This window comes from Paenibacillus sp. 01T443 (genome assembly GCF_056398325.1).
In genome coordinates this window covers 1-57,671 of the sequence record NZ_JBFTPE010000020.1, presented here as the reverse complement: position 1 = coordinate 57,671, position 57,671 = coordinate 1, and the positions used below count along the sequence as shown (strand labels likewise).

The window sequence follows — 57,671 nt, the reverse complement described above, 5'->3', positions numbered from 1 at the left end:
ACAATTAAATGCGATTGTTGACTTACGTGAAGTTGGTGAAAAAGTAGATTTAGAAGGTGAAGAAGCAATTGTTTTAACAAGAGGATTAGATGAACCGACAAAATACAAAAGTTCTCAGCCTGAAATTACCGTTTTAGAAGACAATACATTTCATGTCGTCGAAAAAATACGTTACCCGTTGTTAAGTATCCCAACGAGTCCTGGTGGAGATTCCGATCTTCAACCTTCAGTACTCGTTATTACAGACGAAGCTTTTGAGTATTTAAAAGAAAATCGTACCCTTTCTTCCTATGAAATTTATCAAATCGAAGATCCGAAAACCTCAAATGACGTATCCCGAAAAATATATGATATGGTTATGCAAACAGAAGGAGCATATTATTCAGCCTTTATTGATATGCATTCCATTGATACGGAGTCGTCATCTTTAATTTTGTTCTCCGTTGCGTTTTTTGCAGTCATTGCATTGTTTGCTTTAGGAAGTGTCATTTACTTTAAACAGCTACGCGAAGCTACAGAAGAGCGAGAGCACTACGCAATTTTACGAAAAATTGGTGTTGGCGACAAAGAAATGAAAAAGATTATCCGGAAGCAATTGCTGTTCGTATTTTTACCGCCGCTAATACTTGGACTGGTACACAGTTGGTATCTTTTATACTACACAGTCATCCTAATCATAAAAGATTTACCTTCCTTAACGACGATTATTTTTTCTGTCATGGGATTGTATGTGTTAACGTATCTAATCCTTTACGTATCATCAACATCTATTTACTACAAAATTATCAACGAAAAGAACACACGGTGAGTTATTTACTCATCGTGTGTTTTTTGTAGGACTAAATACGGATCGCAGCTCAATAGAATCTTAAATGTTCTCTCAAGATGGTGGTTCTTGCGAAGTAACATTTCCCAGGTATAGATTAAATCCAATCCCAATGAGAGTCCTTCTACATGTATATGGTTAATTGAAGCCTCACAATCAGTCCGATCCAAATAGTTTGTTCTACTATAGTACTGCTAGCTTGTTTTGAATATTGGTAACCGTCATTTAATCCTCCAACGGTTTTTCCTTTTTTTCCAATTAGATACTTAAAACAACCTTAACTGAAAATAAAAATTCACAGTCCAAAAAATATCAATTAGGAGAGCTTAAAATGACCCTCCTTGATGCACTGATAACGATTAAGTAACAAATCTAATTCTTGTGATTTCTTCACTACCTCTTTGGAAGATAGTCCATACCGAGAACTTGCTTCTATCAGTTCTCTCCGCTTACGTTCAATGGCTTCTAGGGTACGTGCTCTCTTATCCATTGAACCCCTCCATCCCATTTATTGAAACAAATTCACATTATTCCATAATTACTCATCTTAGTTGATGTCGGACTAGCCACCTTGAGCGAACATCATTGAATGTTTCACGCTCGACGCCTTGCGGTAAGGACCGACTAAACGGGTACCGAAGACCAAATAGGAATAGGTTAAACCACGTTCAGCTAGCTCATTCCTCGAACCGGGCTTCGAACGCACGGGCGAATAATTCATGATCGCGACGCCCGTAGGCACCCCGCGATTTCGCATCGAGATAATAGGCAAGGAAACCGCCGGAACAAAGAACGTTGACTGAACTTCTCTGCATTCGTCATGAAGCATTTGGCAGTATGTAAAACCTACCTCATTCAATTGTTTATCCGATAGCCAATATGTAACTTTCAATTAGCGAGCGTACATTATAATCGTGTCGCTCTCAGCACAACCATCTTGTAACGACTGGACGGCTGCGGTATTGAATCAGTCTGATATCTTTCGCTCCAAGTGCTTTTTACTGGCTTCTGATCAGTTGCTTTGGATTGGGGTTCTGCCTGCTTCCTATTCTTTTCCTCATCAGAAATGAAGACCTTTTGGAACAACTGATGGAAACTTTGTTCCTTACTCCGTTTGTCGAAAGAAGAGAAAGTATGAATTAAAGCCCAAGACAGACTCTGTCACTATTACGATTATGTAAGCGTTTTCTTATATGAATTTACTTTACAACCTTAGTCCGGTTAAATACCGAACTAAGGTTGCTTAAAGGCTAATTCTCTAGAGTTATCTTCTTGACAGGAGTAAGTTCAGTCCAGACTAACGGTAGTTTGTTATTCGAATCATTTATCGCCTAACAGAAATGAAAGATAGGTTTATTAATTCCGTCTTATACTGTTACTTCCGAATTAATGGACATCATTGGATAAAGAGCCAGAGAAATCACTTTAGCTTCCCCGCCAATAACATACAGTTCCAAATCTGTGCTATTCGCATCCGGAAAAATTTGATCGGTAATAACTAGTTCGCCATCATTTGCAAACACCTCAAGCGAGGAATGGTCCACAAAGATGCGAAGCTTCAAACGGCCGTTTTGAAGCTCAAAGTTTACACCATGCTTGCATGGGAACGATTCATGGAACCCGCTTTCTCCGGACTTTGTCCGGTCAACATCCAACAGCTGTAAAGCTACATTGTAGCTGATAACGGTTTCCTCGGAATCGGACTTCCGAAGTTTGAAGCCGACCTCTTCAGCATTGGCCAAATCGATTTCGCATTCCAGCTCATAGCTGCCCAACTTCAAATCAGCAAACAAATTTTGATTAGGGATGATCGTCGTTTCATTCCAGCTCTGCTCCTGCAAGCGAAGTTTGTTGAGTTCAGCAAACGGCTCCTGCACCAATCTGATGCCAGCTGTGCCGGACTTCAGACGCAAAACCCGCGGCAGCGTCATCGCACTTCTCCAGCTATCTGTCGGAGTAAGATTTGCATATTTCCAATTGCTCATCCAACCGATAAATAGCTTGCTATTATCCGATGTGTTTACATCAGACCATGTTACGCCTGCATAATTATCTCTTCCGTGATCCAGCCATAGCACAGTCTCAGGATAAGAATCGTTAACAAACGTATGTCCGTCGAAATCGCCGATGAAGTATTGAGTTCTTGAGCCTTCCGTAAAGTCCGGATTATCGCCAATACTGACAATCATTAACCACTTAGTTTGTTCAGTATTGCCATCAACCGGCAGTTCTATCAAATCGGGACATTCCCAGACCCCGTCATGCGATCCTTCCGATGCCCCAAATTCGCTTTCAAAGTTCCAATCTTTGAGATTGTTCGAATGATAAATTTGAATCCGGTCTGCCGCTGCAATAACCATAACCCATTTACGATTTGCAGCATGCCAGAATACTTTCGGATCGCGAAAATCTGTAATTTGCTCATTAATTAGTACAGGATTTCCTTCATACTTCGTCCACGTACGGCCTTTATCCGAACTATAGGCCAAACTCTGGCGCTGCCTTGGACGGTCGGAATCGGGATAGGTATCCGCATGAGTGAAAATAATAACCAATCCTGGCTTACCACCGAATAGACCGCTCGTATCTTCCCAATCCACTACTGCGCTTCCAGAGAATATTGCTCCATTATCATCCGGCTTCAAGGCAACAGGGCGATGCTCCCAGTGAACCAAATCTTTGCTAATTGCGTGTCCCCAATGCATTGGCCCCCATGTAGTACCGTGAGGGTGATGCTGATAAAACAGATGGTATTCCCCTTCGAAATATACCATACCATTCGGGTCGTTCATCCAATTCTCCGAAGGTGTAAAATGATATTGTGCTCGGAACTTCTCAGTATGATGATTTGACAAAACTTTCACTCCCGCCAACTTGAACTGCCCGTTCGTACTCGTTAACCTCAAGCATACCCCGTCAGTTGTATTTTTTTGTTGTGTTTCATTTGAATACGTGCCCATTTTATTGTACTGATTGATACGGATCGTTTAACTGATCAATCCCTCTAGCACAATATTCTTTTCTTGTTTTTACAACTATCCAACCTTTGTCAAAGCCCAATCCGTTTGCTCTAGCTACGTTCTGGGTAAAAAATTGACTTTTCGTTATCAGCTGTCTATTACAATTTACAATCTAAATTAAATTATGTCAACATAAAATTGTGCATTTAACCTATATAATCATTCTTTTTTGCTTAAAAGTAAACATATTCACGATTACACTTAGAAAAACACTAAATATCATTCGTTTTTTTTGTTCATTAAAATAAAAATTACAATTAAAAAAAGTTACGCAATCACGTTATTGACTATTATATTTGCGCAAATGTAAATTTTGCAGTGATTTTTCAGATGGAGGGCTATAGCCCAAAGAGAGTGCATGATTGGTTCAACCATCACGCACTCTCTTTGGGCCGCAGATCTTCTTTCTTTTTCTAAAACGGACGCGCTTCCTTAACTCTCACGCTATACGCTCTCCGCTTTGCCCTTTTCTTCAGCCTTGTAGCAAGACTCGATACAAATAATAGAGATCCGGAATCGCTGCTCGCGCAACGGATCAGGAATGTTGTAGTCTACTCTTTCCGCGAGCAGGCAAATGGCCTTACTGCAGTTACTGCCGGTCATCAGCCAACTCAGAATCGTACGTGCTTGCATGAGAGCCATACGGCCGGATTCGGCAAGCGTAATAGGAAGCACCTGAGGTAACTGAAGCCTGCTCTTTATTTTTGCACAAGTGCTCACAGACGGATCGGATTTCCCTTTATGACAATAAATAAGTACATTTAAGCCCTCCAGCCAATGCCTATTCATTTCCATCAGTTTTATTATCGCTTCGTCCAGCGACTGTAAATCGCCAATATCGATGATATCCGAAAATAGAATCGTAACCTTATCTCTTAACGCCATACTGTCAGAACGCCTCCACCTTGGCAGTTATTCATACTGGTGTAAGGAGCAGCCATAATACCCGCCAAATCCAACAGTGATGGCCAAATATAAGTCACCCCTTCGCAGTCTTCCACTGTTAACCGCATCCTCAATATTCAATAAAATGTCCGTATTATGCAAATGACCCATCTTGCCTAGCGTATCTGCATAAAACAACTCCATTGGGCAGCCCAAGGCTCTAGCGAGTATATTCCATGTATCCAGACCCAAATTCGTACAAAGAATAAGACTAATTTGGTGCATCGTAGTTCCGGACTCCCTCAATACCTGATTAACCACTTGCCTTACGGACAAATAAAAAGTCGAAAAATACATTTTGATCCGTTCTGGAGTTGAATCGTATGCAATTCCATCAGCTTTCAATCCTGACGCTAGTACATGGTGTCCGTGCTTAGCATTGCTCTTACATAACGCCGCGCTTGCTGCGTCCCCGAAAATCATAAACGTATCACTGCGTTCTGCACCATTTCTCGCTTTATCGGCCGTTACGAACAATATCGCTTCGTCCTCCGATGCCACCCCCGTCAGAAACCCTTTGGATAAATACACATATAAATGGAAAGTGGCACAACCGTATTCCTCAAGTTTAAGAACAGGTACCTCTTCTAGGGAAAATTCGTGCAGAAGTCTCATAAACAAGTTTCTCGCCTGTTCTATGGGATTCGTTACACTTGAAAATACGATGGCGTGCACTCGCAATCCACACTCCACTGCGCGCGTCAGCAACGGAGCGCATACCCGGTAAATCATCTCCTCCAGGGTATATATCTGTTCTTCCGGAATATAGCGAAAGCCGCTTGCCTTGCACTCTTCCGCTTGCATACGCAGTGAAACTCCCCTGCAACTTAAATCCCATATAACCTGCTCGACCAGCGTCAGCTGAGCCGGAATATATACGCAGCTATCGACAATTGTAATTTGAGCCGCCATCAGCTTAAAGCCCTCTTGAGCAAATGCAAAATTTGATACTTTCTTTTTCCCGTCCGCATGTCATCATACAGAGGGGTGCCAGGAACGCCCATCGTCCACTTGATGGCCCCCTCGTCATCGAGGGCTCCATCCAGCGCAACAAGACGGTTTTTTCTCGACAGATCGCTTGCGAGCAGGACATGCTGCGAAATGTCGCGTTTTACCATCGCTTCAAAACCAAGGTTTTCCAAATACCGTATACCATCGTCGAATTTGGTTACGTCCAAATCATCCGCATAAACAAACAAGCCCCCGGGCCTCAGGACGCGAAATACCTCATCATAGAAACGATTAATCTGCGGATATAGATCAGAAGCTTCAATATTTAACACCAAATCGAAGCATTCATCGGAAACAGGCAGTACCTCCGCGTCTCCAATGCAGAAGTACGCATTCTCATAGCGATTACTAGAGTGGCAGAACGCGACATTCGCTTCAGTAAGGTCCAGTCCCGCTGCGATGCGGGGGCGATAGCTTTTGCACAACGCACGAATATTACCGCCTCTGCCGCATGCAATTTCCAGCACGTCCTTGCCCTGTACCTCAATCCCGTCCATAATTTCCCGAAGCAGCTTTAAAGATTGTTCATTTACGCCTCCCGTGGAATTTCCCGCCGTTTGATCCTGAGCCTCTGCGTATCCCCAATTGATAAATGCAGAGAACCGTGATACCCCGTTGTCAGCTAGTGCTTGATTGAATGCAGTGAACATTTGTCTGACGGAATCCTTCTGTGCTTTATGCTCATCCTCCGATTCACTTGGCAGCAGGCAAGGAATGCCCCCATCAGCATAACGGTAGCTTTCTTTACATGTCACACACCATAACAAACCCTCAATACTCATAAACGTCTGCTTGCATCGCGGACATGACCATGCCATGGCTGCCTGAGGCTTTAGGTTATTCATCGTTTGATTCCCCTTTCTATCCCTGACAGCTCTGTAGACCACTCCTTCTTAATCAAATGGATGATTTTGAACACACGCTTGCCCGTTTGCATATCCTGATGGTTCTGTGTTCCGGGTGCCTCCAGCCACTCAAGTGTCCCAACATTGCCTTCAAACGAACCTCCGAGCGTGCTCATACGGGTGCTAAGCGATTGTTCTCCCGACAGAAGCACATTACCAGTAATATCGCGATCCAGCGCCTTGAAAAAACCAAGCTTCTCCCATAACTCCTCGTAATGTGCAACATCTGAGGCATTCATAATATCCGCGTACAATAACGCCCCTTCGGGCTTTAATACCCGATGTGATTCGTAAAAAAAACGTTCGATGCGCGGGTATAAATGAGAGGACTCCACGTTCAGCACATAATCGCAGCATCCCGATTGAACGGGAAGCTCCTCTGCATCTCCGATGCAATAATATGCTTGTTTATAACGGTTGTTTTTGTGGCAGAACTCAATGTTGGAAGAAGTTAGATCAATGCCGACTACGCTGCTTGCCCCGTAGTTTTTGCATAACTCGTTAACATTGCCTCCCCTACCGCAACCGACTTCCAATACGTCCTTCCCCCCCAGACTCATCGTCCCGACGATTTCGCTCAATAAATGGACAAAGCTCTCATTCACTCCTTGAAAACCGGAGCTTCCTGCCTTGTCCGAGGCGACATATCCCCAGTTGATAAAAGTTGAAAATCGGGATATCCCTTTTTTTTCAAGCGTACGGTTAATGGAGTCGTAAACGCCCTGTACCGCTGACTTGTGAGCCGCTTCCGATGCATGAGCACTATCCGCACCTTCAACCCCTTGCAAGCAGTCCATTCGCATATTCGCCAATCCTTCCGTAAGCGGATACCGCAAACCGCATGCTGAGCAGATTAGGTGCAAATCCGCATGTTCCAGAGCCATCTTGCAATGCGCGCATGCCAGCTTAATGCCTGATAACGACCATAACGTATTCATTGCTAAAGCCCTCCTCATCTAGCCGCTTGCGCTACTGTAATTTTTAATAGCTTTTTTCCAAATGAGACGAACGGCAATGAACAGAAGGATGGGCGCGCAAGCTCCCCATATCATCAAGTGTCCATCCATTCGGCCCATAACGCTCATCGGTGCAAAATTCGTAATGACAAGAAACGGCAGTACATAAACCCCAATTCTCTGGATCAGTTTAGAATAGATCGGCATCGGCATATTGTTCGCATCCCAAATCGCATAGAAAATACCGGCCAGACCTCCCGTGTTGATAAACCAAAACGAAAGTATTGAAGGGATGATCATTAATCCGTACGTGATCATTAAGGCAGCCAGCAAATAAAACAGGAACAGACATATATTATTCACGTTCAAGTCAATGCCCATCGAGTTCCACCCGATCGATACCATCGTAATGCCAGCTATAAGATTAGGGATCGGCATCCCCAGATCTATATATCGTAACGACACCATAAACTGAAGGGAAATCGGCTTGACCATAAGCAGATCGAGCTCCCCGGTTCGGACATACTCCGGAATACGGACGAAATTAGTGAAGAAAAGACCTGCATACAAGCCCGTCATGATTGTATAAGTGCCCACGAACATCAATATTCCGTCAGGCGTAATATCACCGATATGCAAATCGGTCTCGTACACAACAACAACATACAGCAACTTCGAGAACAGATAGGCGATTTCAACGGCAACTCCCAAAACAAAATTAGTGCGATATTCCATTTGAGCAATAAAGCAATTTTTCATAAACCGCAAATAAATGAGCAAATAGCTTTTTATCGTGCGCTGCCATCCTCCCAACGCTTAGCCCCCCAAGCCGAGATACTTTTTCAAGCCGATCTTCCATATGATATTCGATATAATCAGCATGATAACAATCCAGAAGCCTTGTATCAGTAGACCGTCCACGATTTCATTCATCGTCAGCTTTCCGTTAATGACATTCGCCGGAAAATATATCGTATATTTAAACGGAAGATAGCTTAAAATCGCATTCATCGTTTTACCGAATACTTCAATTGGAAACACGCCACCGCTCAATATGATGACAAATAATCCAGTCATTTCAAAAAAATAAGAGATTTCAGCCAGCCAGAACGCGATTGCCGCTATCGTATAAGAGATGAGAAAGTTCAAAAGTAACGACATGACCATCGCCGATACGAAGCAAACCAGGTTCATAAAATGGATGCTGATCCCATATAGAAATGAAAAATAATAAAGAATGGAGAACAAAATAGCAATCATCACGCTGAAAAAAAACATCTTGTTTCCTAGCATTGTAAATAGCTTGAGGCCAAAATAATTAGCGGGCTGTATCAAATGCTTGTTCAGAGAGCCATTCTTAATGTCGGATGCGATTACATGGTCCATATTGGTTGATACGATCCTCGTTACAATTGCTGCCATGATCGTGTACAGAATCATCTCCCCGTAAGAATAACCGAAAAATTCGCCCGTTTCCGAGCGTCCGTAGACAGCCTTCCAAATGTAGTATTGAATCATAATAGGAAAAAATGCGCTAATCAGTGAGAACAAAAAATCCAGCCTATACTCTAACGAAGCTTGTACACCCAGCTTGAACACACGCGTATACTTCATGTAAAAACTCATATCGGCAGCTTCCTGTCGTAGAGAGAAACAATAACTTCCTCGATGGGCATCTCCTCAATCGTTATGTCCTCGATGGGAAGAAGATAGAGAAGCTCTCTTGACAACGAATTAATTTGCTCCTTGGCAATTTCCAGCGTCGCCTGATAACCATCCGATTGGCGCACCTTCCCAAATATCCCGAGTCTGTCCGCATCGACAAAATCAGCAAATTTCAGCTTGACGATCTTGGACACTGCAGAAACGTCATTCACCTGATTCAGGTTACCGTCAAATACCATGTTGCCGTCGTTAATAATAAGTGTCCTCTGGCATAAATCCTGAATATCTTTCATGTAATGGCTCGTTAAAATAATCGTCGTGTTGTGATGCTCGTTATAATATGAGAGAAACTCCCTCACTCTCTTCTGAGTAATGATATCGAGACCGATAGTCGGCTCGTCCAGAAACAACAGCTCCGGCTTATGGATAAGCGCTGCAATTAGCTCCATTTTCATTCGCTCGCCCAATGACAAGCGCCTGACCTGGACGTTTAGCACATGCTTAACGTCCAGGAGCTCAACCAGTTCATCCAATGTGCGGCGATAGACTTGTTCCTCAATCTGGTAAATATACCGGTTCAGAAGAATGGATTCAGCAGCCGGCAAATCCGCCCATAGCTGACTCTTCTGACCCATGACGATTGCAAAGCGCTTCTTGAATTCCTTCTTTCTCTCGTACGGCTTGTAGCCAAGTACGGAAATATTCCCACCTGTTGGGTGCAGAATACCCGAGAGCATTTTCAACGTCGTCGTTTTACCCGCCCCGTTCGGTCCAAGAAATGCAACAATTTCTCCTGTTTCAATTGAGAAGGAGATATCCTTCACCGCATGCTTGGTCAACGTTTTTCTGTAAAATAAGTTTTTGAGAGATTGCATAACCCCTACCTCTTTAGTGTAATAGGTAAAACTTTTTGCCAGATTCTCAACTCTGATTGCTTCCAAATGCTATCACCCTGCTCTATAGTTGTGTTATTAATATTATCTTCCATAATGATAAAGTAGGCCGCAGCGTGAACACACCGGCATTAACCCGCAGGATAACAGTTCTCGGTGCTTTCCGTAATTCTCGCCATGCCACACATCCTTGACATTCACCTCGCTAATATTCCCTACGGCTAGCTCCGGGAAAAACTTGCAAGGCGTAACACTGCCGCTCGGAAGCACATCCATGCGTGTCGATATGGCTAGGCATTGCTTGCGGTTCATCCCCGTCCTCTGGATGCCTCTTACGAAATCTCCAATCTCATCTTGCTCCAGAGCCGGCATAAAGCGGATTCGATTTTTCCAAGTATGTTCGGATATGCGCAAGACCTCCTCTTTAAGAGGCTCGATGTTTTCCGGCGAAATGTGATAGGTGAACGAATGCCAACTGCAGTGCTCCATCTGCACTGGCTCAAGCCAATTGAACTCCTTTACATACAACTCATCCATCTCTTTAGCCGATTCCGACGAAATATACCATGGATATACAAAGTAAACGGAGTCAACACCCATTTCCTCGAAATGCTTCATGAAGGAAAACAGCTTCGTAACCATTGCGTCGTTCATCGTAAGACTGATCGATACTTTTCCCTTGAAGATGCCTTGTTTCTGCAACTCTAATAGACGCTCGACCGCTTGGATAACTTTCTGGTAGGTTCCCTTGCCGCGAATTGCATCGTTCTCCGCTTCGAATCCTTCCAGACTGACAAGGATCACGAGCCCTTCACCTATCTTGAGAAGAGAATCCAGATGATGTTCTAGCAATATAGCGTTCGTACAGATCGTAACTGTCCGCTGATCCTTCTCAAGTAAATCTGCAAGCAAAGGAAATTTGCTGTAATAAAGCGGCTCGCCTCCCCACAAGTACAGCTTCGATTTCTTCTCCCGAGTGAACTCCAGTAACTTCTCAACCAAGGGAATATCGATCTCCCTCTTCTGGTCCTCCTTCGCCATCGCCCAATGAAAGCCATCCTCGTTCCATTCATAGCAATGCTTGCAGCGCAGATTGCATCCATTATTCAGTTTAATCCCGATATCCTCTGGAACTTCCATCGCATAGCGGCTGTCCGCTTCCCTAGCCCGGCTGGCTCGTGACATGTTCATAATGGTCCGCTTCAGGTCATTAAACACACGTTCATCAAAGGTTTTATTCGTTTTGGGCTGCATCATATTCCCCTCCATAGTCAATGAGTTGATTGCTTGCCTGCACGAGGTTCTCATGCAGAGGTTCCAGCACATCCATGGCAAAATGTTCAGCTTTCCAATCCTCGTACCGAATACCGTAGCCTTGCTTAATCCAGAATCTTGCGTTGCTCGCCTCATGCTTGCCGAACGGCTCTAGAAACACCAGCGGAGTAGCAGAAGCCAATGACTCCATAAGTGAATAACCGCCCGGCTTGCTGATGATCGCGGCTAATTTGCGTATCACTCTAAAGAGCAGTGGATATTGCTCACAATTGTGGTAGCAAGGCGCTTGACCCAGCTTCACGCGGGCAAGCGGCGGAAATTGCATACGACCGCGCTCATCTCTCACCCAAGGACTCCACGCAGGATCATTTCTGTAGTAATGAAATTCTTCTTGCTCAATAAGGTCTTCGTCATAATAAGCGAGTACATTCAGCCGTTTACCCGACTGGATTAACTCCTGAGCTGCTGATCTGTAGGTTCCGATCCCCCAGCCTCCCCCGTGTACTAAATACCGCTCCTCTCGTTGACTGAACGGTATCGGCAGCTCTTCGGAAATCGCTATACGGTGGGTCATTCCGCTATTTTCGTTGCCGTAGAACCATATATGACTATAAGGATCGGCACGATTCCCATACACCAAATAAGAAGGGGAATAGTCTGCATCCAGATGCAGAAATTGAACCCCCAGTGGCCTCGCTCCCAAGCGAAGCTGATACTGCTCGATAATCGGCAACCAAAAGCCCGTCGCAGCTATAAAACTACTCCGCTTCTCTTGCTCCCACATATCCAACAACTTGCTGACCTTCACAGGATCAAAGTTTCCCGCACTGTCACGGGCTAGCTCCGCTCCTTTTTTGGCTACGGCAAAGCTGTCATGGAAAGCCTTTTTATATGTAGCCAACTTGTGCTGAAGAACATCGAAATATAAATCCTCAAGAACGCATACCTCCACCGGTATACCTCTGCCACTTAGCTGGCGGCTCAATTGGATAACCGGTACGTATACGCCGAGCGAATTGCCTGAACCAAGCAAAGTTACCGTCCCCTGACTTCCATTAGCTATACCATTTCCCTCCTTTATGCTCAAAGAGCAGTCTCATCTGCTCCAAATAGCGATCTCTCTCAGCTGTATTATCTGCAACAATCGTCATATAGAGCTTTCCTTTGCAATAACCAGCATTAGTCGAAACGACCTGATCGGATGAGTACGCATTGGCAAGCAGGGTTGCCGAGGAAAGTGGCAAAATGCCGTTCCCAGTGCGGTTCGGGTACAACAGATCACTCCCCTCCAAGTCCATTATCCAGCTTTCATAATCAAACCTGTCGCGGAAGCCGACCGAGCGAAACGTTAAAAAACCCTTTTTCCCCCTCCCCTTAAGCACGTTATCCAGGTGATGATTAATGAAGCCCATCGATTGCCGTGCATTGATTTCAACGATAGGAACAATCTTCCCATCCCGCAGAGACATTGAATCGATGCATACCGGACCGAAATAACCGTCCCGGTAGAGACTGCCGGCTACCTGCATTACAACATCGAAGTAACCCGCCCGCTCCAGCATCGCTATGTCCTTTTCCTCCATTGACATCGAACCGATATAGGCAAACTGCCTGTTCACCATTTGCTGCATGCTGACGAGGTGGAACGTACCGCTAGGCGTAATTTCAAACTGGCAGGAAAAATCGCTCGCTACATCCATATAAGGCTCGAGAATGAAAGCCGCGCTGCAACCTGCCTCTTCCTGCTTGCGAATGTAAGCGACTAACCGTTCAAGAGCTTGCTCTGTTTGAATGAGCATATTGCCATTTCCMGAAACTCCATAAGGGTCCTTTACAAGCAATGATTCACATTCCTTCAGCAGTTCCCCACCAGCAGCCCTCAGCTCATTCCAGGAATAAACCGGCTTGCCTTGGCTTTTCCCAAGCAGCATTTCGGTTAAGAGCGTCGAATAGAGCTTTGAATTGACCCGTTTAACTGTTTCATAGGATGGAAGCTCGGAATGGTATCCGTAACGGGCAACGACCTTATGGACGGAGGGAACAATAGAGAAAGGAGATAATTGACCGTAGGCCGCAAATTCCTCTTTGTGTTCACAATCGTTTGCTATGGCTTCAAACACATTGTTTTCTGCGTCCTCCCCCTTCAAAGTGAAGTGCTTGAAGGAGAAGCCGATCCGAGCTAAGTAAGCCTTATGTGCCTCCTCCATCGCATATCGGGTCACGAGAGCGTCGCCACTTCCACATAGAGGAAACAAGAGCTCATCCATCGCCAGAATGATTTTCTCCCTTCCCCGGTCGCGAAGAGCGGGCAAGCGCGCCGAATGACTGTCTCTCCAATACGATTCCGAGTCGAATGTTCCAGCAACAAGCGCTCTAGCCAACCTTTTTCTCCATACCTTTAAGAAATTCCATGAAATTCTCGATGGAGAGCAGGTAGCTGTAATCGAGGTCCTCGTATACGATTTCCACGTTAAAACGATCCTCAACCTCAAGAATGAAATTGATCATTTGCAACGAATCAAGGCCAATATCATTAATCAGATCACTTGATGGAGTCAGAATTTCTTTTATGGATTCATCCTCTTTAATTTTGCTCACAATTTCTTTGATCGTTTCAAACATAACTAATCATCCTCTCACTTAATTTTTCTTATTTAATGGAAATATAGTGTATAATTAGAAAAAAAAGAGGTGAACTGTATGAAAAAATATCATTTATTTATTTCCGCTCATTTGGATGATGCCATTCTATCTTGTGGTGATTATATAGACTGGCTGATACAGAGAGGCACCAAAGTTACAGTGGCTACCGTCTTCACTGGTATGGGAACGGAATTATCCATGCTGGCTAGAATTATTCACAAAAAGTTCGGACTGGGCTTAAACACGATGGATGTGCGCCGTCTTGAGGATATGCAAGCTGCGAATATGCTTGGCGCAAATGTGTTGCATTTGGGCCAGTTGGAAAGCATATATCGAAAAAACAAAGATGGAAGCCCCATATACAACAAGCTGCAGGATCTCTTCATAACAGAATGGGGCGAAGAAGCCGAGGTGATGGAAGAAATCGTAACCGCAATGATGAATCAAATTAATTTCAGAAGCTATGACCGTATCTATTTACCGCTTGGCATCGGCAGGCATATCGACCACTTCCTGGTTCGGGAAGCGGCCGAGCAATGCATGGTTAGATCTGCACCCATGACGAATAGCCGATTGTTCTACTACGAAGACCTGCCTTACTTGTGCTATAACCAGGACAAGCAGTGGAAATCTGAACTAGCAAACGGGCTATCTCCCATTTCAATCATGCTGTCCAGAACCAACCTTAGAGCTAAAATAAACGCGAGCTTGCAATATAGCTCCCAGTTAAGTCTGCTTTGGACATCCAGATACAGCATGCTTAAGCAAATGGTCGTTCATGCTAAATCTATTCATTCAGCTGGACTGTCTGAGCAAGTTGACTCTGGCGCATATGGATTTAGAGTATACTCCACTAGTAATGAAAAATCTGTCTCGCTTAGCAGTCCTGTCATGTAAGCTGCTCGGAAGTCTCTTTTTCGATTACTTCAGCCAATATCGCTACCGTATATCCGATATTGTCGACGTTCCCAAGCAACTCATCCGGCAAGGAAATCCCGTATTGGACCTCAAGCTGCACAATTAACTCGACGATCTGCACGGAATCGAGCATTAGCCATACATCGCGCAGCGGAGTGTCTGCTAGGATGGACACTTCGTTCGCAGTATCAGTCACTTTGTGCTGTATTATCTCAATCACCTGCTCTACGACGCTTAACGTGCTCATACTTATAACAACTCCTCTACGAAATCGATAGAGCTTGATAGTGGGAGCATCCTATTCTTATCATCGCTGTTGCAGCTTAGATAACAACAGCTCGATAAACTCCCTTTCGTTCTTGCTCATATGTCTTAAGTTTGAGATCATTTTGTCGATGATGCGTAAGTCTTGTGTAATCTCATATTTAATCAGCAGATTTCGGCATACCAATGCCGTGTTCTCCACCTCACGACATCGCTCTACGAGGCCGGAATCAGGCTCAAGATAACCTCGGCGTTCCAGAAAGACGATGCGGCGCAGCATTAACGTCTTATGGTCGCAGATGACGTGAAACGGCCTAACATCAGGCAACTGCTCGTTGACGCGAATCTTCCCTAAATCCTCGATCAACTTCTCGTATACCTCAAGACCGGATACGAACGGCTGAGTGTGGTACGTCAACTCTCGGCTTTTCTCAAAGCAGTTTTGCCCGCTCAAGAAGCCCTCCAACTGCTCTATCACATTCGCTAGACGAAAATCATAGTTGGCTCGCGCATCGAAGCTGAGTAAGGACACGCCTCCCTTACCTGAATACAGCCAATCATGCTCGCGTTGTATGGAGTAATAAGCCTTCTCTAGTTCAACGAATGGCACTTTCGCAAATGAATATTTGCCTGTAAAAGTGAAATCGGCCACATAAAAAACTTTTTTTCTCAGATCGTATCCATAAATAAACAAATCATGCGGAACACCGTGTTCAGGCAAAAAGTAAGCTTGATCAAACAAGCCGTAAATATAATGGTCCCGATCTATGGCATCAATGAAGAACGAGCAAATATCCTCATTAATATAATGCACCGTTTCCCTCTTCAAATGCTGATGGAACAGCCACGGACAAAACTCGAAGGTGGGCGTGCGATAGAAATCCACATACGAGCTTCCCGGATTTGAGGTTAGCTGAAGCTGAATGAAATGACTCATCATCCAGGGCTCCGTTTCAGGATAATTGTCAAGCACAGCAAATGTATTCGCTTGCCATTGCCATGAAGTAATCGTCGGATACCGCATCGGTAATATTTTTTCAATCACCTTCGCTCTAGCCTCGTTGATATACATCACATCCCAGCTATTATTGAGCTTCATTTATCACAGCTTGGCTCTGGATTAACTTAATAGATAAATGTCCAATGAGTGTAGAATAGCGTTATGATCCTCGGAGATGATCCCTAAGCCCATGGCGTCAGAATCAGGAAAAATCAAATTCGTAAATACAGCTTCTCCATCACTTGCGAAAACCTCCAAGGAAGAACCGTCCACATAGATGCGTAGTTCTACTCTATTTGGTGATGTTGTTGTCAACTTAATTGGATTTCCGCCGGAAAAATCTTTGTGAAAATCCGTCTTGCCAGATCGCGTTCGATCCACAAACAGCTCAGAAAGGTCAGGTCTATAACCCACAACGGTCTCCTGCTCAGCCGAGGTGCGTAATATGAGACTAAATGATTCATTTGTTTGGATATCACAGACTAGCTCATAACTGTCTAGGGCCAGTTCCGCCAATCGAGCATTCGCATCCGCCAATGAACTATCCTTTAGTGATAAAAGCGGCTTCCTTAAGGTCGATAATTCCCGTACGGGCCGTTGGATGAGCTTGATTTCACCATTTCTGCTCTCAAGCGTAAGCTCGCGCGGAGTCGTCATTGCTCCTCTCCAGCCTTCTGTCGGCGTTAGGCCTGCATATTTCCAATTGCTCATCCACCCGATAAAGATACGGCGGCCATCCTCGGAAGGAATATCCGACCAGGTGACACCAGCATAATTGTCCCTTCCAGCATCCAGCCAGCGCACCTGCTTTGAATCTTCGTCATATACAAACGTACGTCCGTCAAACTCCCCAGTAAAATACTGCGTTCTTGAGCCTTCCATAAATTCCGGCTCGCTACCGATGCTTACAATCATTACCCATTTTGTTCTGGAAGAATCTCCATCAACAGAGAGCTGAAATAAATCCGGGCACTCCCACACTCCATCATGCGATCCGATGTTTTGGCCGAATTCGCTTGCAAATTCCCAATCTTTTAAATTAGGCGATGTATAGATGCATACGGTCTGCCCGCAGGCCAGTATCATGACCCACTTCGATGTCTCTTCATGCCATATAACCTTGGGATCCCGGAAGTCTATGAATCTGTCATCTGAAAGTACAGGATTACCCTCATATTTGACCCACGTCCTTCCAGAATCCGCACTGTAGGCAAGACTTTGACGCTGCAGAGCATGCTCCGTTCCCGGTTCATGATAATGATGCGTGAAGATGGCTACCAGTCCGGGTTTACCGTCAAAGAAGCCCGTGGTATCCTTCCAGTCAACTACAGCGCTGCCCGAGAAAATAACCCCAAGCTCATCCGGCTTTATCGCAACAGGCTGTTCTTCCCACCTAACCAGATCGGAACTGATTGCATGTCCCCAGTGCATAGGCCCATTGAACGTACCATAGGGGTGATGTTGAAAGAATAAATGATACTCGCCGTTAAAAAACACCATTCCATTAGGATCATTTAACCAATTCTCCTGGGGCGTAAAATGATAAGCTGGCCGAAAATGTTGTTCTGAAATGGAATTCAATTTTCATTGCTCCTTTATCCGGTTATTAGATTCACAAAATGATTGCCAAAATGATACATATCGTGCATTCGCATTCATTTGCTCAATAATTTATCAAATTAATCCAGAAAAGTCAACATATAATGTAAATTTAAATTCGTCAATTGAAAACTCTATATTGTCATTACTATTGATTTTTTGCACAAAATTCGAATTTGAAAACGCATACCTAAAAATTTTATTGTAATACATCAATGAATTGCATACAAATTTTATTTTTTAATTGTTACATTTGTAAATTTTATTTTATTTCATTTTTAAGCTTTTCACCAAGTATAAATCTAATTTTGCAATTAAATATGATTTCTAATTTCTAGTAATTTTTGTGTATAACAGAGAAAGGGAACTGCAAGGCTACTCGCTGTAATCTGCTGTGGGGCTATTATAAGCAGCTATGGAGTCAATAGATGATTAGAGAAAGTTACGTTAAAAGACTCTAAAAACACAGGCAAATTTGCAATATTAACGAGCAGCCTGCTTAATAGCACACTCTTTGGTTCTTTTCTTCTTAGAGGTCTAGAGAAAAAAATAAGTGCTAAAGGTTATAATTTGTCGATTCATACTATTCGTGAGACCGAAATGAAAGCCTGACCCCAATAATAGAAACAGCGGCAGCCAGGGACGTGAAAATAAGTCTGATATGCTCCCCATACGGTAGACAGGTGAAATAATAAAAAGCCTGATACTTTGAGGGGAGCTTTTTCATTTCTAGAGAAAAATATAACGCTCTGGAGAAACTCGCTATCCTCGAAGAGGTATCGAACGGGGAAATTGGTTTTCTAGCAGCTGCGAAGAAATATGGAATTAACAAGACGACTTTAATGAAATGGCAGCGTCGATACAAGACGCATGGATATGAAGGGCTGGAACACCGTACACATCTGCAAAGGTACAGCGCTGAGCTTAAGCTCCAGGCGGTGAAGGATTACCTTGAGGGGCTTGTCTCAGTACCAGATCATCGATAAATACAAGATCGCTAGTACAAGACAGCTCTTCAATTGGATTAACAAGTATAATGGTCATAGCAGTTTAACAGCCTATAAAGGGGAAGCAAAAGCTATGACAAAAGGGCGCTCTACGACTTGGCAAGAACGGATTGAAATCGTCCAGTATTGCCTGACCAATCAACATGATTACCAAAAGACAGCTGGACAGTTTCAGGTCTCCTATCAGCAAGTATATCAATGGGTGAAGAAGTTCGAAGGTGGCGGTCAGGATGCGTTAAAAGATGGCCGAGGGAGAAAGAAAGCCCCGGAAGAGTTAACGGAGGCCGACCAACAGAAACTCAAGATGAAGCAGATGGAGTACGAAATTGAGCGACTTCGGGCAGAAAATGCATTTTAAAAAAAGTTAGAGGAACTCGAAAGAAGGCGACGCTAAATCAAACGCGGCAGGAAACGATTTACCTTGCCATCCTGGGACTTCAAAAGGACGCATCAACTAGCGTTCAACTTCTATGCGAAATTGCAGGAATTGCACGCTCAAGCTTTTACAAATGGCTAAATCGCAAGCCCAGTTCTCGTGAGCAGGAGAATGAGCAGTTGATCCGGGTGATGATGACCATCTATGAGAAAGTGGAGCGCACCTTTGGATACCGTCAATTAACCCTGCATATGCGAAAACAAACCGGAAAAACCATTAACCATAAGCGCGTAGAGCGGTTAATGAAGATAATGGGAATCCAGTCTGTTATCCGGAGAAAGAAAAAGAAGTACACGAATGCCACACCACAGCAAGTAGCGGAGAATCTATTAAACCGTAAATCCCATGCTGATGCTCCGAATGAAAAGTGGCTCACCGATGTAACGGAATTCAAGTATGGCAACGGCCAGAAAGCGTATTTAAGCGCTATTCTCGATCTCCATGATAAATCCATCGTCTCCTATGTATTAGGGCGTTCCAATAACAAACCACTTGTATTCCAAACGTTGAAACTCGCCTTACAAGCAGCTCCAGAAAGCAGCCCTATGCTTCATAGCGATAGAGGCTACCAATACACTTCATTGGGCATTAAGAAGCTTTTAGATGGCAACAAACTGGTTCAGAGTATGTCCCGAGTTGGGCGATGCATCGATAACGGTCCAATGGAATCCTTCTGGGGGACCTTGAAATGCTAGAAGTATTATTTGCACACGTACCATACTTTTGAGGAGCTTAAAAGGAACATTGAGGCCTACATCCACTTTTACAATAACGAACGGTTGCAAGCTAAATTAAACAGCCTCAGTCCGATTGAATTTAGGACCAAGGCCGCTTAATTGCTTTATATTATTTGTACTGTCTACTTGACGGGGTGCAGTTCAGTCCTAGACTGCCGCTTTTCTATTGTACTATCGTTACCCGTTTAGCGAATAATTCTTACTTTTATCTATGATACGGTTACCGCAATATCTCTAAGTACAAAGTCAGGCTTGACCACAAATCCGACAACAGAGGGGATTGAAACAGCATTATTCACGCTGCTACTATGACGAACATGGTCTGTTGAACAATCAGCGGAAAGAACTCGTGAAAGATCCTTTCTGCCTTGCTTTTTATAGTACGGAATAATATCATCTATCAATTTTCGGATTAACAATGGTGTTACCAATTCGCCGCAGGATACAGAGACTGCGCAGCAAATGACAAGTGACATTTTCATTTGATAAGGCTTAAGGTTGCCGATGACTCACCGATATGTTCTCCAATTCTCCGTTGAAAGTTTGACTTGATTTTCTAAAATGAACAATTCCCCAATATAAGACCCTATCTTCCGTTATCTCCAAGATGTTTTTAAAGGGTATTATTGTAATGCTTCAATGAAAAGAAAAGATACCTCCACTAAGCCTTAGCTGAAGGTGCCTATCCTATCCCATTATTTTAAAATCAAATTTCATTTAATGTTCCGTTAAATAAAGCCGAAGCATGGTCAGCTTATCGCGACACATGCTCCGGCATTATAAATAACTCTTATTTTGTTGAGCGGTCATAGCCTGCTTGTTTGATTTTCAACCATTCTTGCATACCTATGCGGTCAAGCTCTTTAATAAAGGTGTCCCACTCATTATCGATATTCTTACCCTGTATCCATTCTGTACGTTTTTTCAGAATGTAAGGCAACAAGTCCGCTTCGATTTGTGTCAGTCTTTCGGATTCTTCAATGGAGAAGAACACTCTTGGATAGATATTGTTTGCCTTCATATCAGGCACATAAACTTTTTTCAAGATATCCAAACGGTATGCTGCATCATCCGGAACAGTCGTTACGTTTCCATAGTAAGAGTCAAGAATTGCAAGCGGTCCACCAACACTTGTCTTAGCTCTAAGCTCACCAGGAGCAACACCGTTCAGAGGCAAGTGCTTCAGCATTTTTGCAGCTTCATCGAATTCAAAGATGTTTGGCTGTGTTTCATCGCCATAAGTTCCCCAGTTGTCTTGGACGGATTGAGTTGGATCGTAAAGAGCGTCGACCCACTTAATCGTACTCTCGACATCTTTGTTTTCAGCAGTAATAACAAATCTTGCCCGGTCAAACCCCATACCGTTTGTTCTCGCTACATTCTTCCAACCGTTTGGACCTTCCAGAGCAGGCATTGGCTCGAAAGGGCTGTCCATACCTGAAACATTCGCTTTATCCCATGTAAAGTACAGACCATATCTATCTTCTTTTCCTTTAGCGATGAATTTGTTCCAATCTTGTGTAATAAATTCTTTGTCAAACAAACCTTCTTTGTACAGCTCTTGGAAATACTTCATACCTTCTTTGTAGCCTGGCGCCAACACAGAATTATTAATTTTGCCATTATCGTCTACAATAAGTAGATCCGCGTTTAAGCCAGCGCCGAAGGAACCAAGCAAGAAGCTCAAGTCTTCGTTGGCGCCGTCATCGTTAATAATGGACAATGGAATTTCATCTGGTTTGCCGTTACCATTAGGATCTTGCGTTTTGAATGCAATCAGAACCTTCTTCAGATCTTCCGTTGTTTTTGGCATTTCAAGGCCAAGTTTCTCCAACCAAGCTGTATTAATCCAAGGAATATTATTAACAGAATGAATGCTCTCTTTGCCTTCACCAAGCTCTTCAATCCAAGGGAAAGAATAGATGTGACCATCTGGAGCTGTAATCATGCCTTTGTATTGCGGCGCTTGTTCCAGGACCTTCTTAAAGTTAGGCATTTGATCTATATATTCTTCAACCGGGATAATCGTTCCATCCTTCGCATACTTCAATAATTCAAAGTCAGTTAATCCCGAGTTGAAAATTGCATCAGGCAACTCCCCAGTAGCAAGTGCCAAGTTTCTCTTATCATTGAAAACATCCTCCGGGTTCGCAATCCAATCAATGTGAATACCTGTTTTTTCTTCCAATCGCTTAAAGATCAGCTTATCATTTGGATTTTGTGGTGCAAGTGGTGAGTTTGGAATCATGAATGACAAGGTTACCTTTTCAGCACTGCCTTCCCCTTGATTCTTACTGTCGCTGTTGTCGCCGCTGTTATTGCTACAAGCGGTAAGAGCCATGATTGCTGCCAAGGAAATAATGGATACTGTTTTCTTTACGTGTTTCAAATTAAACCCCCCTTTTTTAGTTGAAAAACATATCAAACTATATATGTCAGGCTGCACCCTATTTAAGGGAACCCACCATGGCACCTTTTTCAAAATACTTTTGGACATAAGGATACATTATTAACAATGGAAGACTGGATATAACAATCGATGAGTATTTCATTAGCTCTGACAAGCGAGACAGTTCTGCTTGTTCTTGAATATCGGAAACCACATTCGGGTCTACCTTATTTAAGATAAGGATCCTTCTTAGTACCATTTGAAGCGGATACTTGTCTTGATCCTGCAAATAAATCATCGCTTGGAAGAAGTCATTCCAATGGCCCACAAAATTGTATAACGCTAATACGAAAATAATAGGCTTGGACAGTGGCACAATCACTTTGAGAAGAATTTGAAACTCAGATGCTCCATCGATCTTGGCCGCTTCTTTCAATTCTTTAGGTAGAGTATTAAAGAAAGTCCTTGCCAAAAAGACATAATATCCACTTACAGCGGAAGGGAGCGCTAGTGCCCACACCGTATCCAAAAGCCCCAAATTTTTCACCACTAAATAGGTTGGAATTAATCCTCCACCGAAGAACATGGTAATAAGAATTAACGTACTAAAAAACTTCCCTCCTACTAAATCACGATGCGATAGTGTATAACCCGCTAAAACAGTAACCGATACAGCTGATATCGTGAATGCCAGTGAATAATATATCGAATTTCCAAATCCACGGATAATGGATTGATCTGACAATATGAGGCTATACCCTTGTAAGCTATAATCCTTCAAATCGAATGAAATACCTTTATTCAGCAGAGCTGACGGTTCCATAAATGACCCCACAACTATATAAATCAAGGGCACAACGATTACCAATACCGCGAAAATTAATAATGCACTATTGATTCCCAGAATCAAACGATCTGCTTTAGTTGGTTTTATATAGTTCATCACAGACACCTTCCCTAAATAAGGCCTTCTCCATCATTCGCTTTCTTCACGAAGAAGTTCACCAGTAATAATATAGTAATATTGATAACCGTATTGAAAAGTTCAACAGCTGCAGAGAAAGAATAATTCGCCTGTTGGAAACCAATTCTGTATACATAAGTGGAAATTACATCTGAAGTCTCCATATTCATGGGATTCTGCATCAATAACGCTTTATCTCCAGCACCAGCCATGATGCCCCCTGCCGCCAGAACAAGCATTAATGCAATAACAGGCTTAATCGTAGGTATGTCAATATTCCTAATTCTTTGCATCAGACTAGCCCCATCAATTGTTGCCGCATTATGAAGCTCTGGATCCACACCTGCTAATGCAGCCATGTAGATGATCGAAGCCCAACCAGCAGTTTGCCAAATGCCTGAGATAATAAAGATCGATCGGAAGTAACTCGGATCCGACATAAACTGAATCGGCTGACCAGTGATCACTTCAATTATTTTATTAACTGGCCCGGTTGGCGATAACAAGACGAATACCATACCAACCATGACAACAACCGATATGAAGTTCGGTGCGTATAAGAACAGTTGAATTCTCTTTTTGGAAGAGGCTTTACGCATTTGATTCAACATTAATGCCAGTAGGATTGGAACAGGGAAGCCTAACAAGAGTCCATATAAATTCAGTTTCAACGTATTCTGTAACAATAGATCAAAATTCGGCCCGCTCATGAACCTTTCAAAATGATGAAACCCGACCCAATCACTTCCCCATACCCCTTTTCGGAAGCTGTAGTCCTTGAACGCAATTAGAATACCGTACATCGGTACGTACTTAAAAACAATAACCGATATAAGCGCAGGAGCGATTATCAAGTACAACCAAAAATGCGTCTTTATATATTTAAGCTTCTGCATGAGGGCACCCGATCTAGGTGCACTCTTTCTTTCTACCCTTTCTAATGTCTGCAAGGTTATCCCCCTCCTAATTTCTAAAGCATTTTACATATGCACACATTCTTTATTTATTAGGATATATTTCACCCTAAAAGAAAGTGCTTACATATCCCATTATGCACAACCAACAATTACATTTTATAAATTTCAGTCCTAATTGTCAATACATTTTTTTTCTAAATTTGTTCATTTGAACATTTTTTTGTTTCTAAATACGGTGAAAAGAGTTATTTTTCACTATTACAAAGTCATTTATAATGAAATATGGCTTCTAACTACTATCGAACGAAAAYTTTCCAAAAATTATATTTGTTCAAATGCACAATTTTAATAAGAGATTTAAATTTGATATTGAACGATAACTGTTTATTTTTGTTTATTTTATAATTTATTATTTTTTCGTTTGACATACACATTTCTAGCAAGATCATTGCGCTTCAATATATACACAACTATCCACTTACTTTACTCATTTATAATCATCTTGTTGAAATTTCCGTATAGTATATTTGGAAGCGCTAGCTGTCCCCTCGAATTTCGATCAAAGTAATGAGACGACATGGTTTGCATTGAACTGTTTAACAAACAAGAAATATTCCAATTTTATTATTCACCTGAACATTCCAATTATATTCTTAGACTCCACATCAGAATTGTCTTATCCTGAGTTAAATACGGGGTTATTATTGATGGAAAACGAATTCAGTATTTATTGGCTAAAGAAGAAATTTATTTACTGTGGCCGCACTATACTTGGATTTGTTGGGGAGTAACACCGTCGTAAGAGCTCTTATGAATGGTGGAATGGTTATAATAAAGCGTTTCTTACGCAAAGCGGCATTTCTAGAAACTTTAAAGGTGAACTTTCTTAAATAAGTAGTCACCCTTCATGTCTGCAACGAGAAAAGCCGAGGATCCAGGTATGTTCACTGATTCGCACGGCTTTTATATATATTGTCTATGTCACTTATGGTGATCCAGCGCTTCGCATATCTGACTAACACTGTACTTGATGGATGGGAAAAAACCATCTGGTGCAACACATGCGACAATTTTGCATTTCGTGTCAAGTTCAAATCGTTAGAAACACTAAGATGGGGATCGGGAAGTCACTTCAGCATTTCCTTCAGCCGAGAAATGAATGGCAAATGAGCCTAAAAGAACGGACAATCCTTTGCCAACCTCTTTCTCACGTAGCTAACCTTCACGTCTACTATTCAAAAAACGCGATTCGCTCCTCTTCTCTTATCCCATCAGATTACAAAATTCCACAAGGGTAACAAATTTTTAGGCAATACTCGAATCATTCGGCTTGATTTCTTATAGAATTTCTACCGGATTGGCGGGCAAATAAAGAAAGTGTGGAACTAACGGGAATTTGAGCTATTTATCAGATTTTTCCATATCAGCCATTTTTATCAAATAATGTTCAGCATGTTGAGTAAGTCCATCAAGTTGGCCTCCATGGCTGTATTTTAAATCATTCTCTGATCTATGGATATTTTCGCACAGCAGATTATGCTATCCTGCCTTTTTCATTATTCGCCTTGTCAGTCCCTCTCTAATTATGCTCCAATGCTGCCAGACCAAGCGCAAGGGAACCGCATAAGCCGGCATTGTCTCCAAGTCCCGGTAATACGATATATTCGTTAATTCCTGTTAACAGCGACGCCGCACTTACGTAACCATTTAAATTTTTACTCACTTCGGCGCGAATCATAGGAAGCAGCTGTTTCTGATGCATGACGCCTCCACCTAAAATAACCCGTTTCGGGGAGAGCATCAGTATCGCAGTCGTGATCGCTTGGCCGAGATAATAGGCCTCAATCTCCCAAGCTGAATGATTCTCCCCAAGTTCACTGCCCTTCATACCCCAACGCTTTTCAATTGCAGGACCTGATGCCATCCCTTCAAGGCAGTCACCATGATAAGGACAGTTTCCCTCAAATCGGTCCTCGGGGTGACGTCTCGGCAATATATGTCCGCCTTCCGGGTGTACTAAGCCGTGAACTAGCTTCCCCTCAGCATATACACCCACTCCGATTCCCGTACCGATTGTGAAATAGACGCAGCTTTCCAATCCCTTGGCAGCGCCCCAGACCGCTTCGCCGTAGGCAGCTGCATTAACATCCGTGTCCCACCCAAAAGGTACATCAAATTCACGTTTAAGCGTATTCAGGAATGGGAAGCCTGACCAACCTGGCTTCGGCGTCGTTGTCACATTCCCGAATGTTGCACTTTTACGGTCAACATCGATCGGTCCGAACGTCCCAATGCCAATCGTTTCCGGGTTCTTTTCTCTAAAGTAAGAGATAACTTGCTCCAACACTCGCTCCGGGTACTCAGTCGGAAAACTAATCCGATCCTCAATTTCTCCATACTCATTGCCTATTCCACATACAAACTTCGTGCCGCCTGCTTCAATTGCTCCAATTCGCATTTGTCTGTTCGTCTCCTCTGTCTCATTTTTAAGTAATCGTTTACGTATTATGAATAAAAACGCTCTTTCAGATAGTATTGCTTCTCTTCCACATCCGAGAAAACGTTCGTCCCGATTATAGAATCTTGTATTAATTCTAGTCAAGCTTCAATGTTCTCTCTCATCATCCATTTTAAACCGAGACTCGATCGATAGTTCTGATTCCACTTAATGGAAAGGCTATGTTAAATCTAAATGTTGATTATCATTTAAAGAAAAACCGCCATCATGAGCGGTAAATTGGGTCAGTTTACATGTATMATTACCCTACTATGGTTTAATCTGAGCTTTGCCTGACTGTCAGCACTGCGTTTAAACGATGCTTTTGACTACTTGCGGTCGGATCATCCAGTCTCATTAGAATAACCTCTGCTGCTTTCGCCCCAATCTCATAAGCCGGCTGATTAATTACAGTAAGCGAAGGAGATGTGATGTGGATCCAAATAAATTCATCGTAGGCGATGACCGCCAATCGCTGGGGTATGCTAATATTATGTTCTTGTAGGTATAACATGGCACCCATTGCCATTGAGTTATCCGTGATGAACACGGCCGTAGGATTGTGTTTTATTAAAGAGTCCATTAACCTGTACCCTCCGCCAAACGAGACCTCCCCTATGCCGATAAGGTTCGTTTCGACTGCCATTCCAGCATCCGATATCGCTTCTATATAGCCTTCATATCGCTCTTCCGTAGTCGTAAGAAACTGAACAGGTCCCGTTAACAAGGCTATCCGTTTATGTCCCTTGTCCAGAAGCGTTTTCACCGCTTCCATTGATATTTTTTTATTATCAATAACGACGCAATCCCTTTTACTGTTATCTGGCGTCCTATCCAAGTAAACGACGGGATATTTGCCGAATAATGACTCGTAATCAAATTTTCTATTTGTTGGTGCCATAATGAGACCGTCAATCATTTGGGAGCCAAGCATCCTGATCTTTTCCGCTTCAACATCTGTATCCTCATGCGAGTCGCTCAGAACAAGGTGGTAGTTATTTTGCTTAAGAACGCTCTTAATGCCCTCTGCAACCTTCATAAAGAAATAATTGGATGTCTCCGTTGCAAGAATCGGTGCCACAAAAGCAATGACACGAGACTTCCTGCTTCTTAAAGATCTTGCGACAGCATTCATTCGATAATTCAGTTCATTCATGGCTTGCCGAACTTTGGCTTTCGTTATCTCCGACACAAATCTCGTATCGTTGATCACATGGGATACGGTAGACGCCGAGACATTAGCGCGCCTCGCTACATCTTTGATAYTAGTTTTCTTACTAGGAATCATAATCTCACCTATTCTTATTCATAAACCTGCTACTTTAAATGACTTAAGCGTGATCTTGATACCGGTTCCTCCGCTCATATATATCGAGAGAATGGAAAATGTGTTCCTTATCCTCCGAGAAAAACAACAAGTCCGTAAAGTCCGAATTAGGGAATATCAAATTCGCAAGCATGGCTTGGCCGTACTCTGCAAAAACTTCAAAGCTACAATAAATTAGATAATGTTTTCAGTTTACATGTTGGTCTACAGGGAAAATCAGCATGAAAAACCGTCTTGCCGGACCGCGTCCGATCAACTCAAGTGTGTCAGGTTGATAGTCAACAATAGTTTCCTGGACAGCTGATGTGCAAAGTTTAGAACCAAACAGGTTATTCGTATCAACCATATATACGATCTCATAACTGTATATATTAAATTCTGACAACCGGTTTTGAACTTCCCCAGGGAACGTTCTTTTAAGTGCAGGAGCAGGTGCCTTAATGCCTGCAATTCTCTGACAGGACGTTGAATGAATCTGATTTCGCCTTCCCTAGCTCTAGCGAAAGATCATGCGGCAACGTCATTGCAACTCTCCAAGAACAAATAGTAATTACCCACATAATTAACACTTCCATTAGTAACATTCAGGCAATTCGCCTTGGGCGAAAAATGATAATCTGGACGATAGCTTACTTTAGATGCCTCACACATGCTAAATCGCTCCTTTTCCTATAATATTTTGCAGCATAAACGAGTAAACAACAGTGCTTACATTGTTCATTTGCACTTTTCTCTCCCTGAATTTATCAAAGTAAACTAAGTAAGTCAATAATATAATGTAAAATTTAATGTTTCATTTGAAAAGCAGAAAATCGCATTAAACGTGTATTTGTAAACACATTTCCGTTTTAATAAGAGATTTATGTATAAATTAAATAACAGTATTTAAAATTTCCATTCGATATCCAAAATATCACTTTCCACTAAGTTTACATTTGAAAATGAAATAATCATTATTCTTCGTTGGAGCAAATGTATAACAAATTGTGCATTTGAAACTTTATTATTGCTTTTGAAAGGTAATTATTATACATTTACTATATATATTCACGAAGATAGAGGACTGCAAGGCTCTGCGCAAAGATTAAAGCGGGCCTAAACTACGCAGCTATGGAGATAACAAGATGGGTAAAGAAAAAATAACGATACAAGATATCGCGGATTCGCTGGGAATTTCCAGAAATACCGCCTCTAAAGCCCTGAATCACAGCAAAACCATTCCAGAGGACACACGAAATAAAGTCATTAGCCGGGCTATTGAATTAAAATACAAACAGTTTGCTTATATGGATACAGATACGATTAATCCCAAAAACCCAGGCAATATTGCTTTATTAACGAGCAGCTTGCTCACTAGCTCGCACTTTGGTTCATTTTTACTTAGCGGCTTAGAGAAAAGAATAAGCTCCGAAGGCTATAATTTGTCCATCCACATGGTCAGAGAAACAGAAATTAATGCTTTGTCTTTACCCAGCAACTTCGAAATTTCCAAGGTAGACGGGATTATTTGCATCGAAATGTTTAACAAAAGCTACAGTGAACTAATTACCGATATGGGTATTCCGACGATTTTTATCGATTGCGCCGCGAATATATTTTACCCCGATTTAAAGGCAGATGTTTTATTAATGGAAAATGAGCACAGCACGTATTGTGTAACCAAAACTTTAATCGAACAAGGTTGTACAACGATTGGTTTCGTCGGGGATTACAATCATTGCAAAAGCTTCAATGAACGATGGATTGGGTTCAACAGGGCATTGATCGAGTCCAATTTACCACTGGATCCGAATCACTGCATTGTGGACAAGGATCGCTACTTTTTTATGGAGTCCGGCTGGATAGATAAGCAACTGGAACGCATGAGCACGCTTCCGTCAGCCTTCGTTTGCGCAAATGATTTTATAGCCATAAATCTGATGAAATCGTTAAAAAACAAAAACATTAACATCCCTAACGACATTGCCGTTTCTGGATTTGACGACGCGCCGGAATCTCGAATCGTTGAACCGCATTTATCAACCGTTCATATTTTCAACGATGAAATGGGGATAACTGCTGCCGAAATGCTTCTATCCCGGTTAAAAAATCCCTCAAAAGCGTTCCGGATCACTCATGTCAGAACGGAGCCAAAATTCCGAGCATCGACTGGGTCGCTCCAACATGTCCACTAAGCTCCATTAACAATAGTAGTGAGCTAAAAATATTATTCTTAAATATAGGACTTCCCAAAAGTTATCTAGCTTTTAGGAGGTCCTATTTATTCGTTTGCAGTGCTTTGCACATAATTGCTAAATCCAGCACATGGTTTCGGCAGAAGAACGCTACTGTAGGGATTCACTACCTTAATAAATAATCGCAAACAAAAGATCTGTGATTCTATTAAGAGACGTTAAACACCAATAAAGCACATGCAAAATAGTATAAAAATTCTGGTTTAGTTTGTTTATGAAGGATAGGAAGACAACCGAGCTTTCACCACGGCTTGTCTTCCTCAATTGATTTAACTCAACTTAATTAATTGACTGCCAGACTCTATAAATGATAACCGCTGCTTCGGCCCGAGTTGTTCCACCAAGCGGATTAAGCTTACCTTCGTCTCCCATTACCAGTTGTTGTTTAAGAAGTCCCGTCACTGCCTCCTTCGCATAGTTAGCTATGCGATCAGTGTCAGTAAACGTATTTATTTGGACATCATCCGATTGTTTAATCTTGCCGCTCACTTGCAGCGCACGGTATGTCATAACCATCATATCTTGTCTCGATAAGATTCCCTTAGGGTCGATAAGATTGTCTCCCGTACCCTTTATTATACCCAGAGACATAGCAATCCCAACTTCTTCAGAGTAATCATCCTCCTTGAAGCTTGAATTCGCCTGACCCTTCAACTCTAGCAATCTAACGAGAAGCGCACAAAAATCTGCTTTTGTCACGAAAGAAGAAGGATTAAAATTCTCTTTCGAAACTCCATTTATTATCCCTCTCGAGGCCAAAGCTTCTATCGGCTTCTGCGCCCATAGAAAACGGTCCAAGTCAGCAAATGTCTGTTTCACATATGCGATGGCATAGGTACTAAAATGTGTGCTATTAAATATGACTTGATTTGATGCATTATCATATCTTCCACTCGGAATGGGAACTTCATTTCCAGATTCATCTATATACAGCACGACGATATGTTCTAAATCTAGTTGCTCCGCCGCACTAGGTGAATATGGGATTGTTACCTTAACCGGCGCCATTGGATTGTTCCATGGTATTTCTTTTCCATTTATACTAACCGTGAAGGAAAGCACCGGGCGGTTGCCGATTCGACTACTTGTTTCCGCATCGATATGAGACACCGAAGCTTCTTTAATTGAGAGAGTAACCGTTCCTTCAGCTTTCAGAAAATGATTGGTCAACATATGACTTGGGACGGTAATAGCTCCAAGCGGCGTAAGGATTTCAAAACTTGTCAACCACTTGGATGTAGACAGATGGGCAGTCGGAAGTTCCAACGAATAACCTTTAGATCCGCTCGCTTCAGAAAATGTAATGACGATCTGCTTCCTACCTGCGTTGTCGTTTTCAGCCAGATCCAATGCTTGCTTAATTAAAGCATCACTGACTTTCGCATTTGCAACTTTATTCAAACCTTGCTTCGCTGGAACCGTAATACGAACCGTATTGCTCTCCTTTAGTACACTACCTTCATTTTGAGGGATTGCACTGGAGAGTTCATTGTCGACAACCTTGACATTTGCTGCTGCTATATAACCTCCATATTCCGCTTGTATCACAGAAGTACCTGCATGTAGACCGGTAACCAATCCATTTTGATCTACAATTGCCACCTCAGGATTGCTCGATGTATAAATCGCTGACTTAGTAATATCCACAATAGTAGCGCCCGAGTCAGCTGCTTCGTACATTACGGAAACCGCACCTACGCTCGTTTGATGCGTTTGAGAAACATTCAACTGATAATTCCGATTGTCCATTCTAATTTTATTATAGGATTCATCTCTCCAAATACTCTTTATTTCATTGATTTGCAAATTAACTAGTTTAACCTCGCCTCCTATGGCGAAAACGGATGCATCTTTGCTTTACGGATCAGGAAAAATAAGATCGGATATGACTGTTTTACCATCCCCACCAAATACTTCAATCGACGACCAATCTACGAAAATGTGCATTTTGATTCTGTTACCGTTCGGTTCAAGTGGTGCTTCGTGTTTGGTCGCGAAGCTTGGATGCACTGCTGTTTCTCCCGACTTCGACCGATCCACAAATAATTGCTTGGATTCTGCATTATAACCAATGACCGTTTCCTCATTCGTCGACTTACGCACCTTAAAGCCAAACGTCTTTGCTGAACCCAGTTCAAACTCAGCAATGATTTCCATCTTGTCAGCGGATATTCCGTCAAGTAGATTATGATCCGATCCAATCGTAACGTTCGTTTCATTAATAATGGAATTCGTAATATTTTTCAATTCGTCAACAGGCGATTGAACCAGACGGATTGTATCATTTTCCTCTGTGATCAGCTTCAATTCGCGAGGAATAGACATAGTACCACGCCACCCTATACTAGGCGTATTTGATGCATACGCCCAGTTACTCATCCAGCCCAGCCATATCTTCCGTCCATCCGCGGCTGCAATACCGCTCCATGAGACAGCAGCATAGAAATCTGCGCCATAATCGATCCAATTCAGATCTTCGGGTGATTCAATCGAGTTGTCCGGCGTAAACGTAGTACCGTCAAATTCCCCGATAAAATAAAGCATGCCTGATCCGCCTGCCGGTGGTTCCGGAGCACTTGCATTCACACCGTTCTTGTCCCCCAAAGAAATAATAAGCACCCATTTCTTATGATTTGGGTCTCCGTCAACGTTAATTTCGAATAAATCCGGACACTCATAGATACCACGATGAGTGATGGCAAATTCTGATCCAAACGAGCTGGCATAGGACCATTCCTTCAGGTTAGGAGATGTATAAAACTCTACTCTGTCCTTAACGGCAAGAGACATAATCCATTTTCCGGTTTCCTCATGCCAGAATACTTTCGGATCGCGGAAATCGACTGTATCCTCAGGAAACAATACAGGATTCCCTTCATATTTTATCCAGGTTCGCCCTTTGTCCTTGCTGTAAGCAATACTTTGAACCTGTGGCTTGCCAGGCACCTTACGATTGTCGTTGTTGGTGTAGATAGCAACTAACCCGGAGCCTTCTTTATCGAAGAAGCCACTCGTATTATTCGTATCTACGACCGCGCTGCCAGAAAAAATCGATCCATCCTCATCGGGTGCAATGGCAGGCGCCAGCTCTTCCCAATGCACAAGGTCTTTACTCACCGCATGCCCCCAATGCATTTTGTCGAATGCAGGCTGCGCTGAAAAAGGCGTATGCTGGTAGAACAAATGGTATTCACCCTCATAAAAAACCATTCCATTAGGATCGTTCATCCAGTTTCGTTCAGGTGTATAATGATACTGCGGACGATAAGTGTCGGCGAACCGTGTACCCGAAGTACTGACCTGAATGTCATCGACGTTGATATAACTGTGTGACCCTTTGGCCATTTGATCCACAATTTCCAAGTACACCTCTTCCCCTAAATACGATGAAACATCCCACGTCACTTCACCGAAAATATCCGAATCGGAACCAGTTGCCTTAAACAGTACCTCTTTATCTTTTGATCGGACAAGTGCCACATAGAGCCGATTCAGATCATTCCCACCTGATATTAAAAACGATAGATTACCAGTGCCGTCCAATTCGAAACTTCTGCTTCTTAAAGAGCCTGTCAGCGTATCGTCTGTCCTTGATTTACTGGACAAGTAGTAGGTTCCCTCATGTCCGAAACCACTTACAACACTTAAAGCTTGTGTAAAAGCTTCGCCCTGAGCCGTCCAGTCCGATAACGTTCCGGTTTCAAAGCCTGGATTTGCAATTTCGGCCAAAGGCGTCACCGTACGGAAATGGTCGACGTTAAGATGTCCATATCCATCTGTAGCTTGGTCCACGATTCGGAAGTAGAGCTCTTCTCCGATGTAAGCCGTTGCATCCCAATCGACCTTCCTGTATGTTTCATCGTCATGGCCGGTTTCCCTGAAGAGTGTTTCTCCCGTCGAATCTCTAACGAGCTCGACCGCCATCTGGTCCATGGACTTCTTGCCTCCGCCGATCAGGTATGTTATTCTGCCGTCCCCAGGTATGCTCTTGTCCCCTTCCAGAATGAAGTGAGATGACTCGAGTATCCCCGTACCCCCATCGCCAGCGCCTAGGTAACCCCATAAATGGTAGTTTCCTTGCTGATGAAAAGGCTGCGTTGTGTGATGAAATTTCTCCGCAGTGACCACGCCATTAAAGGCATTTCCGGACACAGACCTCCAGCCGCGCATATCACCTGCTTCAAAATCGGCATTTAATATATGAGATGAAACATAAAAGTTAAAATCATCAACAAGAATATTCCCGGAGTTTGATTCATCCACCACTTTAAAATAAAGCGTCTCGTTAAGATAATCGGATACGTCCCACTCAATGGTCTGGAATCGGCTTGACCCGGTTGAACCCTCTTTTCTTAACTCCTTCCCATCGCTTGCACGAATCAACGCCACGTAAAGCTCTTCTTCCAAATTTCCGGATATTTTGAAATTCACCATGCCGCTTCCTGACAACCTGAATTTGCTAGAAATCATCTGCCCGATACCTTCCTTGGTACCCATCGCATACATGTCACGTTGATACCCGAAAACTTTGCCGTTTATACCCGCTATTGCAGAAAATGAGTTACCTTCAACGGTCCAACCGTTTAAATCACCCTGTTCAAAATCTTCATTTTCCATTAGATATGATACTGAATTACTCTTGCGAACTTGTAAATCATCAATATTAATATGTCCAGCTCCGACATCCAACACGCGTATGAATACATTCTCCCTTAAATACGCCCTAGTATCCCAAACAACCCGTTTATAGACTTCCGTGCCCTCCCCCGAAGCCTTAAACAAGGTCTGGCCGTCCTTGGCCCGGACCAGTTCAACATATTGCTTTCCGGAATTGCTCCCGCCAACCAACAACTCGATTTCACCGATTCCGCCCAGCTTGAACGTCTCCGATGTCAAAGTTCCGCTAGCACTGTCACTGTTACTGCTAGACAAATGATACGTGCCGATGTGGCCATATGAGGTTCCGTTCACAGCAGCATTATTGGTCACAGCATCTTCAAAGGCTTCCCCTTCACTCGTCCACCCACTTAAATTACCCGTTTCGAAACCCGGATTGGACAGCTGAATCAAATGCTCTTGATAAACCTGGAAATCATCAACATTGATATGCTGCCAGCCGCCAGCCGCCACATTGTCTGCCACAAGTACGCGTAAGCGCTTTCCTAAATACGCAGAAGCATCTAACGTTACTCGCGTATAAGACTCAGATTCGGAAAACCATTCATTCCTGGTTCTCATTAGCTCCGTTTGATTATCTGCATCAATCAATGAGACATATTGATTATCCTGCTTGCCGCCGCCGATCATAAAGCTAATCTCACCAGAGCCCCCTAATACAAATTCGGAGGAAAGGATGCTGCCTTTGAGCATATCATCTCCCCAAAAATGAAAATGCCCATGCTTGTTAATAGGATCCTTATGCCAATAATTCACCTCCCATTTCACTCGGCTGCTCATGTCATCCCCAACGACTGTCCACCCGGTTAAATCACCGGTTTCAAAATCAGGATTTACAATCTCGTGGATCGAATTATTAACATGAAAATCATCGACCCCGATATAACCGCTGCCATTATCTACAATTTTCAGATAGAGTTCTTGACCGAGATAGTCTTTCGCGTCCCAGATCACCCTTTTATAAGTCTTAGGGTTTTCTTGCAAATTAGCGCCAGAGGTCTTAAAGAGTTCCTCTCCATCAGAGGCGCGAATAAGTGCAACATACTGATATTCAGGCTGATTATTCCCACTTATAAGAAAATTTACTTCACCTGTACCGTCGAGCTTGAAGGTTGTGGATTGCAGTGATCCCAACGCATCATCCGCTTGTCCGCTCAAATGATATTCTCCCTTATGATGATACGACTTTTTGTCTTCTCCATAATTGGATTCAGAAATGACCCTTTGGGAAAACGCGTTTCCAATTTCTGTCCATCCACTCAAATTGCCCGTTTCAAAACCAGGATTTTCAATATCGAAAGCGATTTCAGATGTTTGAAGAGTACTCATTACTAAATCTTCATTTTGATTGAATGTCATCGTCGCTTCCGCCGATACCTTGTTCATCCAACCATTGATATTAAACACGCTTGATATAAAAAGAAGCATGACCAGAACTCGTGCTATTCTTCGTTTGCTGTTTCGATTGAACATCAACATATTTTGTTATCTCCATTTCTATAAGAATATCTGGTTGCTATCGGTTGGAATCTATATTATATAATTGGCATAAGGATTAGCATGACTTTGGGCAGAATGATTGGTATAACTAATACCCTCACAATATTCTGCCCATGTGTAATTATTTGCGGCCGCGAATGCGGTCAAGGAGAACGGCTACAACGATTACTCCACCCATTATGACTTTTTGCCAATACGAATCCACGTTTAAGAGTGTCAAGCCGTTATTTAATACTGCAATAATTAAAACACCTATAATTGTGCCCTGAATTCGTCCGAAGCCGCCGACGAAGCTGGTTCCCCCAAGAATTACCGCTGCAATGGCGTCTAATTCCGCCATATTGCCTGCAGTAGGCTGCCCTGAGAATAGCCTGCCGGCAAGTACGACACCCGCAATTCCGGCTAACAGCCCGCTGATGGAATAAACCTTGATAAGCGTTCGCTCAACCTTGATTCCCGTTAGCCTAGCAGCCTCTTCATTGCCTCCTACTGCATAAACATGACGACCGAACATGGTATATTTCAATACAAAAAACATAATAATGTAAACCAATGTCATAATGTAAATCGGGGTTGGAATACCAAGTATTTTTCCTGCGCCGAAAAATTTAAAAGTCTCATTTGTCAGTACAAGAGGGTATCCCCCACTAATAACAAGCGCCAAGCCCCTTAAATAAGTCATACTACCCAACGTGACGATAAAGGACGGAAGTTTTGGGACCGCAGTTAAGTAACCGTTAATCGCACCCGCTACAAGTCCGATAGCCGCTCCGGCCAGCATCGCAATTAATGGATTCACTCCGGCATTCGTAATCATGACCGAAATAACGCCCGACAAAGCAACCGTAGAGCCAACAGAAAGATCTATACCACCTGTTAAAATTACAAGTGTCATTCCTGCAGCTAGAATAGCCGTAATCGATACCTGCTTAAAAATATTCAGCATATTACTCGTTTCCAAAAAATGGGGTGCGAAAATCGCCATTCCCACGGACAACAGCACTAATATAATGACCATGCCCAATTGATTAAAGGTATAGCTGAACTTATTTCTGATCAACTGGTCTTTGCCCCCAGCTGGTTGAAGGTTAGTATGCATTTATTTAATCTCCCCTGTGGCGTAATACATAATTTTTTCCTGCGTTGCCTCCTGCCTTGACAGCTCCGCTCTGATTTTCCCTTCTTGCATGACCAAAATACGGTCGCTAATGCCTAGTATCTCAGGAAGCTCAGAAGAAACGACCAGCACAGCAAGACCTTGCTCTGCCAGATTGCTAATAATTTTATGAATTTCAGTTTTAGCCCCAATGTCAACGCCCCGGGTCGGTTCATCAAGCAGGAGTACCTTAGGTCCAATCGAGAGCCATCTTGCAATAATGACTTTTTGCTGGTTTCCACCACTGAGTCCCATTACATTTTGATCCTTGGACGTAGCTTTGACCCCCAAATCCTTGATTAATTTTTCGGCATCCGTTTTCATTCGGCCATACTGCAAAATACCGCTATTGCGATAGACATGCAACTGGGTCATTAATATATTTTCCTGGACGGACAGATTTGGAAACAAGCCCTGCTCCTTCCTGCTTTCCGGAACATGAGCAATCCCGTAATGGATGGCGTCGGATGGCGATTGAATGTTCACCGGCTTCCCATCGATATTGATTTGACCTCTGCTCAACCCCGATATTCCGAATATGGTACGAATGAGCTCAGTCCTGCCCGCTCCTACCAAACCGGCCAAGCCGACGATTTCACCCGGATACAAACGCAGTGAAATGCCTTTTACTGTTTTTTTGTCGGAAATATCGATTAACTCCAGAACGGGCTCACGCTTCGTTGTTGCAGCAGCCACCGCATAAGTTCTTTGGAAAAGGTCCTTAATTTCCCTGCCGACCATAAGCTTAACAAGATGATCTGGATTCGTATCCAATATTGGTCCGCTAGTAATCCATTGCCCGTCACGTAGAACTGTGAATCGATCGGAAATACGAAAGATTTCATCCATTCGATGTGAAATATAAACGATCGCGACGCCCTTGCGTTTAAGATCGTCGATTATTAAAAACAGCTTATCTATTTCTTTATCAGTTAATGATGCCGTAGGTTCATCCATAATTAAAACTTCAGAATTAAATGACAATGCTCTGGCAATTTCCACCATTTGCTGCTGAGCTATGCTTAAAGTCGATACCTTCGCCCTCGGATCCAATGTCGAACCGATCGACCTTAGAATCGCTTCCGCTTTCTCATATATAAGATGCCATTTAATAAATCCCAATTTGTTTCTTGGAAAATTCGTACCCATCAAAATATTTTCGCCGATCGTCAGGTTGGGGGACAGGCTGATTTCCTGATGGATGACGCTAATTCCCCCATCTCTTGCGGCCATCGGACTAGGCCACTCAGCGATTACATCTTTATACAGAATACTGCCGGAATCCGGGCGATACACGCCGGCCATTATTTTCATCAAGGTAGACTTTCCTGCCCCATTCTCCCCCATAAGGGCATGAACTTCTCCCTTATACAAATCAATTTTGACATCATGAAGAACTTGGACACCTGAAAAGGATTTATTAACTGAAGCCATCTTCATTACGGGCTGCACCTCGGTTTTCGGTTCCGCAGCGTTTTTTTCAGCTAGTACACTCTGCATTGTGTCACCCCTTGTTACTAGATTACATCCAAAAATATGAAGTAAAACTTGGATGAGATGCGTTATCTGTTTCAGATAACGCATCTCGTTCTCTAGCTATTACCAGCCTTTGTAGGAATCAACATTATCTTGTGTAATCAATTCCGTCGGAATCAGTACTTGCGGCTCTACCGTCTCCCCGTTAATAACCTTTATCGCCAACTCGATTCCTTGAATAGCCATCTGGTTTGGGAATTGAGCGGATGTTGCCGCATAGCTTTTCTTTTCTTTCAAAGCGTCCGCAGCGCTTGGCGCGCCGTCGACCCCTACTATGAAAAATTCATCCGAACGTCCAGCCTGCTCTTGAGCGATCTTGACGCCTACGCCTTCTTCGTCATTGATACAGAATACGGCATCGATCTGTTTATTGGCCTGAAGTATGCCTTCCATCAGGGTCAGCGCTTTTTCACGATTACCTTCACCGTTCTGATTGGCAACTACTTTAATCTCCGGGTATTTGGCCAATACTTCTTCGAAGCCCTTGATACGGTCGGTAACGGCAGATACCGGTGGTCCGTCGATAACGACAATGTTTCCTTTGCCTTCCAAGCGGTCGGCCAAATATTGACCTGCCAGCCGTCCTGCTTGCACATTATCGGACATAACGACGGTATCGATACCGCCTTCTGCGCTTCCGTCTAGCGCAACGACCGGAATACCCGCAGCTTTCGCTTGCTGGACCGCACCCGCAATTCCTTTGGAATCAAAAGGGCTGAGCAGAATCAGATCTACTTTCTGCGTAATAAAATCTTCAAATTGCTGGGTTTGCTTCGCCAGATCGTGATCCGCCGATACGACGATGACTTCCGCGTTGTATTTGGCGGCCACTTCTTGAGCTCCCTTGGACATGGAAACAAAGAACGGGTTACCAAGCGTCGGAACCGTCAATCCGATTTTCATTTTTTTCTGTTCCGACTGCTCATCCGTTTTACCCGCATTCGCGTCTTTATTCGCCGCTTCATTGGTCGCACCCGTCGTATTATTATTCGAACCTGCTTTGCTGCCGCCGTTATTGCCTGAACAGGCAGAAAGCACGAACACCAGAGCCAACATGATAAGACACAACGCTTTATATGATTTCATTGAGTACCCTCCAATATTTTTTAAGTGAATATAAACACCGGCTATACTTGATTTTTTCCGGCAAATTTAAGACAATACAAATAGACCTGCTTTTTGAATCTTCACGATTTTTTAAGCATGTTCAAATACGGGTGTGAACAACTGGGCTGCAACCATTCGCCGTGGACTAAGCCGTTGTTTACACTCGTTCCTTTATCGTATTATGCTCTAACATGAATCAACTCCTTGCGGCTCCAATCATAATAGGAGCCTAATATACAGATGAGCTCCCCCTGAAGCAGTTGCTTCGGCATTTCCCCATCCTCGCTAAGCACCACCTCCTTTAAATTTCCGTTTCAAGAAATTACGAATACTATTCTGTCATTATCAAAGCTGTTTACAGCACGTAATTAGTGAAAACTTTAGTTTCTCTATATATTCAGCCTGATTAGTTTTGATGAAAATACCAAAACTAATTTTAACCAAACACTATATTACATTGTAAGCACTTACATTGAAGTGTTTGTAATATGCTATAATTTACAAATTAACAGACCAGCATCGTTTGGTCAATAGTTAAGTAAACCTAATTTTGTTCATATGTAAAATAATAGCTTGTTATTTTTGAATTAATTTGTTCATTTATTTACTATATGACCACAACCACAAGACCTCTCGTTTGATTTTGTGAGTGAATAAGCATTAAACTTATACTTTGCATCAGGACGTAATATTTTTCAAATAGAATCCACTCTTTCGTTTGAACTTAACATTTTCACAAAATACATTCATGATTACACTTTATTTTTTTTTTGTAACTATTTATAGTGTATTTTCTGTTTTAACGGGTTGATTAGTTGGCATAATTCTCGTATCTTTTTTAACCGACTAAGGAAGGTTATGATTAATTTTGCTCAATTTAGCTCCTAGTTTTATTTCGTCAATTTCCTCAATATTAAAACTAGAAAATATACAAATTCAGTAAACCTATATATCTGAGTTTCTATTAGTTTCTTGGCTCGCAATGATACTAACAATGAATCAATATGATTGTTGTCCCTGTTTAGAATCCATAAAAAAGCCAAATCTCAAATGGTCCCTGGCAGATAAAAATTTCAGYAAAGATGTGCTTTCATATGCTAAAAAAAGCTGGGTTGTCTTTGAAAAAAAGGAAAAATAAAAGATGGCTACGTTCATGGACATCTTTTATTTTTTCTGCAGATAGGCTAACCTCTTCAACTTGGTGTCCCTAACTATACTTCCGTATTTCTGGCAAGGGTGAAATCCTGCGAATAAGCGAGCATTCGAGAGAAAACTTAATCGTACCGAGGGAGTTTAATAAAAAGAACAGGCTACCGTAGCGCCTGCTCATCCATGTGTGTTATTCAACTATCGTTACCCGTTAACTTAATAAATCCATCACTTTGTTTGCATATGTAATCCATTCTTTTTTATCAGTATTTATTTCTATGGTTGGCAGGATAATGGGTTTGGATAAATTCATCAGCTGAATTTCTGATTTCTTCTACTGTTTTGTTCGTCCATTCGTGGGGTGTTCGACTTTGCATTCTTTGCTCTACGTTGTCAGAAGATACAGTTAGTAAAACACATTTTGCACCGAGGTTAAACAATTCATTTTCAAGCGATTCGATTTCTTGTGAAATCTCGGTGGGGAATGCTACTCTATGATTCAAATGAATCTTTCAATATAAAAAAAATACCTCTTGATGCCCGTGATGCATCTGGACCTAGATAAGCCGCCCATTCGTTTAATTGTCGTAGCATGTTTACCCTTTCCTTTAGCAACTGAAGGTGTTCATCACGATTTAAACGTTGAAAATCTCCTTGAACATTGTTTAACACTTGAGAATAATGTTCACTTAGAACAATGATACTCGCTCCGATGTTTCCTCTTGTGCATGAAGTTGCTTTAGGGCTTTTAAAACAGACGTTTTTCCAGCATGTGAAAAACCCTCTAGAATTATTCCTCTTATATGGCTCACTTAACACCTCAATCTTACAAATATTTGAAACCAATTATATCAAAGATTACTGAACAAAAGCTCGGAAAGTAGCCGAAACTTTCGAAAGCAACTACTACGCTAAACTGCCCGTTAGTTGAGCGAAGGGTTGCCGCGCGGCAGCCCTTCAGCATTGAACAAAGACATTAGTTCCAACATATGGTATTATCAGTATGTTGTTGATTTCCATGAAAGGAGTGATGAAATAAATGCTGAACAAGGTGATTTTAGTCTAATCCACAGATGGATTTCTTTCATTTGGATTTCTTCTGTGGCAATTTTAAGGAGGAAGTCCTATGGTAGCTTTAAGAGAAATTACAAGGGAAGATTGGTTTCAATGCACTCAACTCAACGTAACGGATGAACAAAGAAAGTTATTTACTGCACCAGTTGTATATTGGCTTGCTGAATCAAAGTATGAAACACATTTCAAGCCACTAGCCATATATCATGAAGATACAATGGTAGGTTTTGCGATTTATTTCGTAAACGAAACGGGTATTGGCGAAATTGAAGCAATTATGATTGACCAGAATCATCAAGGCAAAGGGTATGGAAGAATTGCAATGATTGAATTAATAAACTTACTTAAAGATGAGTATCATTGTGAAGAGGTAAGACTTAGCCATAGAAAAAAGAATGAAATTGCTTCCAAACTTTACGAATCATTAGGATTTGAAATTATAAACTCGGAAGAAGCAATCGTTCGTCGTTTAATTTTGTAATTTGATATTCCAAATAGAAGTTCTATTCAAAGAAACCACTCCATTGTCAGGAGTGGTTTCTTCTCTATACACTGATGTAGATTTTCTGGTCAAACTTCATTTTGTGTTTAGATACATTACGGTGAACTGTACCATTAATTAGTGTTTGTATTTAAACTATACTGCCCATTAGCTTAATAGAAGAGCAGGTCGCCGTAGCGCCTGCTCTTTCATGTGTTCATCGAACCCATCAACGTTCAATTATATATCTCTCCCAGTGAATGATTTCGTCATCATCAGGTACGATTAGTAGTTCATCTTTTGAAGATGCTTTTTCAGCATTATGAACATAATTAGGATGTTCCCAAGTTGATTCACATTCACTACAACATAGAATTAGCTTGTTTGATTTAGCTTCTTTTAAAATTTCAACCCAGCCCTGGTCACAAAACACACACCATTTTACTTTGTTTTTGTAGTAATTAATACTAATCATCCTATCTATTGTATAAGTCATTCATTAAACTAATCTGCCAGTTAGCTTAATAAGATGAGCAGGCCTCCGTAGCGCCTGCTCATCCATGTGTTTTATTCAACTATCGTACCCATTAGCGTAGCGTATGGGCATTATTGTTCAGTTGTATACTTTTCAATATCTCTTGAAACTGAATAATATCTCCCATCATTCCCGTGATACAAGTAGCCATCTCYAATATAGAAAAAATCTGCTTTTGGAAAATGAATCATATCTGTTCCTTTTGAGACTTCAGGTTTTATACCCTTGGCTTTTTCAGGAGTATCAATTGCTTTGCTTTTATTCAAAACTTCAACCAAGCTTGATATTTTATCTTTATCGGTTAATTGTTCTTCGAACTTCTCTCCTTTAATTATTACTTCATAGCTATTCTCTAAATCTTTACCAAATGTACTTTTACTGCTACAACTAACAATAGCAAACATACAGGTTATTAATAACAAAACAACGCGCAGTCCTTGCTTCATAAGAACCCTCCTCATTTACAGTTTATACCATTACTTAGACGAAAAATCGCACGGTAAGTTGCGTTATCCTGCCCGTTAGTTTAACGAAGAGTTACCACGCCGAGACCCTTAATACCGGCAGCGGCCTCTAGATTTTTAAGGGTGATGCTGATTTGGAGACTTAAAGGAAATCGATCTTCGCTAAGTATATTATCTCTGTCGGCAATCGGATAATGTACTTGTCATTGTCAATTGAAAAGAACTTAATTCTATAACTAAAAAAGCCCGCGATTTAAGCGGACTTCAATCGGACAATGTTCTTATCCTTTGACAATTGTTAAGCCAATTGCTTTGCTCTATGGAATATTTGGAGTAACGTTTCGAAGTCTTCTTTTAATGTCTCTTCAGTAATGTTGTTTTGTTGATCATTCTTTTTAAAATGTTCAAGTTCATTGTTTTTCTGCTGTAATTGCTCTTTTAAGTTGCTGATTTGATTAGCCATATTTATAATAAGTTGCTTCTGCTTGTCAGCTAATAGAATAATCTGTTCCATGTAATCTGGCATGTATTCCTGTTCTATTTCTTCTTCAATAGTGGAAACTTTTATCTGTTGCGTTACCTGTTTAGCGTAGGAGCTTTGCTTTCGTTCTTGTTTGGCTGCTTCAACTTCCGATACGTATTGTTTACGTATTTGGGAGTTCCATCTAAAGCCACATGCACTTTCTGTCCTTCCTAATTGTTGTGCAGCTTCATTAAATGCTACTAGCTGTGAACTTTTTTCTCGAATATGTCTTAGGACGATCTCTGCTAGTAAATGATCTTCGTCAGACTTCCACCCATCTTTTCGAGCTTCTTGCATGCTATCACCCCATTGTGGTTTTTATTAGCCATTCTTTCCTGTCCTCCTATATTTATGCGGTTTTTCACTTACATATTTAAATATGTAATAAAAAACTCCCCAATTCTAAAAAATATATAGATTGTAGCTACCATTGATTTTTTTCCACTCTAAATGCGTACTCAAAATATGTTTCCGAACCGTTTAGAAATTTGTTTGGTACTGACGAATGAAAAAAAAGGAGCTGCAGTAAAGCAAGCTCCTCCACTATCGTTACCCGTTAGTTTAAGCATATTATTTTACAAGAGACTTCAAGTCCGTTACAACCATTTCAACTCGTTCATCTTTAGGGGTATGGAAACCTTCGTAGTTATAAAAAATCAAGACATTCGCGACCTGGTATCTTCCATGTGCTGTCACATCTGCCGTTGCCGTATTATCCTCGAAATCCTTTATTCCTTTCTTAACGCCAGTACTGGATGAATAGACATAAATACTGATTATCTGTTCATCATTAATAATAAAAGGTTCAGGTGTGACTTCATTTAAAGTCATTAGAAATACACTATCCGTATTTAATTCTATAGGCTTTACTAAAGGAATCCCATGTTTTTTAAATAAGTCTTTGATCTGTAATAACGTAATTGTTTTCTCGTTATTAATGCACCCTGTTACTATGCAGCACATTGCTAACAAGACTATCATAAATTTTTTCATTATAATCCCCCTTTTCAAACTAAAGACGGTATTGTGCTAAGCTGCCGACGTTTCCCGTATGCTTAATGGATTGTTCGTCATTCATACGGAATCATAGGAGAATTAACGATATAATAAAACCACCAAAATAATAGAAAGGGGATACAACAAGTAATTAGTATTATTATGACAATAACTTTACTATTTATTTGTCTCTTCATTTTCAACCTCCGCGTAAGCTAATATCTTAGTTCCCTTCTTTGACGAATAATCGTGAAGCTTTGTTGCGTCATACTGCCCGTTAGCGTGGAAAAGGCAGCCGATGATTATGATCGGCTGCCTCGGTGTCTTTATTGAACTATCGTAACCCGTTAGCGTAACGAGCTATCTCTCGGTCTCAGTTATAAATTGCTTTCAAATACTCCAACCTCGTCCTGAAACATCATTTCTAAATGTTGTTTTATTCCATGGGCATCCTTTAAATTTATGGGGAACTCTACAATTAGATGGTTTGCAATTTGAAGCTCCTTCGAAGTATCGGAATCAAGAAATATTTCAACTGAACTGCTCTTTAAAATCAATTTTTCAACCACTCCATAGGCTGAACACATATCATCCTTGTATGTAATGTGTACTTTATCTAATCCAAGAGCTTTGTCCTGCTCATCACTTTTCATTGACTTTTGCAAAAGTAAATACTCATTAGTATCAAATTCACCATCAGCAAAACCAACCAGAACGACATCAATCTCCTTATCAAAATTTGAATACAGAAAATTGGCTTGTAATTTTTGCATCCGTTTTTCAACACCCTTTAACAATTCTACTCTATTGCGCCTGTATATCATGTTAACACATATTGGTATTGAGCATAACTGCCCGTTAGCTTAACGAAGAAAAGAGCAGCTGCCGCATGATATGCTCCCCTTACGGTAGACAGGTGAAATAATAAAACCTGCTACTGTAAGGGGAGCATATCAGTAGCAAACTGCTCCTTGTTTGTTCAACTATCGTACCCGTCCCTCGGTTTTAAGGGTTTATCTCACATATACTCACTCATTCGCAGGATTTCGTCGCCATAGAATACAGCTGTTGTTCAGAAAGCAAGCTCATTAGACACCGTTGCTCTGGTCTTGGGCATGCAGAAACAGAAGAAGCGTGTGGGACATTTCTCCAAGTACAATTCTTCTGCACGCATACTCCACAATTTCCTTGGGGTTCACCATCCCATAGCTCTACGGGTCTATGCCCTTACATTCCTTCGTTACACTTAACCAAGGCGTGGAGACCGATAGCGTTTAGCTGACGGGTCTGAGCCCTTATCGGGTACGAACTCGGTCCTCCGTGCTTTCTTTGTGAAATCCTGCGAATGAGTCAATATACGTGATCGTTTAATCTGTCTTAAGCAGCTTGAATATATGTCGGGGCAGTTTTTTCAGGAGAGAAAGTCTCTCCACGCTGAGCAATGCCGATKATGATTCGTGCCAATTTCCCAATCAGTTTAAATACCGATTGGTGCTTCTTCATTTGCTTGACTTGAACATTGTTCTTATGCAGCTGTCGGAAAACAGGGTTATTTCCAACGAGTTGGAGCGTAGCCAGATACAGATATTTTCGCAGCGTAGCATCACCTCTTTTAGAAAGCACAATCTGTCCCTTGCGCTTCCCCGAAGTGCTTTCGGCTAGGTTTAAGCCTGCCTTACGCAATAATTGACGTCCATGGCCATACTGTCTAAGGTCGCCAGCACCTGATAGAATGGCTGCAATACAGATCGTGCCTAGGCCGATAGATCGAAGCTGATTGGCCATAGGAATTTCGCTGAGTAACACATGTATATCCTTTTCTATTCTTTCTAGTATCTCAACAATCCGTTCGAACTCTTGAAATAGCCGCCCCAAATCCTGCTTTGCTTCATCGAGGGCAGACGTTTCGCCTATACTACTCTTAGCGTGAGCGATGAGCTGCGCAGCTTTCTGTATGCCAGTGGAGCCACCGGCTCGTTTCATATGCTCTCTCCATCCTGTAATCACCTCTGATACGGACAGAGATGCTAGATCCTGCGGAGAAGGGAACTCTTTAAGCGTAGCCAAGGACCGTTTGCAGGTCCAGTCTTTAAATACCGAGAAATACTCAGGGAAGCGAATGTCTAACCAGCGGATGATCCGGTTCTGCAGCCGTACACTATTCGTCACCCAAAATTCCCGGTCACTCATCATTGTTTTCAACCTTTGAAAAACGATAGCCTGTTGCGAGTATTCATAGTAAAAGCCTCGGCTGACCACATCAGCGATGACAAGTGCATCCTTCGGATCACTCTTGGAGGGAGAATTGTCGCGGTTCTCCTTGTTTCGTTTGGTAGTCGCCGGATTCACCATGACAACACTCTTGCCCTTGTCGGCAAGCCAGGTAGTCGCCGGATTCACCATGACAACACTCTTGCCCTTGTCGGCAAGCCAATTGGCCAGGTTATACCCGTAGTGTCCGGTCGGTTCCATGCCGACTATGAGTCCCTTTAAGCGATGTTTCTGTTGTAATCCATCGATCCATCGTTCTAATTTTTCGAATCCTTCAATTGTATTTGAGAATGATAGATGTCGCTTACTAAGTATGATGCCGCGAAAATTAGTTGCTTGTGCTACATGAGTTTCCTTCGCGATATCTATACCCACAACAAGGTGAGATGTGGAAATTCGTTCAATGCGTTGATTTTGTCTGTCATTTTGCTTAAACTTCATAGTAAGAGCGCCTCCTTGATGTGTTGTAGACAAACCCATCATACCGAGGCGCTCCTTTTTTGACAAAGGCCAAATCTTAGGCCTTACAGGAATGTTTAGCGCAATGTCGGGAATTGAACGAAAACCTGCTACCCTACTTTTTGAAATATTGACTCATTCAAAAATACTTGGGACAATATCGAAATTCATTCCATATATGCTAATAAAAAAAATAATAATTATCAAAAAAAGTCCAATTAATATTCCCTTTGTTAATTCAGGAGGCTTTATCTTCATAATCATCCCACTTCCTTTAATCCCATCTTCAATAGAATATTCGCGAAATGATTAAACTTTCCTCTGCCCGTTAGCTTAACGAAAAATGGAGCAGCTGCCGCGGCAAACTGCTCCATTTTCCGTTCAACTATCGTGTCCCGTTAGCGTAATCGTTTCTAGCTAATTTTTCTTGCGACTCCGTTGTAATATACATTCTCGGGATTCAACTTTGCGGTATTATTACGATTTCATTTCGAACCTCATTTGGAAGCACGTTCGAAATCGTTCCAAATGAATGTGTCACATCTTCGCGCTCATTTTTGTATCCAGTTTCTGTATACTTTCCATCGATATCGATGCGGCCTGATCGCAGGACCACTTTCCCGTAAGGTTCCATGTAGTTATAGAGAAAGGGCTTGTTGATTTTTGGTGTCGGTCCTGTGCGGTCCTTAAGCTTATCCGTAAATAATTGTTCAATGGCATTGCCTTCTATTTGATCGACGTGAGCCTGCCAAGTGGCCACGAAAAAATCATCCTTATACTCAAAAAATGTTATAGTTTCATTGTTTTCGATCAAGAAAAATCGCAGCGCCTCTCCTTCAGGAAACAGGAATGCCTCGCTGGAAGCAGGTTGAAACGTTTTCAAAGGCGTATGCTCATAATTGCGTAATCCATATGCACTCATATTAGCTTTCAAGATGGATCTGCTTCTCCCCAAATCACCTGAGAGGATCTGAGCGAGGTAATTCTCATTGTACCTGCCTGCATACGGCGACTGGATCGAGACGGTATTGTTTTTGTAGTCCACCTTATAGCCGAGTTGCTGTGAAATGAACCGCAAAGGTACATATACGCGACTATTAATGATTCTGACCGTAACATCCAATGAAACGTCGTCGTTCAACTCACCAGCGGCACTATTCTCAAACCATGCTGTCTTTTTTCCGACAGTCAGTGAAGCTTTCTTTGACCACTTGGTAACGATAGCGGTTTTCTGTTGTTGATTCCACTCGACTGACGCGCTGAGCGATTCTGAGACGGCGCGAAGCGGAACTAGTACCCTGCCCTGAACGATAACGGGCGCGCTGTCGGTTTGCAACTCCTTATTCTTCACCATAATGTTGATATCTTCGGCCGCAAGAACCGAGGAACTAAAACACATCACGCCAATTACGGCGCATGAGGCGATAAGCTTCTTCATTCTGGTCACCTTCCATGAAGCCTTAATGTTATTTCTAAGTTAGACGCGGGTTCCAATGAAATGTTTCTAACAACCTTATTCCTTATACTGGAATGGGGCATTTCCGTAAAAGGCGCGGCTTTGCCTCCTCGGACTTATTCGGGATTTTGTTATACTATCCTGCCCGTTAGTTGAGAAAACGGCAGCCATGATGTCGGCCGCCGTTTCAAAACCACTTTTTGGTTGATAAGTTAAGTACAATCAAGACTCGTCTGCCTAGCTCTATCCTCCGTTATGATTTAGCTGACCAAAGCAGATTTTTTGAGGTAAATCCATATTATTAAGCTTTTGAAACCATTTCGATCGAATTACATTACTAATCATCTCGACTTCTGCAGAATTATATGCAGCCAGCTCACTCCTTGATATTATTAGTAACTYACCAAAATGTTTCGACAAATCCGAGATAATTTGTTGTTGATCATCATCATTTAGATTTTTTAATTGAGCTATGATTAAATCAAGTTCATTCCCGTTTTCTTGTGTTACGACACTATGTGATTTTGAAACATTGCGATTTTGGGATGGAGACTGTATAGCAAAAATTTCAATAATATCAGGCTCTATATTGCTCCGCTCTGTTATTAATAACCCCCATACATATTTTTCCTCATGCGGAGCATGATAAGAGAAATATCTTCAGCCTGAAGGAGGAACATATAATGCTGACCTTCCTCATCGCATTTTTTGTCAGCATGACCAGCATCGCTTTCATACCCTTCCTGCGGAGGACGCTGCATCCGCTGGAAATATTGTCGTGCGGCTTGATGATCGCTTCCTTAGAGCAGTTCTCTTACGCTGTACTCACCTTGAACCTGCAGCTGGTGAAAGCGAGTGAAAACCCGTTTTTACGATGGCAGGAGGTTTCCCATGATCCTGTATCCTCCAAGAAGCTTTGATGCGAACGAATGGTTCATCCTGATCATATCTGTGGTTTCGTGGGGCATTTTTTTGCTGCTACCGAACCTGCTATCTCTTGCTAACTTATTTATCATTTGGCAGTTTAACGGATTGCTGGCATTTACAGCCGACTTTTCCATCGGCGTCAAGCCATTCGATCTTTACGATTTCGGCGATCGGCCGGAATTCGAGTGGTTCGATATCATACTCTATCTGTTTACCTATCCGCCTTCACAGTTTTTCATTTTGTACTTTTATAGCAGATGGAGGCCCACGGGATGGCACCACTTCGGATATTTGCTCTTGTTCAGCATAGCGACGGTCGGGCTCGAGGCAATTTCCACCTATTGCTTCCACATCTTTACCTACAAAGGTTGGAAGCTGCAGTATTCGGGTCCGATCTATTTGATCATTTATACCTTGAACCTTCTATTCCGCTTTATTCAGCGTTACGTGCCGGAACGGACAAACTAATTTGCCGCTTAAAACATCAGGAGGGATATAGCAATGAGTATTGACGTTATTTGCACGATCGGACCGGCCAGCTCCTCTGAGGCAGTTGTAAAGGAGTTGATTTTTGGCGGCATGTCGGTGGCAAGATTGAACCTCTCTCACGCCACCCATGAAAATCATAGGGAAATCATACGTCATTTAAGGGAAGCCAGCCATGCAACCGACACGCCGATCCGCATAATGGGCGATCTGCAGGGCCCAAAAATCCGGTTGGGCGAGATTGAAGGGGACGGCGTATTGCTCGAAGAAGGGCAGCCGTTCGAACTATTGGTTGCTTCCGTTACCGGTAACGGACACAGAGCGAATATCGACTACCCGGACATTACAGGTGAGATTGTTCCAGGCGCATTCATTCTTATCAATGACGGCGCGGTCAAGCTTGAGGTGACAGACGTTAGCTCCGAACGGATAACAACCAAAGTGACAGTCGGCGGACGAATAAGCAGCAACAAAAGCGTCAATTTCCCCGGAACCAAACTGAATATTCCCGCACTGACAAAAAAAGATCAAGAGGATCTCGCGTTCCTGCTCGAGGAAGGGATCGATCTGATTGCCTGTTCATTCATCCGCCAAGCTGCCCATTTGGAACAAGTAAGGGATTTTTGCCGATCCTTGTCCGGTAACGTTCCCAAGCTCGTTGCCAAAATCGAAACGGTGGAAGGCGTGAAAAATTTCCGTGACATAGCCGCCCTATCCGATGGCATCATGATTGCAAGGGGCGATCTCGGGGTCGAACTGCCGTTCGAGCAAATCCCGCTCATTCAGAAAGCGCTCCTCAGGGAATGCAGGGTGAACGGCACCTACGTCATTACGGCTACCCAAATGCTTCAATCCATGATTGACGAGCCTGTTCCCACACGAGCCGAAGTGACGGATATCTTTCAAGCTGTACAAGACGGCACAAATGCGGTCATGCTGTCTGCCGAGAGCTCGGTAGGCAAATATCCGATCCAGTCGGTCAAGGTACTAAAGTGCGTATCCCTTTTTGCCGAGGAAATCGCCGTTCATGGGAAGTCCTACACCCTTGATGACGTATACGCTCGCTTTCCTTTTACGGACATGTAAAAATTCTTCTCCTACCGCAACCGCCTAGGCTGAGCGGTTGTTTTTCGTGTCCGTAAAGCTGGGACAAGATTGGACACGGGTATGATGTGGCTGCATCCTCGGGTCTGCTTGGCATGGAAATGCAGGGCGCAATGACCATATTCGCTGTAAATCTGCCGTTTTATGCAGGCAGCCTCGTCCTGGTGATTGTTAAACTATAGTTTCCCGTTAGCTCAATGTTTTAAATACTTTAGATATAATGGTGGGACTGCTAATGCATTTACTCGATTCAAAACCCAGTTTTACTAATCCCACCTCTACAATTTTGCTTTTGTGAGGGGTAAAGTCTTGGTAACAATATTTCATCGCCTCAATCATCAGTTGTGGGTCAAGTCTTATGGCGAGAGTGCAGTGAGGATCCCAATTATTAGGGATATAATATTGATTTGAAAACTCAAGTAGATCCCCGAATTCCGTATGATATTGTTTATGCAATTTGATTAAGCCTTCTGTGACTGTTGGATCTATAAATAATGTCCCTGAAGTCGGAAATGAAGCAAGTACATCAAATTTTATATCAAGTTCTAATACATTTTCAAAAAATGAGTTGAAGCGTGAAATATACATCTCCAGATCAGGGATATCATTATAGACCGCTACAGTAATATGAGGTCTTAGATCGGAAATGTCATACATATTAGACGTGATTTTTTCATCGTGCAATCCCCTCCAAATACCATTAACATATTGTTCAAAAGATTCTTCAAAAAAGAACTCGATAGCGTACAAACTTATCACCTCATCTTTTATTTAACTATGTTACTACAGTTAGGGTTTTAAGTTAAAAAAGCACATATATTACTACATTTTTTTCATGCTAGGTGAGCAAAGGCTGCCGATATCGGCAGCCTGATGTCATTGCACTATCGTTCCCCGTCCCTCGGTTTTAAGGGTTTATCTCACATATACTCACTCATTCGCAGGATTTCGTCACCTTGGATCAAGACCATCTCAGGAAGCAACGCGGTTGTTACCGATTGAGGTGGTGGGCTGGGCATGCGGAAATAGAGGAACACTCAGGAAATATTCCCCAGGCCGTCTCTACTGCACGCATACTCCACATGATCCCTGGAGGTTCACCCTCCCACAACTCAGCGGGTCAATGCCCTTACATTCCTTCGTTATACCTGTCCAAGGTGTGGAGACCGATAGCGTTTAGCGGATGGGTCTGAGCCCTTTTGGGTAACGAACTCGGTCCTCCGTGCTTTCTTTGTGAAATCYTGCGAATGAGTCAATATACGTGATTGCTTCTTTACTTAAGCCGCTTCTGCCCATGTAAGGACGGTTTTCTCTGGTGTGAACTTTTCTCCTCGTTGAACAATACCTACTAGAATTCGTGCCAGCTTTCCTATTAACTTAAATATCGATTGCTGCTTTTTCATCTTCTTTTCTTGCACATTATGCTCATGCAGATGGCGGAACACAGGGTTATTCCAAACGAGCTGAACCGTTGCGAGATAGAGATATTTTCGCAAGGCTGAGTCTCCTCGTTTCGAAAGAACAATTCGTCCTTTTCGCTTTCCTGACGTACTTTCAGCCAAATTCAGACCAGCCTTCCGTAATACCTGACGTCCATGCGCATACTGTCTTAAATCTCCTGTGCCCGCTAAAATGGCCGCGGTGAAGATCTTCCCGAGACCTTTTATCGTGCGAAGCTGCTGCGCCATTGGAATCTCAGAAAGCAGGGATTCGATGTCCTTTTCAATCTGTTCAAGCATGGTTGTAACTCGTTCCTATTCTTCAATAAGCCGCATTAAATCTGCCTTCGATTCTTCTACAGCGGCTCGATCTCCGACACTTCGTTTAGCATGAGCGATGAGCTGTGCAGCCTTCTCAATCCCCGTAGAACCCCCAGCGCGCTGCATATGAGTTCTCCAAGCACTGATTACATCCGGTATTGCATATGTCTCCAAATCCTGTGGGCAAGGGAATGTCTTGAGGGTCGCCAATGATCGCTTACAAGTCCAGTCTTTGAATACGGAAGGATACTCAGGAAAACGAATGTCCAGCCAGCGTATGATTCGATTCTGCAGGCGTACACTGTTCGACACCCAGAATTCGCGATCACTCATTATGGTCCGTAAGCGTTGAAACACAAGCGATTGACGCGTGTACTCATAGTAGAAGCCCCGACTTACTGAATCTGCGATGATAAGTGCATCTTTGGGGTCGTTCTTTGATGGACTATTATCTCGATTTTCTTTATTGCGCTTCGTCGTTGCAGGGTTAACCATAACCACGTGTAATTCCTTATCTGCTAACCAGTTGGCAAGGTTAAACCAGTAATGGCCGGTTGGCTCCATGCCGATGATGAGCTTCTTTAATCGGTGTTTCTGCTGTAACTCCGTCATCCAGCGGTTCAATTTTTCAAAGCCTTCAATGCTATTTGAGAATGAGAGATGTCGTTTGGAAACCACGATCCCACGGAAATTCGTAGCTTGTGCTACATGCGTTTCTTTGGCCATGTCGATCCCTACGACGAGATGTGAGGTGGTAATTCGTTCAATCCGTTGATTTTGTGCGTCTGATTGCTTAAACTTCATAGTAAGAGCGCCTCCTTGATGGTGTATTGGACAAACCCATCATACCGAGGCGCTCCTTTTTTGACAAAGGCTATTTCTTAGCCTCAACAGGAATGTTTAGCATTCCATGAGTATTTGTTTTGCATAAGAATCCCAGTCTGCTTCATCTGTGTTTATTTCTAAAGTGGGAATTAGCGATTGTTTCGCACACATGCGAAGTTTTTCCTGATCCTCTAAGAACTTCTGACATGCCTCCGGTACCGTGAAAGGGTTTTCCATCACATATGATTTCCAAGCTTCGCTCCGACTTACAATAAATCTGGGCTCAACGGCATCTTGGGACAAGGTTAAGAGGACACAATGTGCATTCAGCTTTGATAGATGTTTTTCCAGCATCTCAATTTCTGCAGGATTTGTAAATACCGCCCGATGATTTACATGGAACCTCTCTAAAAGATAAAATACACCGTTTGATGGTTTCGTATGACCAAGTGAATCAATCCAATTGTATTGTTGCTCAAGATAATCAACATGACGATTCAAAAGCTGAATATGTTCATCCTTTTCCATCGCTCTTAAAACGCCTTGGTATGAATGCAAAACTTGAGAATAGTGTTCGCTTATTGCAATTATCGTTTTTTCACCATTGTCTATTTGACTATTTATTCTCTTTATTGCCGAAAATACTGATGTTTTTCCTGCGGTAGATAACCCTTCGATAATTACTCCCCGTATCATATTTCACCTCTTCTGCTTGTTTCCGTATCCTGCCAGTTAGTAATAAAAAGAGCACGCCTCGCAGCACCTGCTCATCCATGTGTTATTCAACTATCGTACCCGTTAGTTTAATGCAAAATGATTACTCACATATTCAAAATTAATTTGGTTTAATTAATGCTTGTTAGTCAAGGTTAATAATCTTATCAAAGCAGTAAGAATCTTTGTCATAGCCATTACGCTCATAAAAAGCATGGGCGACTGTTCGCTTGAATCCGCTACATAAAATAATACTTGATATTCCGATTTCTTTAGCATAATTTTCAGTGTGTCTTAATAGTTTTGTACCTATCCCACCATGCTGAAATTCCTTTTTAACAGCAAGAGCTTGAATATGAAAATAACCAATCGGAACCCCTACGGATAATGCCTGAACTATAGCTACAAAACCAACCACATCATTTTCAAATAATGCAACAAATGTTTTGTAATTCCCGTCAGTATTCATTTTTTCCATAGTAATTCGAAAGTTTTCATCATTAACATTGCGAATTCCAAGTACATCGTTCCATAAAAAAACAACTTCAGTATAATCACTTTCTACAACTTCTCGTATCTTAATTTCCATACCCAACCCCCCATTAATAGAAATATTCGAACAAAGGATTCGACAATTGATGAAGCAATCCTGCCAGTTAGCTTAACGACACTTTCAGTACATAACATATCTTATGTACCGAAAAAACCAGCCCCCTTAAACGGACTGGTTCACGCTTCGTTCATTCAACTATCGTGTCCCGTTAGCGTAACAAGCCCCACGCACAGTAAAGTACGGGGGGCTTATGTGATTTATAATTTAGTGGCTTGATAAACAAATTTCTGATTGCCGCTTGTTGGTATTTTTCCATCCTCAAAATCTGCGCAAACAATGACAGTAGAAAAACCAACGCTTTCAAGGATGTATTTGAATTCCTCGACACCATACCAGCGCAATGCAAATCGTTGCAATTCCGTTTGGACCAATGCCCCATTACGCCACTTTTCGTATTTTAAGTAGCTCACTCGGTATTGATTGAAGAATAAATCAGCTTCAACACACTTGCCTTCCATCGTGATGATGTCACCATTAGGCAAGTGATACGTTGCCGATCCGCTCCATCGCCCTAATTCGGAACTGTTATAATTGTTATCTGGCAAAAACAGGTCAAGTAACAACTGTCCACCTGGTTCCAAATGTTCATACAACCGCTTTAGAACTCGAAGTGACTCTTCCCGTTGTTCGATTAACAGAAACGAACCCCCAGGAATGATGATCGCCTCATATTTATGCGGCAAAGAAAGTTCCTGCAAGTTTGCTTCATATAAGTTGGTAGTTAATCCGCGTTCATCACATCGGCTGCGGCATGAATCCAACATTTGCGGGGAATAGTCCACTCCGTCTACAATCAAGCCAGATTCAAGAAGAGGAATGATCACACGTCCTGAGCCAACCATGGCCTCCAGAATGCGTCCCTTACAATGTTTAAGCTTTTCGCGATAATACTCAACTTCTCCGCTTAATGATTGCCCAATTTTTTTGGTTAGGTCATAGACCTCCGTGCAGAGTTCACCGTAATTATTAAAAGACATATATGCTTTCCCTCCGTGGTTTGGTTTTTGCACGGAAGAGATCAGCGCAAGCAACTATCCCTTCCGCACCTCGAAAATAACTGCGTCGCCAACTAATTTAATGGTTCTCACGATAATCACTCGCTTTCAAATAGGATTCTTCCAAATTACACCATAGAAAAATTTTTTACAATAAGAATTTTAGGCTTTATTAAACATAACCTGCCCGTTAGCTTAATAAAATGAGCAGGCCACCACAGCGCCTGCTCATCCATGTGTTATTCAACTATCGTTTCCCGTTAGCGTAACGACCTGATCCTCTCAAAGCTCACTCCAGTTACTTTATGATTTCATTAACGGTCGTGCCCTTTAAGTTCCTTAAGACGACCTGATGAACTACTTTGTATAATAAGAATCCGGTCAGTGCCCCCGCGCTGTTTAATATCAAATCATCTACATCGACAGACCTTGTAC

Annotated in this window: 49 protein-coding genes and 1 pseudogene (1 of these 50 running past the window's edge); 11 read left to right on the top strand and 39 right to left on the bottom strand. The window is 42.3% G+C overall.

Going from position 1 to position 57,671, the window contains the following annotated elements:
• Positions 1–808, top strand: partial view of an ABC transporter permease gene (locus AC1DLI_RS27345; RefSeq protein WP_477607786.1) — the 3' end only. The gene continues 911 nt to the left of window position 1, outside the view; 808 of the gene's 1,719 nt are visible here — the last part of the coding sequence; the start codon falls outside the window, past its left edge; its stop codon occupies positions 806–808.
• A gap of 334 nt (positions 809–1,142) precedes the next feature.
• On the opposite strand, the gene AC1DLI_RS27340 is transcribed toward AC1DLI_RS27345, so the two are convergent.
• The 13 genes from AC1DLI_RS27340 to AC1DLI_RS27280 form a co-directional block, all read right to left on the bottom strand.
• Positions 1,143–1,316 carry an aspartyl-phosphate phosphatase Spo0E family protein gene (locus AC1DLI_RS27340; protein ID WP_419874900.1) on the bottom strand — a complete coding sequence of 58 codons (174 nt, stop codon included), beginning with the start codon at positions 1,314–1,316 and terminating at the stop codon, positions 1,143–1,145.
• Between the two features lie 877 nt (positions 1,317–2,193).
• On the bottom strand, positions 2,194–3,681 hold the full coding sequence (locus AC1DLI_RS27335; RefSeq protein ID WP_477607784.1) for a glycoside hydrolase family 32 protein: 1,488 nt from the start codon (positions 3,679–3,681) through the stop codon (positions 2,194–2,196).
• A gap of 609 nt (positions 3,682–4,290) precedes the next feature.
• Entirely contained in the window at positions 4,291–4,731 is a 441-nt protein-coding gene (locus AC1DLI_RS27330; protein WP_477607782.1) for a hypothetical protein, read from the bottom strand.
• Between the two features lie 27 nt (positions 4,732–4,758).
• Complete coding sequence (locus AC1DLI_RS27325; protein ID WP_477607780.1) at positions 4,759–5,703, bottom strand: 3-oxoacyl-[acyl-carrier-protein] synthase III C-terminal domain-containing protein; 945 nt, start codon at positions 5,701–5,703, stop codon at positions 4,759–4,761.
• Entirely contained in the window at positions 5,703–6,647 is a 945-nt protein-coding gene (locus tag AC1DLI_RS27320) for a methyltransferase domain-containing protein (protein WP_477607778.1), read from the bottom strand. The genes AC1DLI_RS27325 and AC1DLI_RS27320 overlap by 1 nt, the downstream gene beginning before the upstream one ends.
• Positions 6,644–7,645, bottom strand: coding sequence for a methyltransferase domain-containing protein (locus AC1DLI_RS27315; RefSeq protein ID WP_477607777.1), 1,002 nt, complete (start codon positions 7,643–7,645; stop codon positions 6,644–6,646). The genes AC1DLI_RS27320 and AC1DLI_RS27315 overlap by 4 nt, the downstream gene beginning before the upstream one ends.
• Before the next feature lie 18 nt (positions 7,646–7,663).
• Complete coding sequence (locus AC1DLI_RS27310; RefSeq protein ID WP_477607775.1) at positions 7,664–8,476, bottom strand: ABC transporter permease; 813 nt, start codon at positions 8,474–8,476, stop codon at positions 7,664–7,666.
• A gap of 3 nt (positions 8,477–8,479) precedes the next feature.
• Complete coding sequence (locus tag AC1DLI_RS27305; protein WP_477607773.1) at positions 8,480–9,289, bottom strand: ABC transporter permease; 810 nt, start codon at positions 9,287–9,289, stop codon at positions 8,480–8,482.
• The gene (locus AC1DLI_RS27300) at positions 9,286–10,269 is read right to left on the bottom strand and encodes an ABC transporter ATP-binding protein (RefSeq protein WP_477607771.1); all 984 of its coding nucleotides are present in this window, start codon (positions 10,267–10,269) and stop codon (positions 9,286–9,288) included. Before AC1DLI_RS27300 ends, AC1DLI_RS27305 begins: the two co-directional genes overlap by 4 nt.
• A gap of 36 nt (positions 10,270–10,305) precedes the next feature.
• Positions 10,306–11,478, bottom strand: a complete 1,173-nt coding sequence (locus tag AC1DLI_RS27295) for a radical SAM protein (RefSeq protein WP_477607769.1) — start codon at positions 11,476–11,478, stop codon at positions 10,306–10,308.
• Positions 11,456–12,583, bottom strand: a complete 1,128-nt coding sequence (locus tag AC1DLI_RS27290; RefSeq protein WP_477607767.1) for a hypothetical protein — start codon at positions 12,581–12,583, stop codon at positions 11,456–11,458. Before AC1DLI_RS27290 ends, AC1DLI_RS27295 begins: the two co-directional genes overlap by 23 nt.
• Entirely contained in the window at positions 12,552–13,877 is a 1,326-nt protein-coding gene (locus AC1DLI_RS27285; RefSeq protein WP_477607765.1) for an ATP-grasp domain-containing protein, read from the bottom strand. The genes AC1DLI_RS27290 and AC1DLI_RS27285 overlap by 32 nt, the downstream gene beginning before the upstream one ends.
• A complete protein-coding gene (locus AC1DLI_RS27280) occupies positions 13,870–14,118 on the bottom strand; it encodes an acyl carrier protein (RefSeq protein ID WP_477607763.1) in 249 nt (82 codons plus the stop codon). Before AC1DLI_RS27280 ends, AC1DLI_RS27285 begins: the two co-directional genes overlap by 8 nt.
• A 78-nt stretch (positions 14,119–14,196) precedes the next feature.
• Between AC1DLI_RS27280 and AC1DLI_RS27275 the strand changes: the two genes are divergently transcribed.
• Positions 14,197–15,036, top strand: a complete 840-nt coding sequence (locus AC1DLI_RS27275; protein ID WP_477607761.1) for a PIG-L deacetylase family protein — start codon at positions 14,197–14,199, stop codon at positions 15,034–15,036.
• Here the strand turns inward: AC1DLI_RS27275 and AC1DLI_RS27270 are convergent.
• From AC1DLI_RS27270 to AC1DLI_RS27260, 3 genes are read right to left on the bottom strand one after another with little or no spacing between them, the layout of a single operon-like run.
• Positions 15,029–15,304, bottom strand: coding sequence for an acyl carrier protein (locus tag AC1DLI_RS27270; protein ID WP_477607759.1), 276 nt, complete (start codon positions 15,302–15,304; stop codon positions 15,029–15,031). The two genes, AC1DLI_RS27275 and AC1DLI_RS27270, sit on opposite strands and share 8 nt — an antisense overlap.
• A gap of 60 nt (positions 15,305–15,364) precedes the next feature.
• A complete protein-coding gene (locus AC1DLI_RS27265; protein ID WP_477607757.1) occupies positions 15,365–16,420 on the bottom strand; it encodes a hypothetical protein in 1,056 nt (351 codons plus the stop codon).
• Between the two features lie 21 nt (positions 16,421–16,441).
• A complete protein-coding gene (locus AC1DLI_RS27260; RefSeq protein ID WP_477607755.1) occupies positions 16,442–17,902 on the bottom strand; it encodes a glycoside hydrolase family 32 protein in 1,461 nt (486 codons plus the stop codon).
• Positions 17,903–18,645: 743 nt separating this feature from the next.
• Between AC1DLI_RS27260 and AC1DLI_RS27255 the strand changes: the two genes are divergently transcribed.
• The 4 genes from AC1DLI_RS27255 to AC1DLI_RS27240 all read left to right on the top strand — a co-directional run bounded on the left by AC1DLI_RS27255 (position 18,646) and on the right by AC1DLI_RS27240 (position 20,199).
• On the top strand, positions 18,646–18,906 hold the full coding sequence (locus AC1DLI_RS27255; protein WP_477607830.1) for a helix-turn-helix domain-containing protein: 261 nt from the start codon (positions 18,646–18,648) through the stop codon (positions 18,904–18,906).
• Positions 18,907–19,000: 94 nt separating this feature from the next.
• Entirely contained in the window at positions 19,001–19,285 is a 285-nt protein-coding gene (locus tag AC1DLI_RS27250) for a helix-turn-helix domain-containing protein (protein ID WP_477607753.1), read from the top strand.
• On the top strand, positions 19,279–20,058 hold the full coding sequence (locus AC1DLI_RS27245; RefSeq protein ID WP_477607828.1) for an IS3 family transposase: 780 nt from the start codon (positions 19,279–19,281) through the stop codon (positions 20,056–20,058). Before AC1DLI_RS27250 ends, AC1DLI_RS27245 begins: the two co-directional genes overlap by 7 nt.
• A 9-nt stretch (positions 20,059–20,067) precedes the next feature.
• A complete protein-coding gene (locus AC1DLI_RS27240; protein ID WP_477607751.1) occupies positions 20,068–20,199 on the top strand; it encodes an IS3 family transposase in 132 nt (43 codons plus the stop codon).
• A gap of 691 nt (positions 20,200–20,890) precedes the next feature.
• Here AC1DLI_RS27240 and AC1DLI_RS27235 read toward each other — a convergent pair.
• The 6 genes from AC1DLI_RS27235 to AC1DLI_RS27210 form a co-directional block, all read right to left on the bottom strand.
• A complete protein-coding gene (locus tag AC1DLI_RS27235) occupies positions 20,891–22,441 on the bottom strand; it encodes an ABC transporter substrate-binding protein (protein WP_477607826.1) in 1,551 nt (516 codons plus the stop codon).
• Between the two features lie 106 nt (positions 22,442–22,547).
• Entirely contained in the window at positions 22,548–23,432 is an 885-nt protein-coding gene (locus AC1DLI_RS27230) for a carbohydrate ABC transporter permease (RefSeq protein WP_477607749.1), read from the bottom strand.
• 14 nt (positions 23,433–23,446) lie between these two features.
• Complete coding sequence (locus AC1DLI_RS27225; RefSeq protein ID WP_477607824.1) at positions 23,447–24,349, bottom strand: ABC transporter permease; 903 nt, start codon at positions 24,347–24,349, stop codon at positions 23,447–23,449.
• A gap of 1,600 nt (positions 24,350–25,949) precedes the next feature.
• Positions 25,950–26,828 carry an ROK family protein gene (locus AC1DLI_RS27220; protein ID WP_477607747.1) on the bottom strand — a complete coding sequence of 293 codons (879 nt, stop codon included), beginning with the start codon at positions 26,826–26,828 and terminating at the stop codon, positions 25,950–25,952.
• 316 nt (positions 26,829–27,144) lie between these two features.
• The gene (locus AC1DLI_RS27215) at positions 27,145–28,155 is read right to left on the bottom strand and encodes a LacI family DNA-binding transcriptional regulator (RefSeq protein WP_477607745.1); all 1,011 of its coding nucleotides are present in this window, start codon (positions 28,153–28,155) and stop codon (positions 27,145–27,147) included.
• Between the two features lie 43 nt (positions 28,156–28,198).
• Positions 28,199–28,369: a GH32 C-terminal domain-containing protein gene (locus AC1DLI_RS27210; protein WP_477607822.1), complete on the bottom strand. Its 171-nt coding sequence runs from the start codon at positions 28,367–28,369 to the stop codon at positions 28,199–28,201.
• Positions 28,370–29,318: 949 nt separating this feature from the next.
• Here AC1DLI_RS27210 and AC1DLI_RS27205 point away from each other — a divergent pair.
• Positions 29,319–30,368, top strand: coding sequence for a LacI family DNA-binding transcriptional regulator (locus tag AC1DLI_RS27205; protein ID WP_477607743.1), 1,050 nt, complete (start codon positions 29,319–29,321; stop codon positions 30,366–30,368).
• A 339-nt stretch (positions 30,369–30,707) separates the two neighbouring features.
• Here the strand turns inward: AC1DLI_RS27205 and AC1DLI_RS27200 are convergent, their stop codons facing one another.
• The 5 genes from AC1DLI_RS27200 to AC1DLI_RS27180 all read right to left on the bottom strand — a co-directional run bounded on the left by AC1DLI_RS27200 (position 30,708) and on the right by AC1DLI_RS27180 (position 40,383).
• Positions 30,708–32,234, bottom strand: coding sequence for an S-layer homology domain-containing protein (locus AC1DLI_RS27200; protein ID WP_477607741.1), 1,527 nt, complete (start codon positions 32,232–32,234; stop codon positions 30,708–30,710).
• A gap of 51 nt (positions 32,235–32,285) precedes the next feature.
• Positions 32,286–36,584 carry a glycoside hydrolase family 32 protein gene (locus tag AC1DLI_RS27195; RefSeq protein WP_477607739.1) on the bottom strand — a complete coding sequence of 1,433 codons (4,299 nt, stop codon included), beginning with the start codon at positions 36,582–36,584 and terminating at the stop codon, positions 32,286–32,288.
• Positions 36,585–36,726: 142 nt separating this feature from the next.
• Complete coding sequence (locus tag AC1DLI_RS27190) at positions 36,727–37,704, bottom strand: ABC transporter permease (RefSeq protein WP_477607737.1); 978 nt, start codon at positions 37,702–37,704, stop codon at positions 36,727–36,729.
• Positions 37,705–39,261 (bottom strand): sugar ABC transporter ATP-binding protein, encoded by a 1,557-nt coding sequence (locus tag AC1DLI_RS27185; protein ID WP_477607735.1) that lies wholly within the window; start codon positions 39,259–39,261, stop codon positions 37,705–37,707.
• Positions 39,262–39,360: 99 nt separating this feature from the next.
• On the bottom strand, positions 39,361–40,383 hold the full coding sequence (locus tag AC1DLI_RS27180) for an ABC transporter substrate-binding protein (protein ID WP_477607733.1): 1,023 nt from the start codon (positions 40,381–40,383) through the stop codon (positions 39,361–39,363).
• 2,296 nt (positions 40,384–42,679) lie between these two features.
• On the opposite strand from AC1DLI_RS27180, the gene AC1DLI_RS27175 reads away from it, so the two are divergent.
• Positions 42,680–43,108: a GNAT family N-acetyltransferase gene (locus AC1DLI_RS27175; RefSeq protein ID WP_477607731.1), complete on the top strand. Its 429-nt coding sequence runs from the start codon at positions 42,680–42,682 to the stop codon at positions 43,106–43,108.
• Between the two features lie 606 nt (positions 43,109–43,714).
• Here AC1DLI_RS27175 and AC1DLI_RS27170 read toward each other — a convergent pair.
• From AC1DLI_RS27170 to AC1DLI_RS27145, 6 genes are all read right to left on the bottom strand, one after another.
• Positions 43,715–44,089, bottom strand: a complete 375-nt coding sequence (locus AC1DLI_RS27170; protein ID WP_477607729.1) for a hypothetical protein — start codon at positions 44,087–44,089, stop codon at positions 43,715–43,717.
• A gap of 316 nt (positions 44,090–44,405) precedes the next feature.
• On the bottom strand, positions 44,406–44,927 hold the full coding sequence (locus AC1DLI_RS27165; protein WP_477607727.1) for a hypothetical protein: 522 nt from the start codon (positions 44,925–44,927) through the stop codon (positions 44,406–44,408).
• Positions 44,928–45,200: 273 nt separating this feature from the next.
• Positions 45,201–45,623, bottom strand: coding sequence for a hypothetical protein (locus AC1DLI_RS27160; protein WP_477607725.1), 423 nt, complete (start codon positions 45,621–45,623; stop codon positions 45,201–45,203).
• A 380-nt stretch (positions 45,624–46,003) separates the two neighbouring features.
• A complete protein-coding gene (locus AC1DLI_RS27155; RefSeq protein WP_477607723.1) occupies positions 46,004–46,399 on the bottom strand; it encodes an Imm10 family immunity protein in 396 nt (131 codons plus the stop codon).
• A 604-nt stretch (positions 46,400–47,003) separates the two neighbouring features.
• Positions 47,004–48,338 carry an IS110 family transposase gene (locus AC1DLI_RS27150; protein WP_477607721.1) on the bottom strand — a complete coding sequence of 445 codons (1,335 nt, stop codon included), beginning with the start codon at positions 48,336–48,338 and terminating at the stop codon, positions 47,004–47,006.
• A 478-nt stretch (positions 48,339–48,816) separates the two neighbouring features.
• Positions 48,817–49,794 carry a copper amine oxidase N-terminal domain-containing protein gene (locus tag AC1DLI_RS27145; protein ID WP_477607719.1) on the bottom strand — a complete coding sequence of 326 codons (978 nt, stop codon included), beginning with the start codon at positions 49,792–49,794 and terminating at the stop codon, positions 48,817–48,819.
• Between the two features lie 701 nt (positions 49,795–50,495).
• On the opposite strand from AC1DLI_RS27145, the gene AC1DLI_RS27140 reads away from it, so the two are divergent.
• From AC1DLI_RS27140 to pyk, 3 genes are read left to right on the top strand one after another with little or no spacing between them, the layout of a single operon-like run.
• Complete coding sequence (locus AC1DLI_RS27140) at positions 50,496–50,732, top strand: hypothetical protein (protein WP_477607717.1); 237 nt, start codon at positions 50,496–50,498, stop codon at positions 50,730–50,732.
• Positions 50,704–51,207: a hypothetical protein gene (locus tag AC1DLI_RS27135; protein WP_477607715.1), complete on the top strand. Its 504-nt coding sequence runs from the start codon at positions 50,704–50,706 to the stop codon at positions 51,205–51,207. Before AC1DLI_RS27140 ends, AC1DLI_RS27135 begins: the two co-directional genes overlap by 29 nt.
• A gap of 33 nt (positions 51,208–51,240) precedes the next feature.
• Positions 51,241–52,311: a pyruvate kinase gene (pyk, locus tag AC1DLI_RS27130; protein ID WP_477607713.1), complete on the top strand. Its 1,071-nt coding sequence runs from the start codon at positions 51,241–51,243 to the stop codon at positions 52,309–52,311.
• 207 nt (positions 52,312–52,518) lie between these two features.
• On the opposite strand, the gene AC1DLI_RS27125 is transcribed toward pyk, so the two are convergent.
• From AC1DLI_RS27125 to AC1DLI_RS27100, 6 genes and pseudogenes are all read right to left on the bottom strand, one after another.
• Entirely contained in the window at positions 52,519–53,079 is a 561-nt protein-coding gene (locus AC1DLI_RS27125; protein ID WP_477607711.1) for a 2'-5' RNA ligase family protein, read from the bottom strand.
• 527 nt (positions 53,080–53,606) lie between these two features.
• Positions 53,607–54,893 (bottom strand): annotated as a pseudogene (locus AC1DLI_RS27120) (IS110 family RNA-guided transposase).
• A 96-nt stretch (positions 54,894–54,989) separates the two neighbouring features.
• Positions 54,990–55,610 carry a hypothetical protein gene (locus AC1DLI_RS27115; protein ID WP_477607709.1) on the bottom strand — a complete coding sequence of 207 codons (621 nt, stop codon included), beginning with the start codon at positions 55,608–55,610 and terminating at the stop codon, positions 54,990–54,992.
• 163 nt (positions 55,611–55,773) lie between these two features.
• Entirely contained in the window at positions 55,774–56,217 is a 444-nt protein-coding gene (locus AC1DLI_RS27110) for a GNAT family N-acetyltransferase (RefSeq protein ID WP_477607707.1), read from the bottom strand.
• A gap of 221 nt (positions 56,218–56,438) precedes the next feature.
• Complete coding sequence (locus AC1DLI_RS27105) at positions 56,439–57,218, bottom strand: class I SAM-dependent methyltransferase (protein ID WP_477607705.1); 780 nt, start codon at positions 57,216–57,218, stop codon at positions 56,439–56,441.
• 316 nt (positions 57,219–57,534) lie between these two features.
• Positions 57,535–57,671: VanZ family protein (locus AC1DLI_RS27100; RefSeq protein ID WP_477607820.1), on the bottom strand; the 137-nt coding region annotated here is incomplete at its 5' end.

Excerpts from the sequence above, each read along its gene's own strand:
- AC1DLI_RS27340 (WP_419874900.1), bottom strand. The coding sequence starts at position 1,316 with ATGGATAAGAGAGCACGTACCCTAGAAGCCATTGAACGTAAGCGGAGA.
- AC1DLI_RS27330 (WP_477607782.1), bottom strand. The coding sequence starts at position 4,731 with ATGGCGTTAAGAGATAAGGTTACGATTCTATTTTCGGATATCATCGAT.
- AC1DLI_RS27325 (WP_477607780.1), bottom strand. The coding sequence starts at position 5,703 with ATGGCGGCTCAAATTACAATTGTCGATAGCTGCGTATATATTCCGGCT.
- AC1DLI_RS27320 (WP_477607778.1), bottom strand. The coding sequence starts at position 6,647 with ATGAATAACCTAAAGCCTCAGGCAGCCATGGCATGGTCATGTCCGCGA.
- AC1DLI_RS27315 (WP_477607777.1), bottom strand. The coding sequence starts at position 7,645 with ATGAATACGTTATGGTCGTTATCAGGCATTAAGCTGGCATGCGCGCAT.
- AC1DLI_RS27305 (WP_477607773.1), bottom strand. The coding sequence starts at position 9,289 with ATGAGTTTTTACATGAAGTATACGCGTGTGTTCAAGCTGGGTGTACAA.
- AC1DLI_RS27295 (WP_477607769.1), bottom strand. The coding sequence starts at position 11,478 with ATGATGCAGCCCAAAACGAATAAAACCTTTGATGAACGTGTGTTTAAT.
- AC1DLI_RS27280 (WP_477607763.1), bottom strand. The coding sequence starts at position 14,118 with ATGTTTGAAACGATCAAAGAAATTGTGAGCAAAATTAAAGAGGATGAA.
- AC1DLI_RS27275 (WP_477607761.1), top strand. The coding sequence starts at position 14,197 with ATGAAAAAATATCATTTATTTATTTCCGCTCATTTGGATGATGCCATT.
- AC1DLI_RS27270 (WP_477607759.1), bottom strand. The coding sequence starts at position 15,304 with ATGAGCACGTTAAGCGTCGTAGAGCAGGTGATTGAGATAATACAGCAC.
- AC1DLI_RS27265 (WP_477607757.1), bottom strand. The coding sequence starts at position 16,420 with ATGAAGCTCAATAATAGCTGGGATGTGATGTATATCAACGAGGCTAGA.
- AC1DLI_RS27250 (WP_477607753.1), top strand. The coding sequence starts at position 19,001 with ATGACAAAAGGGCGCTCTACGACTTGGCAAGAACGGATTGAAATCGTC.
- AC1DLI_RS27235 (WP_477607826.1), bottom strand. The coding sequence starts at position 22,441 with ATGGCTCTTACCGCTTGTAGCAATAACAGCGGCGACAACAGCGACAGT.
- AC1DLI_RS27230 (WP_477607749.1), bottom strand. The coding sequence starts at position 23,432 with ATGAACTATATAAAACCAACTAAAGCAGATCGTTTGATTCTGGGAATC.
- AC1DLI_RS27225 (WP_477607824.1), bottom strand. The coding sequence starts at position 24,349 with ATGCAGAAGCTTAAATATATAAAGACGCATTTTTGGTTGTACTTGATA.
- AC1DLI_RS27220 (WP_477607747.1), bottom strand. The coding sequence starts at position 26,828 with ATGCGAATTGGAGCAATTGAAGCAGGCGGCACGAAGTTTGTATGTGGA.
- AC1DLI_RS27205 (WP_477607743.1), top strand. The coding sequence starts at position 29,319 with ATGGGTAAAGAAAAAATAACGATACAAGATATCGCGGATTCGCTGGGA.
- AC1DLI_RS27195 (WP_477607739.1), bottom strand. The coding sequence starts at position 36,584 with ATGTTGATGTTCAATCGAAACAGCAAACGAAGAATAGCACGAGTTCTG.
- AC1DLI_RS27190 (WP_477607737.1), bottom strand. The coding sequence starts at position 37,704 with ATGCATACTAACCTTCAACCAGCTGGGGGCAAAGACCAGTTGATCAGA.
- AC1DLI_RS27185 (WP_477607735.1), bottom strand. The coding sequence starts at position 39,261 with ATGCAGAGTGTACTAGCTGAAAAAAACGCTGCGGAACCGAAAACCGAG.
- AC1DLI_RS27180 (WP_477607733.1), bottom strand. The coding sequence starts at position 40,383 with ATGAAATCATATAAAGCGTTGTGTCTTATCATGTTGGCTCTGGTGTTC.
- AC1DLI_RS27175 (WP_477607731.1), top strand. The coding sequence starts at position 42,680 with ATGGTAGCTTTAAGAGAAATTACAAGGGAAGATTGGTTTCAATGCACT.
- AC1DLI_RS27165 (WP_477607727.1), bottom strand. The coding sequence starts at position 44,927 with ATGCAAGAAGCTCGAAAAGATGGGTGGAAGTCTGACGAAGATCATTTA.
- AC1DLI_RS27160 (WP_477607725.1), bottom strand. The coding sequence starts at position 45,623 with ATGAAAAAATTTATGATAGTCTTGTTAGCAATGTGCTGCATAGTAACA.
- AC1DLI_RS27155 (WP_477607723.1), bottom strand. The coding sequence starts at position 46,399 with ATGCAAAAATTACAAGCCAATTTTCTGTATTCAAATTTTGATAAGGAG.
- AC1DLI_RS27145 (WP_477607719.1), bottom strand. The coding sequence starts at position 49,794 with ATGAAGAAGCTTATCGCCTCATGCGCCGTAATTGGCGTGATGTGTTTT.
- AC1DLI_RS27140 (WP_477607717.1), top strand. The coding sequence starts at position 50,496 with ATGCTGACCTTCCTCATCGCATTTTTTGTCAGCATGACCAGCATCGCT.
- AC1DLI_RS27135 (WP_477607715.1), top strand. The coding sequence starts at position 50,704 with ATGATCCTGTATCCTCCAAGAAGCTTTGATGCGAACGAATGGTTCATC.
- pyk (WP_477607713.1), top strand. The coding sequence starts at position 51,241 with ATGAGTATTGACGTTATTTGCACGATCGGACCGGCCAGCTCCTCTGAG.
- AC1DLI_RS27115 (WP_477607709.1), bottom strand. The coding sequence starts at position 55,610 with ATGATACGGGGAGTAATTATCGAAGGGTTATCTACCGCAGGAAAAACA.
- AC1DLI_RS27110 (WP_477607707.1), bottom strand. The coding sequence starts at position 56,217 with ATGGAAATTAAGATACGAGAAGTTGTAGAAAGTGATTATACTGAAGTT.
- AC1DLI_RS27105 (WP_477607705.1), bottom strand. The coding sequence starts at position 57,218 with ATGTCTTTTAATAATTACGGTGAACTCTGCACGGAGGTCTATGACCTA.